The following is a 43,346-nucleotide window of genomic DNA, read 5'->3' as shown; positions in this document are numbered from 1 at the left end:
CCCCGCGTCACGTCGCGGGCGCCCCCCCCGCCGACCGCCCCCCCCACCCCCCCCCGCCGGGGCCGCGGGCCCACCCGGCCCCCCCGGCGGGCCCCCCCGGCCCCCCCCCCCCGCCCCGGCGCCGCCGGGTCCAGCCGGACCAGCCGGGCCAGGAAGGCACCCGCGTCGGCCACGCCGGTCACGCCGTGCCCGGACGGCGACGCCGCCACCCGGTCCGGGCCGGCGGTGCCGGGCAGCGTCACGCCCCGCCGCCCTGCGGGGCGTACGTGAGCAGGAAATCCCGCTCCTCGGGCGTGATCCGCCGGGGCACCTGGCGGGTCAGGTCGAACGGCACCAGCACCGAGCGGGCACGGCTGGCCAGCACCTCGCCGTCGTACAGCTCGTACGCGACGGTGAACCGTGAAGCCTTGATCTCCTCCACCCACAGCTCGATGCGGACGGTGGGCGCGGCCTCCGCGGTGGCCCGACCCAGCGCGTAGTCGACCGGGCGCAGGTAGTCGACCTCGTGCCGGCGGATCACCACGCCGTCGGCGAACGAGCCCACTCCCCAGGCCCGGCCGCCGGCGAACATCAACGCCACCCGCGCCTCCTCGTAGAGCGTGAGGAAGCGCGAGTTGTTGACGTGGCCGTACGCGTCCAGGTCGGACCAGCGCAGCGTGCAGTGGTAGACGAACCGGTCGGACATCAGTCGCGGGTCAGCTTGCGGTAGGTCACCCGGTGCGGCCGGGCGGCCTCCGCGCCGAGGCGGTCGATCTTGTTCTTCTCGTACGCCTCGAAGTTGCCCTCGAACCAGAACCACCTGGCCGGGTCCTGGTCGTCACCCTCCCAGGCCAGGATGTGCGTGGAGACCCGGTCCAGGAACATCCGGTCGTGGGAGATGACCACGGCGCAGCCGGGGAACTCCAGCAGGGCGTTCTCCAGGCTGGAGAGCGTCTCCACGTCGAGGTCGTTGGTCGGCTCGTCGAGCAGGATGACGTTGCCGCCGATCTTCAGGGTCAGCGCCAGGTTGAGCCGGTTGCGCTCACCGCCGGAGAGCACCTTGGTCGGCTTCTGCTGGTCCGGTCCCTTGAAGCCGAACGCGGCGATGTACGCCCGCGACGGCATCTCGACCTTGCCCACCATCAGGTAGTCCAGCCCGTCGGAGACGACCTCCCAGACGGTCTTGTCACCGTCGAGGCCCTGCCGGTTCTGGTCGACGTACGACAGCGAGACGGTGGGGCCGACCCGGACCTCGCCGCCGGTCGGCTCCTCCAGCCCGACGATGGTCTTGAACAGCGTGGTCTTGCCGACGCCGTTCGGGCCGATGATGCCGACGATGCCGTTACGGGGCAGCGAGAACGACAGGTTGTCGATCAGCAGCCGGTCGCCGAAGCCCTTGCTGAGGCCGTTCGCCTCGATCACCGTGCTGCCCAGGCGCGGGCCCGGCGGGATCTGGATCTCCTCGAAGTCCAGCTTGCGGGTCTTCTCCGCCTCGTTGGCCATCTCGTCGTACCGGTCCAGCCGGGCCTTGGACTTGGTCTGCCGGGCCTTGGCGTTGGAGCGGACCCACTCCAGCTCCTCGGTGAGGCGCTTCTTCATCTTGGCGTCGCGGCGACCCTCGACGGCCAGCCGGGCGGCCTTCTTCTCCAGGTAGGTGGAGTAGTTGCCCTCGTACCCGATGGCCCGGCCGCGGTCCAGCTCCAGGATCCAACCGGCCACCTTGTCCAGGAAGTACCGGTCGTGGGTGATCGCCATGACGGTGCCCGCGTACTTCGCCAGGTGCTGCTCCAGCCAGGAGACGCTCTCCGCGTCCAGGTGGTTGGTGGGCTCGTCGAGCAGCAGCAGGTCGGGCGCCTCCAGCAGCAGCTTGCAGAGCGCGACGCGGCGGCGCTCGCCACCGGAGAGCTGGGTCACGTCGGCGTCCGGCGGCGGGCAGCGCAGCGCGTCCATGGCCAGTTCGAGCTTGGAGTCGATGTCCCACGCGTCGGCGTGGTCCAACTCCTCCTGGAGCTTGCCCATCTCCTCCATCAGCTCGTCGGAGTAGTCCGTCGCCATCTGCTCGGCGATCTTGTTGAACCGCTCCAGCTTGGCCTTGGTCTCGGCGACCGCCTCCTCGACGTTGCCGAGGACGGTCTTGGCGTCGTTGAGCGGGGGCTCCTGGGCGAGCATGCCGACGGTGTAGCCGGGCATCAGCCGGGCCTCGCCGTTGCTCGGCTTGTCCAGCCCTGCCATGATCTTGAGGAGGCTGGACTTACCGGCGCCGTTCGGGCCGACCACACCGATCTTGGCCCCCGGCAGGAAGCTCAGCGTCACGTTGTCGAGCACGACCTTGTCGCCGTGCGCCTTGCGCGCCTTTTCCAGGACGTAGATGTACTGGGCCACGGTGCGGGCTACCTCCGTCGGTTTACTGTCGCCTGAGTCGGCGGCGCGGCGCGGGCTGGGACCTGCACCCGCCGCCGCCGGCCGGGAGCCGGCCGCGCGCACGCCATCGTCAATCCTGACAGGTACGGCGCGCTTCGCCCACATCACCCCGCCCCAGGAGTACGCCGGCGAGCCGCATTGCCGGAGTCGGTATAACTCACTACCGTCTTGAGTGTGACCAAAAAGATCGCCATCAGCATCCCGGACGACGTCGCAGAACGGCTGGCCACCGAGCCCAACGTGTCCGCCTTCGTGACGGAGAGCATCCGCCAACGAATGGTCGGTGAACGAACCCGGCGGATTCTGGAGCAGATCGGTTTCAAGATCACCGACGAGGGCCTCGAGGAGGCCGGGCGCAAGTTGGATCAGGCTCGCCAGGCAATAACTCCCGAGTTGCGCGCCAAGGCCGCCGCGCTGCTGAACGAGGCGTCGCGGGGACGGCTACAGGTTCGTGACTGACGCGGGACTCGTACTCGACACCACCGCATTGCTGGCCTACTCCGAAGGAGAGCCGGCTGTGGGCATCCAGATCGCCAAGGTTGCCTACCGCCGGGAGTCCGTGATCATTCCGGCCATGTGCCTGACAGCCGCATATCGCCGAGTGTCCAGCGACGGCTGGCCGTTGCTGGACATTGTCTCCGATCTCGAAGCTGTAGTTGTCGCGCCGGTCGATCACAACATGTGCCCCATCCTGGGCGGCTGGTCCCGCCTCCTGGGCAGCATCGATCTCGCCCAGGTTGCGATCGAAGCGGCAGCCCGAGCGGTCGTACCGATCATGACGGATCGGCGGGAACTGCTTGGTGAGGTACTGCCCAAGGAATGGCCGATCATCGATCTCTGACCGCCACGGCTGTCGACAAGATCACCTGTAGGATTCGGCCAGACCGAGGCGGGTAGGAGACTCCGGCACGGGGCACAAGACGCCGCAGCTACGCTCAGTACGCTCATCGCGGTGGACCCGTCAGCACCCGGAGGTGGCCGATCGTGACCGTCCGTAGCTCCTTTGTCGTTGTGGCGAACCGTCTGCCGGTCGACGAGGTGAGCACACCCGAGGGACGGCAGTGGCGACGCAGCCCAGGCGGGCTGGTCACCGCGCTGCATCCCGTGCTCGCCGAACACCAGGGCACCTGGGTCGGCTGGGCCGGCGGCACCGGCGCCGCCCCCGAGCCGTTTGACCTGGAGGGCATCCGGCTGCACCCGGTCCCCCTCAGCTCCGAGGAGTTGGAGCGCTACTACGAGGGCCAGTCGAACGCGACGATCTGGCCGCTCTACCACGACGCGGTGGAGACCCCGGCCTACAAGCGCCGGTGGCGCGAGGCGTACCGGCTGGTCAACGCCCGGTTCGCGGAGGCCGCGGCGGACGTGGCGGCCGAGGGCGCGACGGTCTGGGTGCAGGACTACCAGCTCCAACTGGTCCCCGCGATGCTCCGCGAACTGCGTCCGGACCTGCGGATCGGGTTCTTCCTGCACATCCCGTTCCCGCCGATCGAGCTGTTCATGCAGATGCCGTTCCGCACCGAGATCCTGCGCGGTCTGCTCGGCGCGGACCTGGTGGGCTTCCAGCAGCGGCTGGCCGCGCAGAACTTCGTACGGCTGGCCCGGCACCTCCTCGGCCTGCGCTACGAGGGGCAGATGATCCAGGTCGACGGGCGACAGGTGAAGGCGGGCGCCTTCCCCATCTCGATCGACACCCAGGAGATGGAACGGATGGCCGCCGACCCGGCGATCCAGGCGCGGGCCAAGCAGATCCGCGCCGAGCTGGGCGACCCGAAGACGATCATCCTGGGTGTGGACCGGCTGGATTACACCAAGGGCATCGAGTTGCGGCTCAAGGCGTTCCGCGAGTTGCTCGCTGACGGAAAGTTGACAGTTCCGGACGCCGTTATGGTGCAGGTGGCCACGCCGAGCCGCGAGCGCGTCGAGCACTACCAGGCACTTCGGGTCAAGGTAGAGCGCGAAGTTGGTCGCATTAATGGCGAATTCGGCCGAGTCGGCGTGCCGGCCGTGCATTACCTCCATCAGTCGTACAGTCGCAGTGAACTGGCCGCGATGTACGTTGCTGCGGACGTGATGATGGTGACCCCGCTGCGAGACGGTATGAATCTCGTCGCCAAGGAGTACGTCGCATCACGCGCCGACCAGGGCGGTGCGCTCGTGCTCAGCGAGTTCGCTGGCGCCGCAACGGAGCTGCGCCAGGCCTTCCTGTGTAACCCGCACGACCCGGACGCGGTCAAGGACGCCCTGCTCCGGGCCGTGCACGTGGAGAAAACCGAGGCACGCCGCCGGATGCGGACAATGCAACGTCACCTGCGTACCCACGACGTGGGGCACTGGGCCAAGTCTTTCCTCTCCGAACTCGGAGTTCCCGAGGCGGAGGCCGCGTGAACACGTCCGTCAACGACGGAGCGGCGATCGCCACCGGGGTGCTGGACCCCGAGCTGCGCTCTGCCATCGGCCGGATCGCCCGGGTTCCGCAGCTCCTGATCGCCTGCGACTACGACGGCACACTCGCGCCGATCGTGGAGGACCCGAGCACCGCCGTACCGCTGCCCGAATCGGTGGCGGCGATCCGCGCGCTCGCCGCGCTGCCGCAGACGAGCGTGGCCGTGGTCTCCGGCCGGGCCCTGCGGGACCTGGCCGCGCTCTCCCGGCTGCCCAGCGAGGTGCACCTCGTCGGCAGTCACGGCTCCGAGTTCGACATCGGCTTCGTCGAGCGCCTCTCCCCCGAGCTGGTCGCGGTGCGCACCCAGGTGCGCAACGCGCTGCGGGAGATCGCCGCCGAACACCCCGGCATCCGCCTGGAACGCAAGCCGGCCAGCGTCGCGGTGCACACCCGGGGCGTCGACCCGCAGGTCGCCGCCGCAGCCATCGAGGCGGTCCGCAACGGCCCGGCCACCTTCGACGGCGTCACGGTGACGCAGGGCAAGGAGGTCATCGAGCTGTCCGTGGTGGCCACCCACAAGGGCACCGCCGTCGACCAGCTCCGGACCCAGCTCTCGGCCAGCGCGGTGCTCTTCATCGGCGACGACGTCACCGACGAGAACGCCTTCGGCAACCTGCACGGGCCGGACCTCGGCATCAAGATCGGCCCCGGCGAGACCAAGGCCGGCTTCCGGGTGGCCGAGCCCATCGAGGCAGCCCGCGCGCTCGGGCTGCTGCTGGAGACCCGCCGCCACTGGCTCTTCGGCGAGCGGGCGGTGCCGATCGAGCGGCACTCCATGCTGGCCAACGGTCGTACGGTCGCGTTGCTCACGCCGGAGGCGAAGGTCAGCTGGCTCTGCCACCCCAAGCCGGACTCGGCGGCGATCTTCGCCGACCTGGTCGGTGGCAGCCCGGCCGGTCACTTCAGCGTCGCCCCGGAGCGCGGGGGCATCCCGCTGGGCCAGCGCTACCGCTCCGGCACGATGACCGTCGAGACCCGGTGGTCCGGGCTCACCGTCACCGACTGGCTGGACAAGCCGGCCCGCGAGACGACGCCGGACGGCCCGGCGGTGGTCACCGGCGACTCGACCCTGGTCCGGGTGCTCACCGGCAGCGGTCGGGTCCGGGTGGAGTTCGCCCCGCGCCCCGAGTTCGGTCAGGTCGCCGTGCAGTTGCAGCCGCTCGGCGACGGCCTGCTGGTGCTCGGCTCGAACGAACCGGTCGCCCTCTACTCCCCCGGGGTCGAGTGGCAGGTCAACAACGACGGTGGGTACGAGACCGCCAAGGCGACCGTCGACCTGTCGGCCGCCGGCGGGCAGGTCGTGCTGGAGCTGCGCTTCGGCACGCACAGCCTGGAGCACCACCGGGTGCCGATCCACGATCGGCAGGCCGCGGCCGAGCAGCCGTGGAAGGACTGGGTGGCCTCGCTGCGGCTGCCGTCCACCTCCCGCGACCTGGTGGCCCGCAGCGCGCTCACCCTGCGCGGGCTCTGCCACGAGATCACCGGCTCGATCCTGGCCGCGGCGACCACCTCCCTCCCCGAGGAGCTGGGCGGCGTCCGCAACTGGGACTACCGCTACTGCTGGTTGCGTGACGCCGCGCTGACCGCCCGCGCGCTTGTCGACCTCGGGTCGATCGAGGAGGCCGAGGCGTTCCTGCGCTGGGTCGACGGCTGCATCGAGCGCACCGGCGGCCACCCGGAGCGACTGCACCCGCTCTACACCATCGACGGCTACGAGCTGGGCGCCGAGGCGGTCATCGACACGCTGCCCGGGTACGCCGGCTCCCGGCCGGTCCGGGTCGGCAACCTCGCCAACCACCAGCTCCAGCTCGACGTGTTCGGCCCGATCGCCGACCTGATCGCGGCGGTCGCCGACGCGCGCGGCTCGGTCCGCGACGACGAGTGGCGGGTCCTGGAGAACATGGTCGAGGCGGTTCGCCGCCGGTGGCACGAGCCCGACCACGGGATCTGGGAGGCGCGGCTGCCACCCCGGCACCACGTCTTCTCCAAGGTGATGTGCTGGATGACCGTCGACCGGGCGCTGCACGTGATGCGCCAGCACGGCGGCGAGGACCGGCCGGAGTGGAAGGACCTGCGCGACCGGATCGGCGCCAACGTGCTGGAGCACGGCTGGCACGACGACGTCGAGGCGTACAGCGTCGCGTACGGGGACGAGGACATGGACGCCTCGTCGCTCTGGATCGGCCTCTCCGGCCTGCTCCCGGGTGACGACCCGCGCTTCCTGTCCACCGTCCTGAAGATCGAGGCGGACCTGCGCAGCGGCCCGGTCGTCTACCGCTACCACTGGGACGACGGCCTGCCCGGCCGTGAGGGCGGTTTCCACATCTGCACGGCGTGGCTGATCGAGGCGTACCTGCGCACCGGCCGCCGCACCGACGCCGAGGAGTTGTTCGCGCAGATGGTGCTCACCGCCGGCCCGACCGGGCTGCTCCCCGAGCAGTACGACCCGCTCGCCGAGCGCGGCCTGGGCAACCACCCGCAGGCGTACAGCCACCTCGGGCTGATCCGCTGCGCCCTGCTGCTCGACAACATGCTCAAGCAGTAGCCGACAGTCAGTTCGACGAAGGGCCGGGGCAGCGCTGCTCCGGCCCTTCGTCATTCGGCCGACGCCGGCCGGTCGAACCCCACCGGCGGGTACCGGTCACCCGAGAGCCGCCGTCAGGGCCCTCGCGTCGCCCTCTGCGCGTCCTTTGCTCTGCTTCACTCCACGCAACACAAACGCCTTCTGGGTGTTGCGTCGGTTGAAGCAGAGCAAAGGACGCGCGCGGGGACCAGCCGGTCTCCGCCGCCCGCACCGCCCGGGGTCCGCTCTGCCGCCCGCACCGCCCGGGGTCCGCTCTGCCGCCCGGGTGGACCGTGCCACCGGTCACCCGTCGAGGGCACCCACCACGTCGCCGAGCACCACGACCGCGGGCGGGCGCACCTCGGCGGTGAGCGCGTCGGCGGCCACCGCGCCGAGCGTGGACCGCAGCGTCCGTTGGGCGCCCGTGGTGCCCTCCTGAACGACCGCGGCGGGCGTCTGCGGCGACCGGCCGTGCGCGATCAGGGTCTCGGCGATGGCGGCGAGGTTCTTGAGCCCCATCAGGATCACCAGGGTGCCGCGCAGGCCCGCGAGGGCGTCCCAGCGCACCAGCGAGGCCGGCGAGTCGGGTGCCACGTGGCCGGAGACGACGGTGAACTCGTGCGCCACCCCCCGGTGGGTGACCGGGATCCCGGCCGCCGCCGGAGCGGCGATCGAGCTGGTCACTCCCGGGACGACGGTCACCGGCACGCCGGCCGCCGCGCAGGCCAGTAGCTCCTCGCCGCCACGGCCGAAGACGTACGGGTCGCCGCCCTTGAGCCGGACCACGACGGCGCCGGCCAGGGCCCGGTCGACCAGGATCCGGTTGATCTCCTCCTGGGCCCGGGACGGGCCGTAGGGGATCTTCGAGGCGTCCACCAGCTCGACGTCGGCGCGGAGTTCGTCCAGGAGTAGACCCGGCACTAGCCGGTCGGCGACCACCACGTCGGCCTCGGTGAGCAACCGCCAACCCTTCACGGTGATCAGCTCCGGGTCTCCCGGCCCCGCCCCGACCAGCGCCACCCGCCCGGCGGTCGCGCCGGTCGTCGCCTCGGCGTCGGGCCGGACCCGGGTGGGAGCAGCGTCGCGTACGGCGAGCAGGTCGCGGATGGCGTCGCGGACGGTCATCGCGCGGCGAGGATCTCCGCCGCCGAGCACCGCCACGGTGACCGGGCCGTGGCGGGTCACCGCCGGCGTCCAGGCCGTGGCGGCGGTCCGGTCGTCGGCCCGGACGCAGAAGATCCGCCGTTCGGCGGCGACGGCGCTCACCGCAGCCGCCGCCATCGGATCGTCGATCGCCACCTGGACCAGCCAGGCCCCGTCCAGGTCCTCGGGCACGAACCGGCGCGGCACCCAGTGCAGCCGACCCGCGTCCACCCGGGCCCGCAGCGCCGGGGTCAGCTCCGGGGCCACCAGCAGGACGTCCGCGCCGGCATCCAGCAGCGCCGGCACCCGCCGGGTGGCGACCGCACCGCCGCCCACCACGACCACACGTCGCCCCTCGAGCCGCAGGCCGAGCGGGTACGGGCTGGCGCTCACGCCGCACCACCGAGCCGGACCGCCCGCTCGTTGGGCACCGTCACTTCTCGGCCACCCCGGCGGAGTCGAAGGTGGCCACGTCGTGCAGCACGCGGACCGCGCCGGTGACCACCGGCAGGGCCAACAGCGCGCCGGTGCCCTCGCCGAGGCGCAGCCCCAGGTCGATCAGCGGGTCGAGGCCGAGGTGCCGCAGCGCCACCGTCGCGCCCGGCTCGGCCGAGCGGTGCCCGGCGACCATGGCCGCGACCGCGTCGGGTGCGAACGCGGCGGCGGCGAGCGCCGCCGACACCGCGATCACGCCGTCCAGCAGGACCGGCGTACGGCGGGCCGCGGCGCCCAGGATCAGCCCGGCCAGCGCGGCGTGCTCCAGGCCACCGACGGCGGCGAGCACGCCCAGCGGGTCGGCCGGATCGGGCGTGTGCCGGGCCAGCGCGGCCCGCACGACGGCCACCTTGCGGGCGTACGTCGGGTCGTCGATCCCGGTGCCCCGGCCGGTGGAGTCGAGCGGGTCGACGCCGGTGAACGCGGCGATCAGCGCGGCGGCCGGGGTGGTGTTGCCGATGCCCATGTCCCCGGTGAGCAGGATGCCCGCCCCGGCGTCGATCAGCTCGTCGGCGATCCGGATGCCGGTCCGCACCGCGGCCAGCGCCTCGTCCCGGGTGAGCGCGGCGGTCACCGTGAGGTCCCGGGTGCCCCGGCGCACGGAGGCGGTGACCAGTCGGGGCGCGGACGGGTCGGCCGGACCGGAAGCCTCGGGGACGGGCAGCGGGGTGGCCACCCCGACGTCGACCACGGTGACCGAGGCGCCGGCCTGGCGGGCGAACGCGTTGACGACCGCACCGCCGGCCAGGAAGTTGCCGATCATCTGCCCGGTGACCTCCTGCGGCCACGGGCTGACCCCCTGGGCGTGCACCCCGTGGTCGCCCGCGAAGATCGCCACGGCGGCCGGCTCGGGCAGCGGCGGTGGGCAGGCCCCGGCCAGCCCGGCGAGGCGTACCGACAGATCCTCCAGCAGGCCCAGCGAGCCCGGCGGCTTGGTCAGCCGGCCGTGCAGCTCGCGGGCGGCGGCCATCGCCGCCTCGTCGAGTGGCCGGATGGCCGAAATCGTGGTCTCCAGCATCATGCCTCCATGGTCTCGCGCAGCACCTCGATGAACGCGTCGGTGGTGTTCCGGTCGCGTACCGCCACCCGCAGCCAGTCCGGGCCGAGCCCGGGGAAGGTGTCGCCCCGGCGTACCGCCCAGCCCCGGTCGCGCAGGCCCTCTCGGACCCGGTTCGCGTCGGGCAGGTGCAGCAGGACGAACGCGCTGGCCGGGCGGCCCGCGACGCGTACGCCGGGCAGGTCGGCCAGGCGCGCGACCAGGTGGTCGCGGTCGGCGGCGAGGTCGGCGGCGATCGCGCGTTCGGCCTCGACCGCGACTCCGGTGGCGCAGGCCGCGGCGGCGGCCAGCGCGGGCGTGGAGACGGCCCAGAGCGGCTGGACGGCGGCCAGGCGGGACAGCAGCTCCGGGGCGCCGAGCAGGTAGCCGATCCGCAGGCCGGCCAGGCCCCACGTCTTGGTGAGGCTGCGCAGGACGAGCAGCCCGGGCAGATCCCGCCGCTCGGCCAGCGACTCCGGCTCGCCGGGGTGCGCGCCGCCGGTGGTGTCGGCGAACGCCTCGTCGACCACCAGCACCCGGCCGGGACGGGCGAGCGCGGCCACGGTCCGCGCGGGATGCAGCACCGAGGTGGGATTCGTCGGGTTGCCGATCATCACGAGGTCGGCGTCGTCGGGCACCAGGGACGGATCGAGCCGGAACCCGTCGGCCGGGTCCAGCAGCACCCGCTCGACCGGATGGCCGGCGGCCCGTAGCGCCGCCTCCGGCTCGGTGAACTGCGGGTGCACCACCACGGGTCGGCGGATGCCACGCAGCGCCTGGGCGATCAGCACGAAGCCCTCGGCGGCGCCGGCGGTGAGGAGTACCTCGTCCGGGTGACGCCGGTGCCGGGCGGCGACGGCGGCGCGGGCCGGCGCCGGGTCGGGGTAGCGGGCCAGGTCGGTGAGGGTGGCGGCGATCGGGTCGGCCAGCCAGGCCGGCGGTGGCGTCTGGCGGACGTTGACGGCGAGGTCGATCAGCCCGGCGCCCACCTCGGCGTCGCCGTGGTGCGCGAGGTCCGGCTCGGCCCCGGTGGGCGGGGTGATGGCAGCAGACTGATCGCGCATGTCCGCGATCCTGCCGGGAAGGTGGCCGGCGGGACAGTCGATGTCGGCGTAAGCCATGTCACCACCTCGCGGGTTTATGAGTTCTTCTCATGTACGAATCGGAAATGTCATAACTTGGCCACGTGAGCAACCGACCCCTTGCTGCCGCTGGTCGACTCGTTCCTCTTCTCCGCGCCGGCCTCATCGCCGGCATCGTGATCGCCGCCGTCGCGTACCCGGTGGTCGCCTTCACCGGGCTCGGCGCGAAGGCCACCGCGCACGCCACGGAGCAGAAGACCAGACTGCTGACCACCGCCCTGCCCGCCGAGACCTCCTACCTCTACGCCCCGGACGGCAAGACCGTGCTGACCATGTTCTACGAGGAGTACCGGCAGTACACGAAGCTGTCGGACATGTCGCCGAACATCCAGCAGGCGATCGTCGCCGCCGAGGACAACCGCTTCTACCAGCACCACGGCGTCGACCCGAAGGGCGTGGCCCGCGCCTTCGTGTCCAACGCCCGCTCCGGCGGCTCCCAGGGCGCCTCGACGCTGACCATGCAGTACGTCCGGATGGCCCTGCGGGACAGCGCGAACACCCCGAAGGAGGTCCAGGAGGCCACCCAGCAGACCAGCCTGCGCAAGGTCAAGGAGATGCGCATGGCCTTGGACCTGGAGAAGGAGCTGAGCAAGGAGCAGATCCTCGAGCGCTACCTGAACTCCGCGTACTTCGGCCACCGGGCGTACGGCATCTACGCCGCCAGCGAGATCTTCTTCTCCAAGACCCCGAAGGACCTCACCCCGGTCGAGGCGGCCACCCTCGCCGGGCTGGTCAAGTCCCCCTCCGAGTACGACCCGGCCGACACCGACCAGAAGGACGCCACCGGGCGGCGCAACTACGTGCTGGACCGGATGAGTCAGCTCGGCTACCTCTCCCCCGACTCGGCCGCCGCCGCGAAGACCGAGCCGATCCGGCTGAAGCTCACCACCCCGCCGAGCGACTGCGCCTCGCTCATCGAGAAGTACCGGAGCTGGGGCTTCGCCTGCGACTACCTGAAGAACTGGTGGAGTTCGCAGCCCGCGTTCGGGGCCAACCGGCTGGAGCGGATGGACAAGCTGCGTCGGGGCGGCTACCGCATCGTGCTCAGCCTCGACCCCAAGATCCAGGAGGCGGCGGAGAAGAACGTCGGCGCCAAGGAGGGCACCGGCAGCCCGTTCGCCAACGGGATCGTGGTCTCCGAGCCGGGGACCGGGCGCGTGAAGGCGATGGCGGTGAACCGGAACTACTCCCTGGACCTGGCCGACAACCCACCCAGCTCCAACCCGGAGGCCGGGCCGAAGGTGAAGGCGAACTATCCGAACACGGTGGCGCCGCTGCTCGGCGGCGGCGACCTGCCGGGCTACCAGGCCGGGTCGACGTTCAAGATGTTCCCGATGCTGGCCGCGCTGGATTCGGGGATGACGCTGTCCACCTCGTTCAACGCCCCGTACCGCTACAAGTCGTCGGTCTACGACGGCTGGGCGCCCTCCAACGCCAGCGGCGCGATGACCGGGCAACAGACCATGTGGTCCGGCTTCGGCAAGTCCGTCAACACGTACTTCGTGTGGCTGGAGGAGAAGGTGGGCGCGGACCGGGCGGTCCGGCTGGCCGAACAGCTCGGGCTGCGCTGGCGCACCGACGTCGACCGGGAACAGGCGTCCCCGGGCAAGGCCAAGAAGTGGGGCGCGTTCACCCTGGGCGTCTCCGACGCCACACCGCTGGAGATGGCGAACGCCTACGCCGCCGTCGCGGCCGACGGCCGCTACTGCGAGGCGATCCCGGTGCAGGCGATCATGAACCGGGACGGCACCCCGGCCACGTACGCCACTCCGGGCGGTCTGCACCGTGAGGTCGCCAAGCCGCGCTGCCGCCAGGTGGTCAGCGCCGACGCCGCCCGGGCGGCCACCGACGCCGCCCGCTGCCCGACCGGGGACAGTCCGGCACGCGGCGGCTGCGGCGGCTGGTCAACCGCCGACAGCGTGCGGGGTACGGTCGGCCGCCCGGTCGCCGGCAAGACGGGCACCACCGACAGCACCCGGTCCGCCTGGTTCGTCGGCTACACCCCGGAGCTGGCCGCGGCGAGCTTCATCTCCGACCCGGACAACCCGTTCAACGCCGTCGGTGACGGGCAGTCCCAGATCCCGATCGCGGCGGTGGCCGAGACCCTGCGCGACGGCCTCAAGGGCACGCCGACCCGCCAGTTCACGCCACCGTCGGACGCCATCGTCGGATGACGGCGCGGATCAGCGCAGATCCGCGGCCACGAACGACCACAGTTCGAGGTCGGCCCGGCCACCGCCGACGAAACCGGCGTTGCGCAGCAGCCCCTCGTAGCTGAAGCCGGCCTTCTCGGCGACCCGGCGGGACGCCAGGTTGCCGGGTGCCACCCGCAGCTCGACCCGCTGGAAGCCGTGCTCCAGGATCAGCGCGATGGCCACCGCGTCCACCGCCTCGGCGGCCAGGCCGAAGCCCCGCGCGTGGGGGGCCATCGCGTAGGAGACCTCGGTGAGCCGGGCGCCCCAGTCGGTGCGACGCGTCCAGAGGGAGCCGACCATCTGGTCGTCCTCCCGGCGGACCACCGCGTAGTGGTCGCCCTCGCCGCTGTCGCGCCGCTGCCGGGCCAGATCCGTGCACCAGGCGTGCCCGTCGATCGGGCCGGAGTCGTCGGCCAGCGGCAGCCACCGCCGGGTCAGCTTGTCGGCGAAGATCTCCCCGGCGGCCGACGCGTCCGCCGCCGTGAGCCGACGCACCTCCGTACGCGGGGTGGAGACGGTCAACGCCGGAAACCGGCGGACCGCCAACTCACCGATCACGCGGGCACCACGGGAGGCTGCGCGGGCACCGCGTCGGCTGCCGGCTCGCTGACCGCCGCCGCCACCACCCGGGCGGCGGTCGCCGGGTGTCCCGCCCAGTGCAGGGTGAGCTGCGAGGCGTGCACGTTGCGCCACACGAAACCCTCCGGCGTGCCGCCGTCCCAGCTCCAGGCCGGCCGCTGACCGGCGCGCGGGGTGAGCACCGCCCGGTGCTCCTTGTGCCCGACGACCACCGTGCCGCGCGCGGCGACCACGCTGTCGGTCTGGGCGGTCGCCTCCCGGTAGCCCACCACGAGGCCGTCGCGGCTCACACCCACCGCGTCCAGCACACCGCACATCGGCAGCCCGTCCAGCTCCCGGGCCAGCCACAGCAGGCCGGCGCCCTCGGCGACCACCGGCCGGCCGGTGCGGGCCAGCTCGGCCACCGCGATGCAGAGCCGCCGGTTGGCCGACAACTGCTCGGCGTACGACTCGGGCAACGCACCCCCGACGACCAGCGCGCGGGTGCCGACGGGCAGCGCCTCGTCGCGCAGCGGATCGACAGTGACCAGCTCGGCGCCGGCGGCCGACAGCAGCTCCGCGGTCTCCGGGTGGCTGAAGCTGCCGCCCGGCCCGCCGGCCAGCGCCACCAGCGGGCGCTGCGCCGGGACGACCAGCTCGCCGAGCGCCTCCTGCGGCGACCAGGCCGCCGCCGGCAGTGGCGGAGCGGAACGGGCCAGCCCGAGCAGCCGCTCCAGGTCGACCGTGGCGGCGACCGCCTCGCCCAGCCGGCGCACCGCACGGACCGCGTCGGTCGAGGAGTCGACCACCGGCGCCACCCCGTGCCGGCGCGACGGCAGCACGGCCGGCAGGTCCTGGCGACGCAGCGCGCCGTAGACCGGCACGCCGACGTCGTCCAGCGCCTCGCGCAGCATCGCCTCGTGCCGCGACGACGCCACCCGGTTGAGGATCACCCCGCCCAGCCACAACTGCTCGTCGTACGAGCGGAAACCGTGCACCAAAGCGGCCACCGACTGCCCCATCGCGGCCACGTCGACCACCAGCACCACCGGACTGCGCAGCGCGGTGGCCGCGGCGGCCGTGGACTCCTGCTCCGGGCGGCCACCGACGGAGTCGTACAGGCCCATGCTGCCCTGCACGACGGCGAGCGCGGCACCCCCGGCGCCGTGTGCGACAAGCGCGGCGAGCCGGTCGACGCCGACCAGCCGGGGATCGATCACCCGACCGGGCCGACCGGCGGCGAGACCGAGGTACGCGGCGTCGACATGATCCGGGCCGAGCTTGAACCCGGCGACGTCGACACCCCGCTCGGCCAGGGCGGCGAGCAGCCCGATCGCCAGCGCGTTCTTTCCGTGCCCGGAGGACGGTGCGCTGAGCACCAGGCGCGGCACGACGGTCATCATCGACTCCTCGCGGGCGGCGGCGGGTACGCGACGGACAACCGAGGAGGTCGATCCGTCGGCGTGACGATACCCGTCCGGTCCGACGGGCGAGCACCGCCAACCGGGGGTCGGCGGACGGTCCCGGCCCGGTCGCGGTGAGTGGCCCCGGTCATACGGGTAGCCTCGGTGCCGTGTACCGGTTCCTGCTGAGCCCACGCTGGTTGGGCGCCCTCGCGCTGACCCTGGTCGCCGCCGCCGTCATGGTGTGGCTGGGCAACTGGCAGCTGGACCGCTACCGGGGCCGTACCGAGATCAACGAGCGGATCGACGCGGGCGAGCGGATGGCCCCGGCGCCCCTGGCCGACGCGTTCCGCGCGCCCACCGGCGGCCCCGGGACGGCCGGCCCGGCCCCCGCGAAGGACAAGGTCTGGACCCGGATCACCGCCACCGGCCGGTACGACCCGTCGAACACCGTCCTGGTCCGTGGTCGGACGGTCGACAGCCGGGTCGGCTTCGAGGTGCTCACCCCGCTGGTGCTCCCCGACGGCAGCGCGCTGCTGGTGGACCGAGGCTGGATCCCGCCCGCGCCGGGCGGGGCGACCGCCCAGCCGTCGGTGCCCGCCCCGCCGGGCGGCGACGTGACGGTCAGCGGCCGGGTGCACGAGACCGAGAGCGGCGCCGGCACGGTGGACCGCCGCGACGGCCGGCTGGAGACGCGGCGGATCGCCGTACCGCGCCTGGCCCGCGAGCTGCCCTACCCGGTCTACGGCGGCTACCTGCTGCTGGACGACCAGACCCCGGCCGCCGACGGGGCGTTCAAGGCCGTGCCGGTCGGGCACACCAACAACTGGCAGAACTTCGGTTACGTCGTGCAGTGGTGGCTCTTCGCCGCGATGGCGCTCTTCGGCTACGGCTGGGTGGCCCGACGCGAGGCACGCCGGGCCGCCGGGCTCGACAGCGCGAGCGCCCCGCTGGACCGGGCGGCCGAGCCGACGCCGAGCGCGTCCGCCTGAGCGGGTGGCCGGCCCGGCGCGAGACGAGGGCCGGTGTGGCCCGTCAACCGCTCAGCCGACCGGCGTGGATGGCGCGGACCGCGTCGATGGTGTCCGCCTCGGCGGCGGACTTGTCGTCGCGGTAGCGCACCACGCGAGCGAACCGCAGGGCCATCCCACCCGGATAGCGGGTGCTCGTCTGCACCCCGTCGAAAGCGATCTCCACCACCTGCTCCGGGCGGACCCGGACCACCCAGTCGCCGCGCTCCACCGCGAGGTCGAGGAACCGCTCGGTCTGCCAGCGCAGCAGCTCGTCGGTGAGCCCCTTGAACGTCTTGCCGAGCATCACGAAGTCGCCCGTACGCGGGTCACGGGCGCCCAGATGCAGGTTGGACAGCCAGCCCTTGCGCCGGCCGCTGCCCCACTCGACGGCGAGCACCACCAGGTCGAGGGTGTGCCGTGGCTTGACCTTGACCCAGGCGGCGCCGCGCCGGCCGGCGTCGTAGGGGGCGTCCGGTGCCTTGACCACCACGCCCTCCTGGCCGGCGTCGAGCGCGGCGGCGAACGCCGCGCCGGCCTGCTCCGGGCCGTCGACCTCCATGCGCCCCACCAGCAGCGACGCGTCCACCGCGCCGGCGAGCGCGGCCCACCGCTCCCGGCCGGGCAGGTCGATCAGATCCTGGCCGTCGAGGTGCAGCAGGTCGAAGAAGTACGGAGTGAGCACCGTCGCGCCGGTGCTGGCGGCGGCCGCGAGCACCGCCGGGGCGACCGGAGTCCGCCCGGTGGTGCTCGGTGTGGTGCGCCGGGCGGCCCGGCTGGAGGTCTGCTGGAACGGCAGCGGACGGCCCGTCTCGTCCAGGCCGATCGCCTCGCCGTCGAGCACCAGCTCCCGGCCCGGCAGGGCGCGAACCGCCGCGACCACCTCGGGCACCCGGTTGGTGATCTCGTCGAGGCTGCGGGTGAACACGGCGATGTCGGCGCCGGAGCGGTGCACCTGGATGCGGATGCCGTCGAGCTTCACGTCGACCACCGCCGGCGTGCCGGTCGCGGCCAGCGCCTCGTCGACCGAGGGAGCGCTCTGCGCGAGCATCGGCGCCAACGGCCGGCCGACCCGCAGGCCGAACCCGGCCAGCTCGGCCTCGCCGCCGGCCAGCGCGGCCACCGCCACGGCACGCAGGTCACCGGCGAGCAGCAGGGCCCGGCGGACGGTCGCCACCGGCACCTCGGCGGCCCGGGCCACGGCGTCGGCGAGCAGCCCGGCCTGGGCGCCCTGGCGCAGCTCACCCCCGAACAGGCCGGTGAGCAGCCGTTGCTCGTCGGCGGTGGCCGCCGCGTAGAGGCCGCCGAGCAGAGCCCGGCGACGGGCCTGCGACCCGGCGCCCTGCACGGCGGCGATCTGCTCGATGGCCGCGTCGACGGCGGCCACGGTCAGCGTCGGCTCGGTGGCCGGTGGCGGCAGGTCACGCAGACTCGCGTAGCCCACGCCGGTCTGCCGCTGGCGCAGCTCACCGGCGAGATAGCCGGCGCCGGGCTCCACCTCGGCCGGGTCGAGCCGGCGCAGCGCGTCGGCGAGCAGCTCCACCTTGGCCCGCCGGCCGCTGGTGGCGCCCACGGCGGCGGAGGTGGCCGCCAGGTCGATGAACCGCACGAAGCCCATCCTGCCAGCCACCTCCGACACCGCCCGGGCATTGCCGTGCCCGGGCGGTGTCGGCGCGGTGCCGCAGCCCACGAGGGGGCGGCGGGAATCAGGCGGAGACGGGCTCCTCGATGCGCAACCCTCGGGCGCGGACCTCGCCGGCGACCCGGGAGAGCACCGAGTCGAGGGCGACCAGGGCGGCGGACAGCTCACCGAGCTGGTCGTTGAGCGTGTCCTCGGACCACGCGGAGACGTCGACGTCCCCCAGTGCGCTGACGGCGGCCCCCAACCGGGCCATCACCTCGTTCGTACTCATGTTCGAAAGGCTATAACAGCCCGCCCGGCGACACGCCGCAAACTCCCAGATCAGACGCAAAGTTGTCGTTCCGACACCTAACTGCTTGCCGCGGCCACCTTGCCCAGCAGCAGCGCCTCGGCGAGGCACACCCGGGCGAACTCGCCGAGGTGCAGGCTCTCGTTCGGGCCGTGGGCGCGGGCGTGCGGGTCCTCCACACCGGTCACCAGGATCGCCGCAGCCGGGAACATCTCCTGGAAGGTGGCGATGAACGGGATCGAGCCGCCGACACCGATGTCGACCGGGTCGGTGCCGTCCCAGGCGGCCCGGAACGCCGAGCGGGCGGCGTCGAACATCGGCCCGGACGCGTCGATCACGCACGGATCGCCGTCGTGCTCGAAGGTGACCGTCACCTGGGCGCCCCACGGCGCGTGCTTCTCCAGGTGGGCGCGCACCGCCGCGTACGCCCGCTTCGGGTCGTCGCCCGGGGCGAGACGGATGCTGAGCTTCGCTTTCGCGGCCGGGACCAGGGCGTTCGGGGCCTCGCCGGTGCTCGGCGCATCGATGCCGAGCACCGCCAGCGCCGGCTTGGTCCAGAGCCGGTCGGTGAGCCGCCCGGTGCCGATGAACTGCACGCCCTCGGCCAGCCCGGCCTCGGCGCGCATCCGGTCCTCGGGATAGTCGACGCTGGCGCCCACCCGGCCTACCAGCCCGTCCACCGCCACGTCACCGGCGTCGTCGTGCAGCGTCGCCAGCAGCCGGACCAGCGCGGTCAGCGCGTCCGGCACGGCGCCGCCGAACATGCCGCTGTGCACGGCGTGGTCCAGCGTGCGTACCTCGACGAAGCAGTTGACGATGCCGCGCAGCGAGGTGGTCAGCGCCGGTACGCCGATGTCCCAGTTGCCGGAGTCGGCGATCACGATGACATCCGAGGCGATCTCGTCGCGGTGTTCGGCGAGCAGCCGCTCCAGCGAGTCGGAGCCGTACTCCTCCTCGCCCTCGATGAACAGCACCACACCGACCGGCAGCGCGTCCCCGTACGCCCGCAGCGCCGCGACGTGCGCCATGATGCCGGCCTTGTCGTCGGCCGCGCCCCGGGCGTACAGGCGCCCGTCGCGCTCGACCGGCTCGAACGGGTCGGACTCCCACAGCGACCGGTCACCGACCGGCTGCACGTCGTGGTGGGCGTAGAGCAGCACGGTGGGCGCACCGGGTGGGGCGGCCCGACGGCCGATCACCGCGGGCTGCCCGCCGGAGCGCACGATGTCGACGTCCAGGCCGCAGCCGCGCAGCAGTTCGGCGACCGCCTCGGCGGAACGCTCCACGTGTGAGTGGTCGAAGCCTTCGAAGGCGATGCCGGGGATGCGGACGAGGCGTTCCAGGTCGGCGCGTACGCCGGGCATCTCCCGCTCGACGGCGGCCCGCACCTCGGACTCGGACATGATCGGTGAGGTCATGACCGGAATCGTATGCCGGCCTTACCCAGGCGTGTTGGCCGAGCCCGTACCGTCACCGCCGCCCGCCGGGTCGGAACCCGCCCGCGCGCCCGGGGCGGCCCGGCCGGCGCGGTGCGCGCGGCCGGCGGCCTCGGTGGCGGCGTCCATCCAGGAGCGGGCCCGACCGGCCGTGCCGCCCACCCACCCGCCGACGTCGCTGGCGCCGTCGCCGAGGCGGCGCAGCAACCCGACCAGCGGGTCGGTGGAGCGGCTGAACTCCTCCCGGTACGACTCGGCAGCGGCCTTGATCTCCTCCGAGACGCTTGTCGAGGCGTCGTCGTCGCGGCGCGGATAGTCCCCGGACAGCACCCGCCCGTACGCCCCGGAGTCGATCCACTGCCGCAACTGCGCGGCCCTCGCCACCGGCGCCGGGTGCGTGCTCCACGCCGTCATCCGGATCTTGTGCAGGCTGTCGCGCAGGTCGCCGCCGCCGGCGTACTCGGCGGCCTGCTCCAGGAAGGCGGTCGTGTCGATCTGCGACAGGTCGCCGCCGCCCGCGAGCTTCATCAGCAGCCGCAGCGCGGCGGCCGGGTCCTGCCCGGCGAGCAGGCCGGCCCGGTCGGCGGACAGCTCCGCCTTGCGCCACCACTCCAGCATCGCCGCGATGATCGCCCGCAGCGCGAACGCGCCCACCGGCAACCAGCTCAGGTTGGCCGCCCACCGGGTGAGGATCATGAGCATGGTCTTGTAGACCGCGTGCCCGCTGCCCACGTGCCCCAACTCGTGGCCGAGCAGGCAGCGCAGCTCGTCCTCGTCGAGCTGCTGCACGCACGCGGAGTTCAGCACGATGAACGGCCGGTCCAGACCCACCGCCTCGGCGCCCAGCCAGGGCGACTGCGTCACGTACAGCTCGGGCAGCTCGGCCACGTCGAGCGCCGCCGCGGCCTCGGTGTAGCGCTGCCACACCGCCGGATACTGCCGGTGATCGACGCGGATGCCGGACGCCAGCACCGACAGCCGGAAACCCCGCTCGTTCCACATGCCGAAGAACGCCCGCACCACGTCGTCGAAACCACGCAGCTCACGCAGCGCGACCAGGGCGCCCCGGTCGGCCGGATGCTCCCAGGCCCGCGAGCTGATGCCGGTGAGGGTGATCCGGCGCCGCGCCGGCGCGTCCGCTGCCGTCATGATGGGGCCCCCGTTTCGCCGTGACTCCTCGCATCGTGCCGCAGCGGGTGGCCGGCGTCCATGCCCGGTCAGCGGATCCGCACGTAGTACCGGGATGCGTCCAGCGGCAGCGTCGGCGCACCGTGGACCACCAGGTCGGCGCGCGCCGCGGTGTCGTCGGCGGCGAAGTGCGCCCGCTCCCCGGTATGCCAGCGGCGCAGCTCGGGCAGGATCTCCGGCCCGTCCCGCTCGACCGCACGGGCCAGCCGCAGCGGCGCGGGCGCGGTGACGAAGACGGCGAGGGTCAGCTCCGGCCGGACGACGGCACGGGCCGCGCTGACCCCCTCCACGATCAGCACCGGCGTCACCGGCACCGGCACCGGGCGGGGTAGGAAGCACCGCCGCACCCAGCTGTAGCGCCGGTACGCGCCCGGGTCTTCCTGGCGCAGCGGGGTCAGCACCTCGGTGTCGAGACGAGGCCAGAAGGTGAGCTGGTCGTCCCAGCCGTCGAGCAGGTCGTCGGTGTGCACCACCGGCGGGCGCCCGCCGGGCAGCGCCGCCAGGGCGTCCGCGAGGTACGCGGCGAACCGGCTCTTGCCCGCGCCGCTCGGCCCGTCCACCGCGACCAGCCGGGTCCGCCCCAACCGCGCCGGGCCCGCGAGCACCCGACGGGCCAACTCGGCGTACGCCTCGACGACCACCACCGTCGGCACCGGCGCGGCGGATCGCTCGGTCGACCCGCCGACGTCCACGCCCTCGTCTACGCCCTGGTTCCCGCCCTGAGCCCTGCCCTCAGCCCCGTCCACGCCCGCGGCCCCGCCCTCGTTCCCGCCCTGAGCCCCGCCCTCATCCCGTGCCGGCCCCGTGCGGTCGGGGCCGCGCCGCTGCGGGCCCCTGTGGGCAAGCCCTCTGGTGACGAGTCCGTGCACGACCGAAGTATGCCCCGCTCACACCCCGGCAACGGGGGTTCACCGCCCAGATCAACTCGGCCTCATTGATGTCGGGGTATCCCGTCGGCCAGCACACCCCGACATCACGGAAGCCGAGTCGATCACGCCGGTTTCGGTGGGGTGACACGTCCGGCTGACGCCCCGGGCCGGTCATTCTCACGACCGGGGGATTTGGGGCGGGCGACGGGTGACGGGCGGCCCGTTCGCCGCGCGGGTTGGCACCCGAGTCGGCATGATCGGGTGGTGCTCCGAGACGTGATGAGCCCCGGCATTGACGCCCTCCTCGAACAGGCCCGCGCCGGGCTGCACCGATTGACTCCACAGCAGACCGTCGAGGCGGTCCGCGGTGGCGCTCTGCTGGTCGACACCCGTACCGACGCACAGCGCCGCGAACAGGGCGACCTGCCCGGCGCCGTCGTCATCGACCGCACGGTGCTGGAGTGGCGGCTCGATCCGGCCAGCGCCTGGCGCATCCCGGAGGCCACCGCCTACGACCGGGAGATCGTGGTGGTGTGCCGCCAGGGCTACAGCTCCAGCCTGGCCGCCGCCAGCCTCCAGACCCTCGGCCTGCGCCGGGCCACCGACATGATCGGCGGCGTCGACGCGTGGCTGGCCGCCGGCCTGCCCACCACGGACCGCCCCGCCGACATCCGGCCCTGAACCGCCCTGCTCAGAGCTGCGGGGCGCCGGGTGGGATGAAGGGAAGACCGGGGGGTGCGCCGCTCTCGATGAGGCGCCAGAGGGCGTCGGTGTCCAGGTGCTCCTCGACGAGGTCGCCGAGCAGGTCGAGCGAGCCTTCCCGGGCTGCCGCGAAGCTGGTGCCCGGCGCGACCCGGAACCCGGTACGACCCGCCAGCCGGGCGGCCTCGGTGAGGAACCAGCGGCGGAACCCGTCGGACTCGAACGCCCCGTGCCAGTGCGTACCGTGCACCGCGCCGAGCACCGCGCCCTCACCGTCGCCGTCGGCCCCGGTCAGCAACGGGGTCAGGGCGGGGTCGGTCTGTGAGACGTACCCGTGGTGGATCTCGTAGCCGCGGACCGCCACGTCGCCGGGGCCGGTGCCGACCGACTGCCGGACGGTCTTGCGTGGATCGAAGGTGATCTCGATGGGCAGCAGGCCGAGCCCGGGCACGCTGCCCTGCCGGCTCTCGACCGGGTCGTGGATGGCGCGGCCGAGCATCTGGAAGCCGCCACAGAGGCCGAGCAGCGGCTTGCCGGCCGCCACGTGTCTGGTCACCGCGTCGGCGAGGCCGGTCTCGCGTAGCCAGGTGAGGTCCGCGACTGTCGACTTCGAGCCGGGCAGGACGATCAGGTCGGCGGCGGCCAGTTCGGCCGGCTCGACGGTGAGGCGTACGCGCACGCCCGGCTCGGTGGCGAGCGCTTCCACGTCGGTGGCGTTGCTGATCCGGGGTAGCCGGACGACTGCCACGTCCAGCCAGTCGGTGCCATGCGGTGCGGCGGGGCGGCCGAGCACCCGGCCGTAGGCGAGCGAGTCCTCCGCGTCCAGCCAGAGGTCGAGCGACCAGGGCAGCACCCCGTACGTGGGACGGCCGGTCACCTGACGCAGCATGTCCAGCCCGGGCTGGAGCAGGCCGAGGTCGCCGCGGAACTTGTTGATCACGAAGCCGGCGATGAGCGCCTGGTCCGCCGGGTCGAGCAGGGCCACCGTGCCGAACATCGAGGCGAAGACGCCGCCCCGGTCGATGTCGCCGACCACGATGGCGGGCAGGTTGGCGTGCCGCGCGAGCCCCATGTTCACGTAGTCCCCGGCCCGCAGGTTGATCTCCGCCGGGCTCCCGGCGCCCTCACAGATCACCACGTCGTACGCGGCCCGCAGCTCGGCCAGCGCCGCGTACGCGGTCTCGGCGAGCCGGGGCCGCACCTGTCGGAAGGTGCCGGCGGTGATCGTGTCGACCGCCGTACCGAGGAGAACCACCTGGCTGGCCAGGTCGCTGCCGGGCTTGAGCAGCACCGGGTTGAAGCGCAGGTCCGGGGCGAGCCCGCAGGCGGCGGCCTGCATGGCCTGCGCGCGGCCGATCTCGCCGCCACGCCCGTCCGGCCCGACCACGACGGCCGAGTTGTTCGACATGTTCTGCGCCTTGAACGGCGCCACCTTCACGCCCTGCCGGTGCAGCCATCGGCAGATGCCGGCGGTGAGCACGCTCTTGCCGGCGTCCGAGGTGGTGCCGGCGACCAGCAGCCCGCCGCTCACCGCCCGCTCACCCGCCGCGCCGCACCGCGGAACAGGCCCCGCTCCGACGCGACCCCGCCGGACAGCAGGCGACCGTTCCGCCCAGCCATCCGCAAGCCGCTCCCGGCCCCGCCGGACAGCAGGCCGCCCTCGGCCCCGCCGGACCGCAGGCCGTTCCCGGGCCCGGCCGCGACGGCCCGCAGACTCCGACGAGCGACGGCGCCAGCCAGGCGGCCGACGGTCACCGGGTACGCGGCCGCCAGCCCGAGTGCGGCCAGGCCGACAGCGCCGGAGATGCGGGCTGCTCGCTTGAGGTGTCGTGCCTCGGGACGGGGGCCGTCGCCCAGGAACGGGCGGACCTCGGAGCGCCCGAAGTACCTGTTGCGGCCACCGAGGCGGACGCCGAGCGCGCCGGCCATCGCCGCTTCGCACTGGCCGGCGTTGGGGCTCGGGTGATCGTTGCGGTCCCGTCGCCACACCCGCCAGGCCTGCTCCCGGTCGCCGTTCGCGACCGGCGCGACGGCGATGGTGAGGAGCCCGGTCAGCCGGGACGGCACCAGGTTGAGCAGGTCGTCCAGCCGGGCGGCCGGGGTGCCGAACCGCGCGTAACGCTCCGATCGGTGCCCGACCATGGCGTCGAGGGTGTTGGCGGCGCGGTAGCCCAGCAGCCCGGGCAGGCCGGCGACCGCTCCCCAGACCAGCGGGGCGACCACCGCGTCGGAGGTGTTCTCCGCGACCGACTCGACGGTGGCCCGAGCCAACTCCGACTCGTCAAGGGTCGAGGGGTCCCGGCCGCAGAGGTTGCCGAGGCGCCGTCGGGCGGCGGGCAGGTCACCGTCACGAAGCGTTCGGCCCATGACGGCGGCCTCGTGTCGGAGAGTACGGCCGCCCAGCACGGTCCAGGTGCCGGCGGCGACGAGCACCGCACGGCTCACCGGCCGGTGCCGGGTGGCCGCCGCAGCGACCGCCCCGAGCACCACGGGCCCACCGACGGCCAGCGCCGTGAACACCGCGCCGGCCGTCCGGTCCGGCCGGTGCAGGCGACTCTCCAGAGCGCCCGCCACCTGGCCGAACCCGGCGACCGGATGCCACCGGCGAGGGTCGCCGAACAGCCTGTCCAGCGCGTAACCGGCCACCAGGCCCACCGCGTTCGCCACCGGCGCTGTCCGTCGCACGCGTACCACCCCCCGGCCGGCCAGCCTAGACGAGCACCGCGTGCGCCAGCCGCGGCCGCCGTGCTCCATCGAACCCCACCTCCGTCACGCGGGGTGACGACGCCGGTCGCGTCGCCACCCCGCCCCCGTCGTGCCGCCGGCGCGCACCGTCGTCGACACCGACCTCAGGCGACCGGGCCGAGCTGTCACACCGACTCCGGCTCGATGCGAACCGTCACGCCGGCTGCGGAACCCGCCCCCGGCCCCGCCGGCCCCGACCGGACGGCGGAACCTCCGGCCGGCCCTCCTCGGGCACCGGCCCCAACTCGTCGTCGGGGTCGCCCTCCAGGTCGGAGTCGTCCGCGCTCACCGCGAGGGCCAGCTCGTCGTCGAGGGCCGCGGGCCCATCGCCGCCGCCGGAGAAGCCGTCGTCGAGAGAGTCACCGCCCTCGAGGGAGACGTCGTCGAGCGGGCCGTGGCCCAGCGGACTGGTACGCAGCGAGCCGTACTCAGGCAACTCGAAGTCGTCGTCGAGCGGGCGGTCGTCGCGCAGCACCGGCGCCTGCTCGTCGGGCACCGGTTCGGTCGGCTCGCCGTGCACGCGGCTCTCGATGGCCGCGTCCTCGACCGTGCTGGTGGTCATGGTCGGCCGGTTGCGCAGGAAGCGGGCCCGCCCCCGGGACAGGTCGTGGCCGACGGCGACCGCCTCCAGCTCGTAGAGGGTGCGGTGGTTGCCCGCGTCGTCGGTCCAGTCGCGGGTGTAGAGCCGGCCGCAGACCACCACCGGGTCGCCGACCATCACCGAGGCGGCCACGCCCTCGGCGAGCTTGCGCCAGCAGTTGACGCGGACGCGCAGCGAGTTGCCGTCGACCCACCGACCGCTGTCGCGGTCGAGCCGGCGGGCGGTGGAGGCGACCTTGAAGTTGGCCACCAGGGTGTTGCTCTGGGTCGTACGCCGCCACTCGGGCGCGGTCAGAATGTTGCCGACAATCGTGACGTACGTATCGAACATCGTCCCTCCAGGGATCCGGGGTCTGCCAGCGAGTCGACTCGGCACCGAGCCTGTGCGCTCTCGTCGGCTACCGCCAGCACCACCACCCCGACCTGTGGATGACGGGGCCACCTGTGGACAACGCCCTGATCACACCCCCGATGTGGTACGGCCGACCCACCTGTCCGGGCGCCGACGGTTCCGGAGCCGCCCGAACTGGGTATGGATTTGATCAACGCACCACCGACAAACTCCACGTCGACGAGAGGTCAGCGCCATGACGATCACTACTTTCGGCTCCGCAAGCGTTTCCGAGGTGCAGCGATGAGCGCCGTGGCGAACCCGGCGACCGTGGGCGAGTGCCTGCGCGTGGGTGCGGGGTTCTCCCAGGGCGACCGCAACTGGATCGCCGAGCAGTTCGCCACCCTCGACGCCCGGCTGGCCGGCTTCCACGCCGACGCCACCGAGCTCGAGGTGTCGGTGAAGGACCGGGAGGCCCGGGGCCAGAAGGTCACCCTGGAATGCTGGATCGCCGGCCGGCAGAAGATCGTCACCACCTCCGCCGAGGAGGACCTGCACGCCGCCCTCAACGACGTCCGTGACGACCTGCGCCGGCGGCTCAACGACGCCAAGACCCGGCAGGAGCCCCGGCACAACAAGCACCTGCGGGACATCCCGCAGCCGCAGGGCGAGGTCGACCCGACCGACGAGTCGGACGCGCTGCCCGCCGCCGACCCGAGCCGCGCCGACGCCGAGACGGCCTGACGCGTACCCCTGTCATGCCCCGGCCGGCAGGCACGACCGGTCGGGGCAGGCAGCGTGGGGCTACCGCCGGGTAGCTTGCCGGCGTACCGTCGCGTTCGTGGAACCGGACGTGTTGGGGCCGCCGTACGAGCGGCAGACGATCGACCTGGGCACCGACGACGAAGGCCCCGTTGTCGCGACCCTGGTCCGGCGGCGGGCCGAGCGCCCCACCGGGCGGGCGGTGCTCTACGTGCACGGCGACTACTTCTTCCAGACCCACCTGGCCGACTTCTTCGCCGAACGCGGTTGGGACTTCTACGCCCTCGACCTGCGCAAGTACGGCCGCAGCCTGCTCGCGCACCAGACGCCGAACTTCTGCCGCGACATCAGCGACTACTTCCCCGAGCTGGACGCCGCCGCCGAGATCATCCGCTCCGACGACGGGCACGACACCCTCCTGGCGATGGGCCACTCCACCGGCGGCCTGATCATCTCGCTCTGGGCGGATGCCCGCCGCGACACCGGCACCGTCGACGGCCTGGTCCTCAACAGCCCCTTCTTCGACCTCAACGCCCCCTGGGCGGTCCGTCGACCCCTCGCGGCCGCCGTCTCCCGGCTGGGCCGCAGGGCGCCGCACCGCATCCTGCCGTTCGGCCTGGGCACGGTGTACGGCGAGAGCCTGCACGCCGACCACCGCGGCGAGTGGACCTATGACCTCGCGTGGAAGCCGCTGGCCGGGTTCCCGGTGCGCGCCGGCTGGCTGAACGCGATCCGCGCCGGTCAACGCCGGCTGCGCGCCGGCCTGGACATCCCGGTGCCGGTGCTGCTGGCCTGCTCGACCCGCTCCTTCCGGGGCACCAAGTGGCACGACAACGCGACCCTGGCCGACGCCGTGCTGGACGTCGAACACATGGTGCGGTACGCGCCCCGCCTCGGCCGGCACGTCACCCTGGCCCGCTTCGACGGCGGGTTGCACGACCTCACGCTCTCCGGCCCCGCCGTACGCGCAAAGGTCTTCGACGAGGTCGGCCGCTGGGCCGAGGCGTTCCTGGCCACCGGCCCCACCGCCCCGGCCGAGTCTGTCTCCGCCACCGACGCGCCCGGGTTGCCGCAGAGCCGGCCTCCGACGACCGATCGCGCCGAGGCGACAGCGCTCGGCGACTGACCCGTCCCAGCGAGGCGAGCCGGGTTCAGGCGTCGCCGTGCGCGGCCGACAGGACGGCCCGGATCCGGTCGAAGGTCGCCACCGGGTGACCGTCGACGCCGGGCAGCACCAGGCCCAGGCAGTACAGCGAGACGTCGCCGGTGGCGTCGGCCTGCACGACGAAGACGGGCGCACCGACGTACCCCGATGGCAGTTCCGTGGTGATCCGCACGTCGTCCCCGTCGCGGACCACGCGCTCGATCCCCACCTCCAGCGGTCGCGAGGCGTCCTCGCGTACCCCATGGGCCAGCACGAAAGCGGAACTGGCGTCGGCACCGAGGCGGGCGAGGGCCTCGGGCCCGGCGGCGATCCCCGCCGGTACCGGCTGCACGCGCCACCGCCAGCCGCCGTCGCCGGCGTACCGGTGCAGGCCGGCGGTCGGCAACACCGCGACCCCGTCGCCCGGAAAGCGCGCCCAGCCGGGCGCGATCTCGCCCTCCGCGATGACGTCCGGGGCGACGCCGGCCGGCTCGGTGACGCTCGCCCGCAGGCCCAGCTCACCGCCGGCAGGGCCGACGAGGTCGGCCGCCGTCAGCAGCGCCTCCCCCACCGGGTCGTCGCCGCCCTGGAAGAAGAAGGCGGTGCCGTAGGCGTCGGCCGTCCGGTAGGGCAGGATGGCGCGGCCGACGACCTGGCACAGCTCGTAGGCGACGCCGCTCTCGGCGTCGGGGTCCAGCAACACCAGCCGAGGGTACGGGCCGACGCCCGGCCTCTTCGTGGGAACCCGGATGCCGGACGGGGACGCTCCGTGAGACCCTGCTCGGCAACGTGGACGCGGGCACCCTTTTCGTCGTCGGGCAGCCGGACGGCGGTACCCTCTGGGCGCGACATCCACACCGCGCGCCCGTAGCTCAGCGGATAGAGCAGGGGACTTCTAATCCCAAGGCCGCAGGTTCGAATCCTGCCGGGCGCACAGGTACCTCCCTCTTCCGGCCGGCTCGCGTGGGGCTATTCGTGGTGCGAGCGCGCCACGGTGGCCCCGCGACAGCCTCGAACGGACGCGCCAAGCGCCAGCGCGGCGAGATCGAAACTCTCCCCAGTGGGTCACTGCGCGTGAAGGTCTATGCCGGCGTTGACCCGATCAGCGGTAAGCGGCACTAGCTGACCGAGGTCATCCCCGCCGGCCGCACCGCCGCCAAGGAAGCCGAGAAGGCGCGTACCCGGCTGCTGGCCCAGGTGGACGAGCGACGCAACCCGCGAACCCGCGCCACGCTCAACCAACTTCTGGACCGGTGGCTTGAGGTGGCCGACATCGAGGCCACGACGTGCATGGGCTACGTCAACAAGCTCAACAAGCACGTCCGGCCGGTGCTCGGCAAGCTGCCGGTCGACCGGCTCGACGCCGAGACGTTGGAGTCGTTCTACGCGAGCCTGCGCCGCTGCCGCGACTGGTGCGGCGGCAAGGCGTACGTGAAGCACCGTGTGGAGGGCGAGCACACCTGCACCGCCAGGTGCAGGCCGCACGTCTGCAAGCCGCTCAGCGCTTCGTCGGTGCGGTAAATCCACTGGATCCTCAGTGGTGCTCTCAGCCGCGCGGTCCGGCGGCGCACCTATCCGGGGGTGGGGGCAACGTGGCGGCCAGGCTCGGATAACGCTTTGCCGAGCGCCACCGGGGTGGCTTAGGTTCGCCGGATGGTGGAGATCGAGACTGAGCGGCTTATCCTGCGGAACTGGCGGGACTCCGACCTGTCGCCGTGGACGGCCATGAACGCCGACCCGGAGGTCCGAGAACATCTCGGGCCGCTACTTAGTCCGGAGCAGGGCGCGGCCTCGATGCGCAGCTTCCAGGAAGATCTAGACCGGAATGGGTTTGGCTTCTGGGCCGTGGAGGTCCGCGACACAAGGCAATTCGTCGGGTTCGCCGGCCTGGACGTTGTGGACGAGGGCATGCCGTTCACCGGCGTGGAGGCTGGCTGGCGACTGTCCCGGTCGGCTTGGGGGCACGGGTACGCCACGGAGGCGGCGCTGGCGGTGCTGCGATACGGCTTTGACAAGGTCGGGCTGACCGAAATCCTGGCGGTAACCACCAAGGCGAACCTGCGTTCGCAGGCGGTGATGCGCCGGATCGGCATGACCACGGACCCCGCCGAGGACTTTGACGACCCCGATGTGGACGAGGGCCCCTTGCGCCGTTGCGTGCTGTACCGCAAGCGTGCGGATGTGGTCTCCCAGACGTAGGCGAGGTCTCTCCCGGCAGCAGCCATGTGCCATCAGCGTGCCAACGCCCTCTGGCTTGGCTGTACAGCCATCCGCGATCTTCTTCTAATCCCAAGGCCGCAGGTTCGAATCCTGCCGGGGCGCACCCACCACATCGCAGTTCGACGGCTTCGTGCTGGGTTGAGCAATTGCCGCCTAGGGCTGCAATGCCGACAGGAGCAGATCCGTCACCGCTGCGGGGTGCGTGACCATCGCCAGGTGATGGGCGTCCAGGCTCCGGACCCGGTATCCACGTTCTTCCGCCTGCTCTGCCGTGGACTGGTACGCCGCGCTCAGCTGGAGGTAGATGTGTCCGGCGGAGTCCCATGCCTCGCCCGGCGTGGGCAGCACCTCGGAGACGACCTGCCACGGCAGTTCGGGTATGCCGTCCAGCACCGATCGCCGCTGTTCGGGGTCGGGCAGGACGTCGGCCAGGGATGCCGTGGGGAACCAGGTGTCCCACCGTGGCAGCCGGCCCGACACCGCAATCTCTCGCAGCCAGGTGGCCCGTTCCGCCGGCAGTGATCCGACCCAACTCGTGCCCGGATGCGGCAGGCGGGCATCCATGAAGACGACGTCGAGCTGGTCACTGCCGACCGCGTCGGCGATGCCCGGCAGGTAAGCGCCCGCGCGGCTGTGGCCGACGACGACGGTGGGCGCACCGGGAGTGACGGTGGCAGCGGCTGTGCAGACCGCCGCATGAAAGGACGTCGACTCGACGAGGGGGCGAAGATCCAGCACTGCCACACGCCACCCCGCCGCTTCGAGATGCGACCGCAGGGCGTCCCATGTCGCTGAGGTGAGGAGCGGGCTGTGGACGAGGAGCATCGTTGGTTCGGCGAGCACAATCGCATCCTGGTGGCTCTGCAGCCATCCGTACAGCCCTCGGCTCCTCCGTCCCCGCGAGGGCGTCCGCCGAGCGCCGAGCGACGCCATGCGATCAAGCAGGACAACCGCGAACAGGGCCTCCTTCGTCGGGAAGTGGCGGTTGATGCTTGGCCATCCCGTCTTGGCTGATGGTGAGCGGAGGGGCCTAGGAAGAGTCGGAGGATTGTTCGTAGATGGGCTCAGGTCGGATTCGGGTTAGATCGACGTGATGCTCGACTGACCGACGTGCAGACCCCGTGTACTCGGTGAGCGTGAACCGGCGGTGGTCGTCATTGCGGTGGACGGTGACGGCGACGATGCTGTCGTCTTCGAAGCGCAGCATGAAGACGGGATCCTGGTCGCACAGGAACGCGAAGCCGTCGCGGTCCTCGTCGGTATCGCTGACGAGGTGGTCATGAGCGTCCCAGCCGGTGTTGCTGGTGGTGATCACGACGGCGACTTCGACGCTGCCGAGCAGGAACGAGCTGTTGGCCCACCAGTCCAACCAGCAGCGGCCCTCAAAACGGTCCACACCACCACCCCCTCAAGTACAAAGTCCAGCCGCAACCGGGGCGGGCCTGCGAAGTGGGTGGGCCTTGATGCCGCGGGCGGGTCAGCCTTGCTCGGCTACGAAGGTGCCTCGCGCGTGCACGGTGACGACCAGGCCACGGTCGCGCAGCTCGCGCATCGCCATGCGGACGGTTCCTCGGGCCACGCCGTACGTCTGCTGCAAGTGGAGTTCGCTCGGCAACGGTTGTCCCGGGCGGAGCTTGCCCTCTTCGATCTGCTTAGCGAGCAGGTCAGCCAACTGCCGATATAGCGGCATGTTGTTGAGCGGGCTCGTCATGGGCGGCAGCGTAGACACGCACATGATCTGTACGTGTTCAGGGATGTCCAGTCTCTAGACGTCTAGCAGCTAGACGTCTAGAACCTGTACGTTTGTGAGGGTCAAACAAAGACGGCCCTCGACCGGCGCAGCCACGCCGATCGAGGGCCTTGATCGCCTAGCAAGGAGGCGACCCGTGAGCACCCTACCCACCCTGCCCGCCTGCCCAGAACCCGCGACGATCCGCATCGAGCTGTACTCAGCGGACTCTTTGGACGCTTGCGCGTACACCTGTGTCGACCACACCATCCGCGCGACCGCAGCCGTCGCCCGCGCCGGGTTGGAGGCGCACCTGATCGGCATGGCACCGGACGTCGAGCGGTCCTGCGGGCATGTGTTCGTCTTCCCGACCGGCACCCTTGCCGACGCGCCGACCGAGCTGGCGCACCCACGTTGGTGCGACCGGGACGACTGCGAGCGTCGAGGTCAGCACCATTCCCGCATCCTCGGCGTGGGCACCGACCGGCCGGAGGTGGTCACCGTGCAAGCGGTCCTGGTGCAGGCCCTGCACGAGGCTGCTGAGCCGATGGTGCGCCTGGAGGACAGCGCGGCAACCCGGCTGCTCCTCTCGGTCCGGCAGACGCGGGTGTTGCGGTACCGCCTGGCTCATCTGCTCGACCTGACCAGGGCAGGGCGCTGACGCGGATCAGCCGAGATCCATGCTCGGCAAGAAGTGCACGGTGCATGTCTTCGGGCGGGCTCGCGCGCAGCGCCTCTGCTGATAACGTCGCCGCGTGTCGATGTTCCGGACTCCTCAGGTGATCCTCTTCAGCGAGGACGTCCCCCGCGCCGCCGAGTTCTACGCCGGTCTCGGCTTCACCGAGACCTTCCGGGTGCCGACCGAGGGCGAGCCGATCCACATCGATCTCGCGCTCGACGGCTACAAGATCGGCATCGCCTCGGTGGCCTCCACTCGCGACGATCACGGGCTCGACCCCGTGCCGCAGGGTCAGCGGGCCGCGGTGATCCTCTGGACCGATGACACCGCTGGCGCGTACGCCGCCCTCACGGCGGACGGCGCCCCCGCCCTGGCCGCGCCGCACCGGTGGCTCGACCGCCTGCTGATCGCGTGGACGGCCGACCCGGACGGCAACCCGATCCAGATCGTCCAGCACCTCTGACGACTCCGCCTGGGCGCACCGCATGAAGGCCGGAGAGCCTGTTGCGCCCGCGGGTCCGAGTGGCTTGTCGGAGAGAGCGAACAGCGGATCGAACCCGCACCGGAAGCGGGTGCCGAGCCGTCGCGCCGGTGCCATATGCTGCGCGCGTCCACACGGGGGCCACGGGGAGAATCACATGCGACGGTACGGCAGGGCAGCGCTCGCGGCTGCGTTCCTCACGGTGGCATTGGCGGGCTGCGGCACGCCGGCCGGCACGGACGGTGACCTGTCCGACGACTGGCGACCGATGGCGGCGGCGCAGCAGTTCACCCCGAAGGCTGGCGAGTGCCACGTCATCCCCGAGGCGAGCTCGTACCTGAGCAGCTACTCCCCCGTCGACTGCGCGAAGACCCACCTGGTCGAGACGTTCCACGTCGGCATCTTCACCGGCGCCCTGGCCGCGCGCAGCACCCCACCCACCGTGGAGTCGGCGGCCATGCGTGGCGTCTTCGCCGACTGCGACACCCGGGCCAAGGAGTTCGTCGGCGGGGACTGGCGCACCGCGCGGCTCTCCGTCCAGGTCGCGCCGACCTCGCCGGACGGGTGGGCGGGTGGCAGCCGCTCCTACCGGTGCGACATCTTCGAGCTGGACGAGGTGGACGGCGCCAACGGCGACTCCGACCGGGCCATCCACCGGTCCGGGACGCTGCGCAACGCGGTCGGCAGCCGTTCGCCGCTGACGTACGGCTGCATGAACGAGGACGAGTGGGGCCGACTGCGGCCGGCCGCCTGCACGGCCGGGCACCAGTACGAGTTCGTCGGCGTCTGGACCGCCCCGGATCGCTCCTACGCCGACGCCGTGCGCGACGAGGACGCGGTCCACCCCGCCTGTCGTACGCTGGTCGCCCGCTACGCCAAGGTGCCCGTCGACGCCAACCTGCGCTACCGCACCGGCACCGCGTACCGCTTCCCCTCGCAGGAGCTGTGGGCGCGCGGCGACCGGGGTGTGCGCTGCTACTTCTGGTCCGGCGGCACCAACGTCAAGCGCTCGATCGCCGGCGGTGGCACGAAGGCGCTGCCGGTGGGCTGAGCCCCACCGAAGATCGGCGCACGCTCAGACCGGCCCCAACAGCGCCGCCAACGCGGCGTCACCCTGCCCGAGTTGCGTCCCACCGGGTGGTGCCACGACCAGGAAGCGCCGGCAGGCGTCGAGTTCGACGTACCACTCGGGCCCACCGCCGTCCAGGGACCGGAGCACCGCGAAGCGGGACGCCGGGGTGGCACAGTCGGCCGCCGGCCGGGTGGTGGCCAGCGCCGGGAGCACCTTCGCCTGCCGCTCGGGTGGCAGCGGCCCGCCGTACACGAAGTCACCTGCCGGTTTGCCGCCGCCCCGCTCGGACGGCGGCACCTCGTAGACGCAGAGGCGCAGCGGCCCGGCCTTCGGACTCGCGCCGGGCACGACACGTCCGGGACGACCGAGGGTGGTCTCCACCCACACCATGTCGGACCACCGCTGCTCACAGCCGGCGGTCTCGGCCGCCGACGATTCGACCTGCCCGACGGTACGGCTGTCGACAGTGGTCGGGCGCAGCCCGTCCAACGCCGCGCGCACCTCCGGGCGCGGCTTGCCGCAGGAGTCCGTCGGCAGGTACGGCCGCAGCCACCGACCCTTGTCGTCGAGCAGCGCCAGCCAGGGTGGGACGAGCATGTCGGCCGTGCAGGCGATGTCCCCCCGACCCCGTTCCTCGTCGGCCAGTCCCAGCGCGGCGACCAGCGGGCCGATGTCGCCGGCGCGGCGCTCGGTGGCCACCTCCTCCCGGCCACCAGCGGCCCCCGGCACGACGTCGCGGCCGCACAGCACTGCAGCGACCGGGGTGAACGCCGGGTCGATCCGTCCGACGCGCGGCTCGACCCCGGCCGGCATCGGCGCCGCGGGCCCGTCCGACCCTGGCGGTACGGGCAGCACGACGCCTGCCTGCGGCGCGACCTGGGCGCAGGAGGTCCACTTCTCGACGATCTCGGCCGGGCCGGGATCGTTCGGCGTGTTGACCGTGCCCGCGCAGCCTGCCATTACCAGCCCGCACAACCCCACGCCGAGCAGCGCCGCCACCAGTGTCGTTCCGCCCGAGCGCATCCCGCTCACCACCTCTCTACCGCCGCCGGATGAGACGGGCGGCCGTCCGGCGGGGTTCCCGCGTGACGTCGCCGACCATGGGCGACGCCGCCCGCCGGGGTCGGCGCATCCGTCGGCATGATGGCCCGATGGCACATCTGGGACTGGTCGCGGTACTGGTACGCGAGTACGACGAGGCGATCGACTTCTACGTGGGCGGCCTCGGCTTCGAGCTGGTGGAGGACACCGCCCGCCCGGACGGCTCGCGCTGGGTGGTGGTGCGCCCGGTGGGGGCCCGGGAGACGTCGCTGCTGCTGGCCCGACCGAGCAGCGCCGAGCAGCAGGCGCGGGTGGGCGACCAGACCGGCGGCCGGGTCGGGCTGTTCCTGCACACCGAGGACTTCGCCCGGGACCACGCCCGGATGGTCGCGGCCGGGGTGCGGTTCCTGGAGGAGCCACGGCACGAGGCGTACGGCTCGGTGGCGGTCTTCGTCGATCTGTACGGCAATCGGTGGGACCTGATCCAGCCCCGCAGCGCAGAGTGACGATAAGGCGACACCATGCGCACGGTGGGTGAACGCTCACCGTCCGCCATGCTATTCTCCGATGTCGATCTCTGCCGCGCGGACCCGGACCGGGTCGTTGTCGGAAGGACAGCTCCCGATGCCGGCGACTGCCGCCCCGACCGTGCCACCGCCCGTCCTGGACAGCCCGGCCGGCGGGGCGTTGAGTCTCATCTTCACCACATTTCCGGCGCTGCTGCGGCTGACGTGCGGGTTGGTCGGCGCCGCCGTGGCGCTGTCGGTGCGTACCCCGCCGGTCGATGAGGCCCTGCTGCTGCCCGGCGTGGCCGCGCTCACCGGCTGGTCGCTCTGGTACGCCGGCCGCGCAGTGCGCCACGGGATCACCCCGGCACTGGTCGCCGGTGACGTCGGGCTCACCGCGCTGGCCTGCCTGCTCATCCCTCGCCTGGTGGCGCCCGAGGTGCTGCCCGGCGAGGGCAGTTGGATCGCGGTGCTCGCCAGCACCACGGTGATCAACGCGCAGGCCACCGCACCGGCCCGCTGGTCCGTCCCGGCCGGGCTGCTGGTCACCGCCACCTACGTGGTGGGCACGCAGGCGGCCGGCAACCCCGCCGAGGCCCGGGCGCACGCCGCCACCCTGCTGGTGCAGACGGCCTGCACGGCGATGATGACGGCGGTGATGCGCCGCCGGATGGGGCGGGCCGACCGGGCGTTCGCCGAGCACCAGCGGTTGACCCGGGAGGCGTTGGTCGCCCGGGCCGCCCGGGAGGCGGAGCGCCAGCAGAATCGGGACCTGCACGACACCGTGCTCGGCACGCTGACCATGGTGGGGCTCGGCGCGGTGGCCGGCCCGTCGGCCGCGTTCCGCGACCGGTGCGCCGCCGACCTGCGTACTCTCGTCGCGTTGACCGACCTCGGCCCGGTGCCCGGCGACGGCCCGGTTCCCCTCGACGGTCGGTTGCGGACGGTGCCCGACCGGCTGCCCGAACTGGCGGTGGGCCTGGAGCTGGCCTCCTGCGCGGTGCCCGCCGGGGTGGCCGACGCGATCACCGAGAGCGCCTACGCGGCACTGTCCAACGTGGTCCGGCACGCGCCGGGCGCGCGGGCCACACTGCGGCTGACCCGCGACGCGGTCTCCGTCGTGGTCGAGGTGGTCGACGACGGCCCCGGCTTCGATCCGGACACCGTCCCCGCGCACCGGTACGGGCTGCGCGAGTCGATCCACGGTCGGATGGCGGCGGTCGGCGGGCGGGCCGAGGTGCGCTCCGCGCCCGGTGCGGGCACCCGGATCCGACTGGAGTGGCCCGGTGTCGGCTGACCTCGGCGCCTCGGCGGAGCGCACCCGCACCCGCGAGGCGCTCATCCCGGGGCCGCCGCCCGGCCCGGCCGACGGGCCCACGCCGCCCGAGCCCGCGGTGCTCGCCGCGCCGGCCGCGGTGGCGCACGCCTCCGACCGGGGTGCCCGGATCGTCGCCGTCGCCATCGCGCTGGCCTGGCATGTCGCGATCGGACTGCCGGCGGTGCTGGCGACGCGGACCCAGTTCACCGCGCCGACGGTGGTGCTCGGCGGTTGGATCCTGGTCGCCGTGACCGGGGCGGTGGCCGGCGTCCGGCTGCTGCGGGGCGCGCCGCTGCCGCCCTGGCCGCTCGCCGGGCTGCTGCTCGCCGTCGACGCGGCCGTCTTCGCCGCGGTCGGCGAACGGCAACTGTTCGCCGCCGCGAACTGGGTGTGGGGCACGCTCGGCTGGTTCTTCGTGCTGGCGCTGTGGGGTCGGCGGGTCAGCGGTCTGGTCGCGCTGCTGACCACGCACGCGTTGATCGCGCTCGCCGCCGTCCTCGCGCACGGCCCCGGCCCGGCCGACCTGGCCCGCTACACCATGTACGTCTACGGCACCTTCTCGCTGCCGGTGGCGGTCTTCGTCGGCAGCGCGGTGATCGTCGGCCTGGCCCGGGACCGGGCCGCCGCGGCTGCCACGCTGCACACGCTCTCCGCCGAGCGGGCGGCCGCCGAGCGGGGCCGGCAGGAACGCCGTGACCGGCTCGCCCTGGTCGGCGCGGCGGCCGGACGGGTGCTCGGCGAACTGGCCGCCGGCGAGATCGCCCCGGACGACCCGGAGGCGCAGCGCCGCTGCGTGCTGGCCGCGGCCCGGCTGCGCCGCCTGATCGCCGAGTCCGACGACGTGCCCGACCCGTTGCTGCACGAGCTGCGGGCCGCCGCCGACCTGGCCGAACGCAACGGGCTGCCGATCGACCTGATCGCCATCGGCACCCCACCGCCGCTGCCGGTCCAGATCCGCCGCCGGCTGGCCGACCCGCTCACCGGCCTGCTCGCCGACGCCCGGGGGTGGGCGCGTCTGACCGTGGTGTCCGGCCCCGGCGAGGTGGTGGTCAGTCTGGTCACGCCGGACCGGGAGGGGCCGGACGCGACCGGCCCTCCGCCCGGGGAGCACGAGGACGGGCCGGTGCAGCACCTCTACGAACGGGACGGGGACATCAGATGGGCGCAGACCCGGTGGTTGGGGTGACCGGTGACCGGCTGGTCGGGGTGTCGATCGTCGACGACCACCCGGTGGTCGTCGAGGGAGTGCGCGCCTGGCTCGCCAGCGAGCCGCGACTGACCGTGCTGGCCACCGGGGACGACCCGGACGAGGTGCTGCGGGCTGCGCCGGACGCCGACGTCGTCCTGCTCGACCTGCGGCTGCACGGCCGGATGGCGCTGGACAAGCTGGCCGAGTTGAGTGCCACCGGGCGACGGGTGGTGGTCTACTCGGAGCACACCGACCCGGAGACGATGCTCGCCGCGCTGGACGCCGGGGCGGTGGCTTTCCTTGCCAAGCACGAGGGCCGGGAGCACTGCGTGGCGACCGTGTTGGCCGCGGCGAGCGACCGCCCGTACGTGCCGCCGGCGCTCGCCGGCGCGATGGTCGGCGACCCGAGGCCGGACCGGCCGATGCTGTCCGACAAGGAGCGTGAGGCGCTGCTGCTCTGGTTCCAGTCGATGTCGAAGGCGTCGGTGGCCCGTCGCATGCAGATCAGCGAGCACACGGTGAAGCAGTATGTGGACCGCGCGCGGATCAAGTACACCCGGGCGGGGCGGCCGGCAGCCACAAAGGCCGCTCTGCTCGCCCGTGCGATCGAGGACGGGCTCGTCCGCCCGGAGGAGATCGGCATCTACCGGTCACAGGCGACGCACGACCGGCCGACCCCCTAACGGGCGTCATGACAGCGGCCGGCGCATCGGCCAGGCTCAACCCACAGCCAGCTGACCGGGAGGTCGTGACGATGCACGCCGACGCGTCCCCCTTTTTCATCGGCCCACACCGGTTCGACGCGCCGGACGACGACGTGGGCCCGACCCTCGACCGGCGTTACGACATGCGCCCGCTGCCCGGCGAGAAGGTGCTCGGCAGACACCGGCTGCTCGTCGCCGGCTACCTGCTCGGGCCGACCGAGACACGACGCGGCTGGCAGCTTCCCGGGCCGGTCTCGGTGACCGTCACCGACCAGCGGATCTGCTGGGTGGGCACCGGCTCGCAGCTGTCCCTGGTCGACGACGACACCCCGCGGTCCCGGCCGGCGGGGCGGTTGACCGGTCTGATGACCGGCCAGATCCGCTGGCAGTGGCCGTCCCGGCTGGAGCTTCCCCGCACCGATCCGGCGCAGCTCATGATCGTCTGCGACGCGTTGCGCACCATCCAGCAGCCGGCGCTGGCCCTCGGCGGGTCACCGGGTGAGATCATCGCGCTGGCCCGGCAGGTGCGCCGGGCGGTGGCCATGTTCCGGCTCACCCGCCCGCAACTCGTGGACCTCTCCGCACAGGAGCGCGACGTTCTGCTGCTGCGGGCCGGCCCCGCGCTGTCCGCCGGGGAAACCCGGATCACCCTGCCCGGCTCGCTGCCGGTGGAGTTCCGCTCCCGCGACGACTACTACCGCTCGGGACCGGAGCCGACCTCCTGGGACGGTTTCGCAGGCGGCGCGGCGTCCGGGCGTTGGTGAAGCCGGTCCGCGCGGCCGGTCTTGATCATTCTCAGACGCTCGGGGTGCGCTCCTCGCCGACGGCGTCCAGCGCGGCGGCCTCCTCCGGGGTCGGCGCGGTGCCACCGAGGTGCGCCGGGAGCCACCAGGTGTCCTCCGGGCCGGCCGGCGCGTCCGGGTACTCGCGCTGGGCCCGCTCGACGAGCGCGCTCAGCCGGGTGGTCAGCTCGGCGGCCAGCACGTTCGGGTCCGGGAAGTCCGCCGGGTGGATCGGCTCGCCGATCAGGATGGTGATGGGTGTGTGCCGGCGGGTGAGGGTGCGCGGGCGGCCCTTCGTCCAGAGCCGCTGGGTGCCCCACAGCGCGACCGGCAGCACCGGCACCTTCGCCGAACGGGCCATCCGCACGGTGCCGCTCTTGAGTTCCTTGACCGTGAACGACCGGCTGATCGTGGCCTCCGGGAAGACGCCCACCACCTCGCCGCGCTTGAGCGCGTCGACCGCCGAGCGGAACGAGGCGGCGCCGGCCTGCCGGTCCACCGGGATGTGGCGCATGCCGCGCATCAGCGGGCCGGAGATCCGGTGCGTGAAGACCGACTGCTTGGCCATGAACCGCACCAGCCGACCCGACGCGTTCGCACCCAGCCCGGCGAAGATGAAGTCGAGGTAGCTGACGTGGTTGCTGGCCAACACCGCCCCGCCGGTGCGGGGTACGTGGTGAGCGCCCTCGATGGTGATCTTCAGGTCGAGGACCCGGAACATTGTCTTGGCGGCGGCGATAACGGGCGGGTAAACGAGCTCCGGCATCCGCAGAATCTACCCTGCCCGGCTGGGGATCGCCTGGGCGGCGGCCCGGCGGCGACGCGGGTGGCGCGCCGCCGCCGGTCCGCCGGTCCGCCGGTCCTGGCTCAGTCGGCGAGGCTGTTCAGATCGAGCCGGCCGCGGGCGAAGGCGTCCACCCGACCCCAACGACCCGGGATGTCCAGCACCTCGATCCGGCCCATCCCGACCGGCAACCGTGGTTCCACCGCCAGGTGCCCCTCGTGCGGTTCGAGGCCGAGCATGGTGCGCAGCAACAGCAGCGGCGTACCCGTCGACCAGGCCTGCGGGCTGCACGCCGTCGGATACTCCACCGGGAACTTCGTCAGCTCCCGCGGGTAGCCGCCGAACGCCTCCGGTAGCCGCCCGTCGAAGTAGGTGGCCGCGTCCAGGATGCCGTTGGCGATGGTGGCGGCCTCCTCGGCGAAGCCGTACCGGCGCAGGCCCCAGGCGATGAAGGAGTTGTCGAACGGCCAGATCGTGCCGTTGTGGTAGCCGATCGGGTTGTACCGCGTCTCCCCCTCGGCGAGGGTCCGCACCCCCCAGCCGGAGAACAGTCGCGGCCCGACCAGGTGCGCCGCCACCTTCTCCGCGCGCTCGGGGAGGACGATCCCGCTCCAGAGCAGATGGCCGATGTTGGAGCTGAGGACGTCGCACTGGCGGCCGTCCGGGTCCAGGGCCAGCGCGTAGTACTCGCCGTCGGCCACCCACCAGTCCCGGTTGAACCGCTCCTTCAGCTCCGCCGCCTCCCGCTCCAACTGGTTGGCGAACTCCGGGTCACCCCAGAACTCGCGGGCCATCCGCGCCGCGCGGACCTTCGCGTCGTACGCATACCCCTGCACCTCGCAGGTCGCCCGCGGGAACGGGGGCAGGGTGCCGTCGGAGTAGGAGATCGAGTCCCAGGAGTCCTTCCAGCACTGGTTCTCCAGGCCGGTTTCGGTGTTGCGCCGCTCGTACCAGATGTAGCCGTTGCCGACCAGGTCGGCGTAGCTGTCGATCCACCGCAGCGCCGCCCGGGACTCCTGCTCCAACTCCTTGACCAGCGCGACGTCCCCGCTCCACCGCTCGTACTCGTCGAGCAGCACGAGGAACAGCGGCGTCGCGTCCACCGAGCCGTAGTACGGCGAGTGCGGCTGCTCCTCGAAGGCCGCGGTCTCGCCGTAGCGCATCTCGTGCAGGATCCGCCCCGGGTCCTCGTCCCGGAAGTCGTCGAACCGGCTGCCCTGCAGCGACGCCAGGATGCGCAGCGTCGTCTTCGACAACTGCGGGGTGAACGGCAGGGTCTGCAGGCAGGTGAGGATGCTGTCCCGGCCGAACATGGTCATGAACCAGGGCAGGCCGGCGGCCGGCAGGGTGGCGCCGCCCAGCGACAGCGGCGAGAAGCGCAGCGCCGCCAGGTCGATCAGGCTGCGCCGGTACGTGCTGGCCACCCGGCCGTGCTGACTGTTGACCTTCGGTGCTTCCGCGATCCACTGCTCCAGGTCATGTTGCAGGGCCAGCCGCTCGCCGCCGTGCACTCGTAGCCCGAGACGCAGGTCCCGGCCGCCGGGGCCGACGGCGTGCGTCTGCACGTCGATCGCCGCTTCCCACTGCTCGTTGGGCTCCAGGTGGACGGTGTACGCGAAGCCCCGGCTGTCGTACCGCGCCGATATCGACGAGGAAATGATCGTCTCGCGCCGGAAGTTGCCCCGGCGGTAGCCCAGGCGCAGCTTGTCCGACTCCACCTCGGTGTAGATCTCGCCCTTCTTGTTCAGGATCTCGTCCTTGACCTGGAACAGGTCGGCGAAGTCGGACGCCGCGTCCATCCGGACTTCGAGGTCGACCGGCTTCTCGTCGTGGTTGAGGATGGTGAGCTGCTCCCGGAAGCTGCCGCCGACCGCACGCTCCCGGATGATCGACAACTTCGCGTCCACGTAGTGCGTGGCCATCCCCGGCACCAGGAAGAACCGCGACTCGAAGTACTGCAGGTCGTCGTACGACAGCGAGTTGAGGCGTTCGCCGTTCACGCTCAGCACCCACGTGGACAGGAACCGGGTGTCGATGGAGAAGAGCCCGGTCGGCTCACTCGGCGTCGCCTCGATGTCACCGGTGTCCTCACAGACGACGAACGTGTTGCCGTCCAGGATCCGGATCGTGTTGCTCTGGCCCATCAGCGCGCCTCCTCAGCGAAGCGGCGACGCGGCCCACGGGCGTCCGGCGACCCGGGGAAGATTCGCTCCACCTGCACCACCAGCCGGGCGTCCCCCGATACCGTCATGTCCCCGCGCAACAGGGCGGCCAGACCGTGCTCACGGCCGGCCGCGATCTCGTCGAACAGCATCGGGCTCGCGCCGATCACCGTGTCGGCCTCCCGGTCCTCCTGGCTCACGTTCAGTCGCCCGTGGTCGATCGCGAGCAGCCAGTGCCGGGTCTGCGCCCCCTCGTGCAGATCGATCCGCAGTGTCCCGGAGGTCTTCGCCAGCAGAGGCTCGTACCCCCGCCGGTCCAGGTCCTCGAAGAACCTCGTGGTCGCGTCCACCATCGGGTCCACTCCTCCCCCAGTTGGCCGGGCCCGGGATCCCACCCGGCGCGCCCGCGTCGCGCGCACGGCCGGCGTTGCACGTCCCGCACGGGTCCCCCCACCGCGCAGGCCCAACCTCGCCCGAATCGGGTGCGCCCCCCCCCCCCCCCCCCCCCCCCCCCCCCCGGGGGGGGGGGGGGGGGGGGGGTGGTGGGGGGGGTGCGGGGGCTCGTTCGCGGGAATAAGATCTA

General features: G+C 72.8%; 41 protein-coding genes, 1 tRNA gene and 1 pseudogene. 20 read left to right on the top strand and 23 right to left on the bottom strand.

Translation table 11 applies throughout. The features are described from left to right. Positions 1–238 precede the first annotated feature (238 nt). The gene (locus ABZU46_RS17470; protein WP_354858814.1) at positions 239–685 is read right to left on the bottom strand and encodes a thioesterase family protein; all 447 of its coding nucleotides are present in this window, start codon (positions 683–685) and stop codon (positions 239–241) included. After that, complete coding sequence (gene ettA, locus ABZU46_RS17465; RefSeq protein WP_354858812.1) at positions 685–2,361, bottom strand: energy-dependent translational throttle protein EttA; 1,677 nt, start codon at positions 2,359–2,361, stop codon at positions 685–687. Before ettA ends, ABZU46_RS17470 begins: the two co-directional genes overlap by 1 nt. A gap of 213 nt (positions 2,362–2,574) precedes the next feature. Between ettA and ABZU46_RS17460 the strand changes: the two genes are divergently transcribed. From ABZU46_RS17460 to otsB, 4 genes are all read left to right on the top strand, one after another. Next, positions 2,575–2,859, top strand: a complete 285-nt coding sequence (locus ABZU46_RS17460; protein ID WP_354858810.1) for a hypothetical protein — start codon at positions 2,575–2,577, stop codon at positions 2,857–2,859. Between the two features lie 58 nt (positions 2,860–2,917). Then, complete coding sequence (locus ABZU46_RS17455; RefSeq protein ID WP_354858808.1) at positions 2,918–3,241, top strand: hypothetical protein; 324 nt, start codon at positions 2,918–2,920, stop codon at positions 3,239–3,241. Positions 3,242–3,384: 143 nt separating this feature from the next. Then, the gene (locus tag ABZU46_RS17450) at positions 3,385–4,785 is read left to right on the top strand and encodes a trehalose-6-phosphate synthase (protein WP_354858806.1); all 1,401 of its coding nucleotides are present in this window, start codon (positions 3,385–3,387) and stop codon (positions 4,783–4,785) included. Further along, positions 4,782–7,388 carry a trehalose-phosphatase gene (otsB, locus tag ABZU46_RS17445; RefSeq protein WP_354858804.1) on the top strand — a complete coding sequence of 869 codons (2,607 nt, stop codon included), beginning with the start codon at positions 4,782–4,784 and terminating at the stop codon, positions 7,386–7,388. The genes ABZU46_RS17450 and otsB overlap by 4 nt, the downstream gene beginning before the upstream one ends. Positions 7,389–7,709: 321 nt before the next feature. On the opposite strand, the gene cobA is transcribed toward otsB, so the two are convergent. From cobA to cobC, 3 genes are read right to left on the bottom strand one after another with little or no spacing between them, the layout of a single operon-like run. After that, positions 7,710–8,942, bottom strand: coding sequence for a uroporphyrinogen-III C-methyltransferase (gene cobA, locus ABZU46_RS17440; RefSeq protein WP_354858801.1), 1,233 nt, complete (start codon positions 8,940–8,942; stop codon positions 7,710–7,712). 40 nt (positions 8,943–8,982) lie between these two features. Further along, the gene (cobT, locus tag ABZU46_RS17435) at positions 8,983–10,062 is read right to left on the bottom strand and encodes a nicotinate-nucleotide--dimethylbenzimidazole phosphoribosyltransferase (protein ID WP_354858833.1); all 1,080 of its coding nucleotides are present in this window, start codon (positions 10,060–10,062) and stop codon (positions 8,983–8,985) included. Next, on the bottom strand, positions 10,062–11,144 hold the full coding sequence (cobC, locus tag ABZU46_RS17430) for an Rv2231c family pyridoxal phosphate-dependent protein CobC (protein ID WP_354858830.1): 1,083 nt from the start codon (positions 11,142–11,144) through the stop codon (positions 10,062–10,064). Before cobC ends, cobT begins: the two co-directional genes overlap by 1 nt. 122 nt (positions 11,145–11,266) lie before the next feature. Here cobC and ABZU46_RS17425 point away from each other — a divergent pair, with 122 nt between their 5' ends. Further along, positions 11,267–13,396, top strand: a complete 2,130-nt coding sequence (locus tag ABZU46_RS17425; protein ID WP_354858798.1) for a transglycosylase domain-containing protein — start codon at positions 11,267–11,269, stop codon at positions 13,394–13,396. A 9-nt stretch (positions 13,397–13,405) separates the two neighbouring features. Here ABZU46_RS17425 and ABZU46_RS17420 read toward each other — a convergent pair whose 3' ends face one another. Together ABZU46_RS17420 and ABZU46_RS17415 are read right to left on the bottom strand one after the other, a co-directional pair. Continuing rightward, entirely contained in the window at positions 13,406–13,975 is a 570-nt protein-coding gene (locus tag ABZU46_RS17420; RefSeq protein ID WP_354858796.1) for a GNAT family protein, read from the bottom strand. Next, positions 13,972–15,375 carry a cobyrinate a,c-diamide synthase gene (locus ABZU46_RS17415; protein WP_354858793.1) on the bottom strand — a complete coding sequence of 468 codons (1,404 nt, stop codon included), beginning with the start codon at positions 15,373–15,375 and terminating at the stop codon, positions 13,972–13,974. The genes ABZU46_RS17420 and ABZU46_RS17415 overlap by 4 nt, the downstream gene beginning before the upstream one ends. 173 nt (positions 15,376–15,548) lie before the next feature. Here ABZU46_RS17415 and ABZU46_RS17410 point away from each other — a divergent pair, with 173 nt between their 5' ends. After that, complete coding sequence (locus ABZU46_RS17410; protein WP_354858791.1) at positions 15,549–16,370, top strand: SURF1 family protein; 822 nt, start codon at positions 15,549–15,551, stop codon at positions 16,368–16,370. A gap of 43 nt (positions 16,371–16,413) precedes the next feature. On the opposite strand, the gene ABZU46_RS17405 is transcribed toward ABZU46_RS17410, so the two are convergent. The 5 genes from ABZU46_RS17405 to ABZU46_RS17385 all read right to left on the bottom strand — a co-directional run bounded on the left by ABZU46_RS17405 (position 16,414) and on the right by ABZU46_RS17385 (position 21,635). Continuing rightward, positions 16,414–18,006 carry an ATP-dependent DNA ligase gene (locus tag ABZU46_RS17405; protein ID WP_354858828.1) on the bottom strand — a complete coding sequence of 531 codons (1,593 nt, stop codon included), beginning with the start codon at positions 18,004–18,006 and terminating at the stop codon, positions 16,414–16,416. 88 nt (positions 18,007–18,094) lie between these two features. Then, on the bottom strand, positions 18,095–18,301 hold the full coding sequence (locus tag ABZU46_RS17400) for a hypothetical protein (protein WP_007464240.1): 207 nt from the start codon (positions 18,299–18,301) through the stop codon (positions 18,095–18,097). A gap of 77 nt (positions 18,302–18,378) precedes the next feature. Further along, positions 18,379–19,722: a dipeptidase gene (locus tag ABZU46_RS17395; RefSeq protein WP_354858825.1), complete on the bottom strand. Its 1,344-nt coding sequence runs from the start codon at positions 19,720–19,722 to the stop codon at positions 18,379–18,381. 36 nt (positions 19,723–19,758) lie between these two features. Beyond that, on the bottom strand, positions 19,759–20,904 hold the full coding sequence (locus ABZU46_RS17390) for a M48 family metallopeptidase (protein WP_354858790.1): 1,146 nt from the start codon (positions 20,902–20,904) through the stop codon (positions 19,759–19,761). A gap of 68 nt (positions 20,905–20,972) precedes the next feature. Then, positions 20,973–21,635 (bottom strand): hypothetical protein, encoded by a 663-nt coding sequence (locus ABZU46_RS17385; RefSeq protein ID WP_354858823.1) that lies wholly within the window; start codon positions 21,633–21,635, stop codon positions 20,973–20,975. Positions 21,636–22,091: 456 nt separating this feature from the next. Here ABZU46_RS17385 and ABZU46_RS17380 point away from each other — a divergent pair, with 456 nt between their 5' ends. Continuing rightward, positions 22,092–22,493, top strand: a complete 402-nt coding sequence (locus tag ABZU46_RS17380; protein ID WP_354858820.1) for a rhodanese-like domain-containing protein — start codon at positions 22,092–22,094, stop codon at positions 22,491–22,493. 10 nt (positions 22,494–22,503) lie between these two features. On the opposite strand, the gene ABZU46_RS17375 is transcribed toward ABZU46_RS17380, so the two are convergent. From ABZU46_RS17375 to ABZU46_RS17365, 3 genes are all read right to left on the bottom strand, one after another. After that, positions 22,504–24,045 carry a cobyric acid synthase gene (locus ABZU46_RS17375; RefSeq protein WP_354858787.1) on the bottom strand — a complete coding sequence of 514 codons (1,542 nt, stop codon included), beginning with the start codon at positions 24,043–24,045 and terminating at the stop codon, positions 22,504–22,506. Further along, positions 24,042–25,268 carry a cobalamin biosynthesis protein gene (locus ABZU46_RS17370; protein WP_354858784.1) on the bottom strand — a complete coding sequence of 409 codons (1,227 nt, stop codon included), beginning with the start codon at positions 25,266–25,268 and terminating at the stop codon, positions 24,042–24,044. Before ABZU46_RS17370 ends, ABZU46_RS17375 begins: the two co-directional genes overlap by 4 nt. Positions 25,269–25,413: 145 nt before the next feature. Continuing rightward, entirely contained in the window at positions 25,414–26,190 is a 777-nt protein-coding gene (locus ABZU46_RS17365; protein WP_354858781.1) for a single-stranded DNA-binding protein, read from the bottom strand. Between the two features lie 303 nt (positions 26,191–26,493). Here ABZU46_RS17365 and ABZU46_RS17360 point away from each other — a divergent pair, with 303 nt between their 5' ends. Further along, a complete protein-coding gene (locus ABZU46_RS17360; protein WP_354858779.1) occupies positions 26,494–26,934 on the top strand; it encodes an HPF/RaiA family ribosome-associated protein in 441 nt (146 codons plus the stop codon). A gap of 97 nt (positions 26,935–27,031) precedes the next feature. Beyond that, positions 27,032–28,078 carry an alpha/beta hydrolase gene (locus tag ABZU46_RS17355; protein WP_354858776.1) on the top strand — a complete coding sequence of 349 codons (1,047 nt, stop codon included), beginning with the start codon at positions 27,032–27,034 and terminating at the stop codon, positions 28,076–28,078. A 25-nt stretch (positions 28,079–28,103) separates the two neighbouring features. Here ABZU46_RS17355 and ABZU46_RS17350 read toward each other — a convergent pair whose 3' ends face one another. Further along, entirely contained in the window at positions 28,104–28,799 is a 696-nt protein-coding gene (locus tag ABZU46_RS17350; protein ID WP_354858774.1) for a hypothetical protein, read from the bottom strand. A gap of 158 nt (positions 28,800–28,957) precedes the next feature. Here ABZU46_RS17350 and ABZU46_RS17345 point away from each other — a divergent pair. From ABZU46_RS17345 to ABZU46_RS17335, 3 genes and pseudogenes are all read left to right on the top strand, one after another. After that, positions 28,958–29,030: transfer RNA gene (locus tag ABZU46_RS17345), tRNA-Arg, on the top strand. Positions 29,031–29,218: 188 nt separating this feature from the next. Further along, positions 29,219–29,614, top strand: a pseudogene (locus ABZU46_RS17340) (site-specific integrase); the annotation flags it as partial. Positions 29,615–29,749: 135 nt separating this feature from the next. Then, complete coding sequence (locus ABZU46_RS17335; RefSeq protein ID WP_354858772.1) at positions 29,750–30,295, top strand: GNAT family N-acetyltransferase; 546 nt, start codon at positions 29,750–29,752, stop codon at positions 30,293–30,295. Positions 30,296–30,469: 174 nt separating this feature from the next. Here the strand turns inward: ABZU46_RS17335 and ABZU46_RS17330 are convergent, their stop codons facing one another. The 3 genes from ABZU46_RS17330 to ABZU46_RS17320 all read right to left on the bottom strand — a co-directional run bounded on the left by ABZU46_RS17330 (position 30,470) and on the right by ABZU46_RS17320 (position 32,027). After that, positions 30,470–31,159: an alpha/beta fold hydrolase gene (locus ABZU46_RS17330; RefSeq protein WP_354858769.1), complete on the bottom strand. Its 690-nt coding sequence runs from the start codon at positions 31,157–31,159 to the stop codon at positions 30,470–30,472. A gap of 187 nt (positions 31,160–31,346) precedes the next feature. Next, positions 31,347–31,712: a hypothetical protein gene (locus tag ABZU46_RS17325; RefSeq protein ID WP_354858767.1), complete on the bottom strand. Its 366-nt coding sequence runs from the start codon at positions 31,710–31,712 to the stop codon at positions 31,347–31,349. Between the two features lie 81 nt (positions 31,713–31,793). Beyond that, positions 31,794–32,027: a GntR family transcriptional regulator gene (locus tag ABZU46_RS17320; protein ID WP_354858764.1), complete on the bottom strand. Its 234-nt coding sequence runs from the start codon at positions 32,025–32,027 to the stop codon at positions 31,794–31,796. Between the two features lie 175 nt (positions 32,028–32,202). Here ABZU46_RS17320 and ABZU46_RS17315 point away from each other — a divergent pair, with 175 nt between their 5' ends. The 3 genes from ABZU46_RS17315 to ABZU46_RS17305 all read left to right on the top strand — a co-directional run bounded on the left by ABZU46_RS17315 (position 32,203) and on the right by ABZU46_RS17305 (position 34,256). After that, positions 32,203–32,706 carry a hypothetical protein gene (locus ABZU46_RS17315; protein ID WP_354858762.1) on the top strand — a complete coding sequence of 168 codons (504 nt, stop codon included), beginning with the start codon at positions 32,203–32,205 and terminating at the stop codon, positions 32,704–32,706. Between the two features lie 100 nt (positions 32,707–32,806). Beyond that, on the top strand, positions 32,807–33,187 hold the full coding sequence (locus ABZU46_RS17310; RefSeq protein ID WP_354858818.1) for a VOC family protein: 381 nt from the start codon (positions 32,807–32,809) through the stop codon (positions 33,185–33,187). A gap of 175 nt (positions 33,188–33,362) precedes the next feature. Beyond that, entirely contained in the window at positions 33,363–34,256 is an 894-nt protein-coding gene (locus ABZU46_RS17305; protein WP_354858759.1) for a septum formation family protein, read from the top strand. A 24-nt stretch (positions 34,257–34,280) separates the two neighbouring features. Here the strand turns inward: ABZU46_RS17305 and ABZU46_RS17300 are convergent, their stop codons facing one another. After that, the gene (locus ABZU46_RS17300) at positions 34,281–35,300 is read right to left on the bottom strand and encodes a hypothetical protein (RefSeq protein WP_354858757.1); all 1,020 of its coding nucleotides are present in this window, start codon (positions 35,298–35,300) and stop codon (positions 34,281–34,283) included. 128 nt (positions 35,301–35,428) lie between these two features. On the opposite strand from ABZU46_RS17300, the gene ABZU46_RS17295 reads away from it, so the two are divergent. The 5 genes from ABZU46_RS17295 (at position 35,429) to ABZU46_RS17275 (ending at position 39,799) form a co-directional block, all read left to right on the top strand. Further along, on the top strand, positions 35,429–35,824 hold the full coding sequence (locus tag ABZU46_RS17295) for a VOC family protein (protein ID WP_354858755.1): 396 nt from the start codon (positions 35,429–35,431) through the stop codon (positions 35,822–35,824). Positions 35,825–35,942: 118 nt separating this feature from the next. Beyond that, a complete protein-coding gene (locus tag ABZU46_RS17290; RefSeq protein WP_354858752.1) occupies positions 35,943–37,121 on the top strand; it encodes an ATP-binding protein in 1,179 nt (392 codons plus the stop codon). A 97-nt stretch (positions 37,122–37,218) separates the two neighbouring features. Further along, entirely contained in the window at positions 37,219–38,328 is a 1,110-nt protein-coding gene (locus ABZU46_RS17285; RefSeq protein ID WP_354858816.1) for a hypothetical protein, read from the top strand. Next, positions 38,301–39,014, top strand: coding sequence for a response regulator transcription factor (locus tag ABZU46_RS17280; protein WP_354858750.1), 714 nt, complete (start codon positions 38,301–38,303; stop codon positions 39,012–39,014). Before ABZU46_RS17285 ends, ABZU46_RS17280 begins: the two co-directional genes overlap by 28 nt. Before the next feature lie 71 nt (positions 39,015–39,085). Beyond that, positions 39,086–39,799 carry a hypothetical protein gene (locus ABZU46_RS17275; RefSeq protein ID WP_354858748.1) on the top strand — a complete coding sequence of 238 codons (714 nt, stop codon included), beginning with the start codon at positions 39,086–39,088 and terminating at the stop codon, positions 39,797–39,799. A gap of 31 nt (positions 39,800–39,830) precedes the next feature. Here ABZU46_RS17275 and ABZU46_RS17270 read toward each other — a convergent pair whose 3' ends face one another. From ABZU46_RS17270 to ABZU46_RS17260, 3 genes are all read right to left on the bottom strand, one after another. Further along, positions 39,831–40,583 carry a lysophospholipid acyltransferase family protein gene (locus ABZU46_RS17270; protein WP_354858746.1) on the bottom strand — a complete coding sequence of 251 codons (753 nt, stop codon included), beginning with the start codon at positions 40,581–40,583 and terminating at the stop codon, positions 39,831–39,833. 101 nt (positions 40,584–40,684) lie between these two features. Continuing rightward, positions 40,685–42,745: a glycogen debranching N-terminal domain-containing protein gene (locus ABZU46_RS17265; protein ID WP_354858745.1), complete on the bottom strand. Its 2,061-nt coding sequence runs from the start codon at positions 42,743–42,745 to the stop codon at positions 40,685–40,687. Further along, positions 42,745–43,116 carry an SCP2 sterol-binding domain-containing protein gene (locus tag ABZU46_RS17260; RefSeq protein WP_354858743.1) on the bottom strand — a complete coding sequence of 124 codons (372 nt, stop codon included), beginning with the start codon at positions 43,114–43,116 and terminating at the stop codon, positions 42,745–42,747. The genes ABZU46_RS17265 and ABZU46_RS17260 overlap by 1 nt, the downstream gene beginning before the upstream one ends. Between the last annotated feature and the right edge of the window lie 230 nt (positions 43,117–43,346).

Source organism: Micromonospora sp. NPDC005197 (genome assembly GCF_040608295.1).
GTDB lineage: Bacteria > Actinomycetota > Actinomycetes > Mycobacteriales > Micromonosporaceae > Micromonospora.
This window is presented reverse-complemented; position numbering and strand designations above follow the sequence as displayed.

What these genes read in the sequence shown, in the direction of transcription:
- ABZU46_RS17470 (WP_354858814.1), bottom strand. Translation starts at nt 685, where the DNA reads ATGTCCGACCGGTTCGTCTACCACTGCACGCTGCGCTGGTCCGACCTG.
- cobT (WP_354858833.1), bottom strand. Translation starts at nt 10,062, where the DNA reads ATGCTGGAGACCACGATTTCGGCCATCCGGCCACTCGACGAGGCGGCG.
- cobC (WP_354858830.1), bottom strand. Translation starts at nt 11,144, where the DNA reads ATGCGCGATCAGTCTGCTGCCATCACCCCGCCCACCGGGGCCGAGCCG.
- ABZU46_RS17415 (WP_354858793.1), bottom strand. Translation starts at nt 15,375, where the DNA reads ATGACCGTCGTGCCGCGCCTGGTGCTCAGCGCACCGTCCTCCGGGCAC.
- ABZU46_RS17405 (WP_354858828.1), bottom strand. Translation starts at nt 18,006, where the DNA reads ATGGGCTTCGTGCGGTTCATCGACCTGGCGGCCACCTCCGCCGCCGTG.
- ABZU46_RS17400 (WP_007464240.1), bottom strand. Translation starts at nt 18,301, where the DNA reads ATGAGTACGAACGAGGTGATGGCCCGGTTGGGGGCCGCCGTCAGCGCA.
- ABZU46_RS17395 (WP_354858825.1), bottom strand. Translation starts at nt 19,722, where the DNA reads ATGTCCGAGTCCGAGGTGCGGGCCGCCGTCGAGCGGGAGATGCCCGGC.
- ABZU46_RS17390 (WP_354858790.1), bottom strand. Translation starts at nt 20,904, where the DNA reads ATGACGGCAGCGGACGCGCCGGCGCGGCGCCGGATCACCCTCACCGGC.
- ABZU46_RS17380 (WP_354858820.1), top strand. Translation starts at nt 22,092, where the DNA reads ATGAGCCCCGGCATTGACGCCCTCCTCGAACAGGCCCGCGCCGGGCTG.
- ABZU46_RS17370 (WP_354858784.1), bottom strand. Translation starts at nt 25,268, where the DNA reads ATGGAGCACGGCGGCCGCGGCTGGCGCACGCGGTGCTCGTCTAGGCTG.
- ABZU46_RS17365 (WP_354858781.1), bottom strand. Translation starts at nt 26,190, where the DNA reads ATGTTCGATACGTACGTCACGATTGTCGGCAACATTCTGACCGCGCCC.
- ABZU46_RS17360 (WP_354858779.1), top strand. Translation starts at nt 26,494, where the DNA reads ATGAGCGCCGTGGCGAACCCGGCGACCGTGGGCGAGTGCCTGCGCGTG.
- ABZU46_RS17335 (WP_354858772.1), top strand. Translation starts at nt 29,750, where the DNA reads ATGGTGGAGATCGAGACTGAGCGGCTTATCCTGCGGAACTGGCGGGAC.
- ABZU46_RS17320 (WP_354858764.1), bottom strand. Translation starts at nt 32,027, where the DNA reads ATGACGAGCCCGCTCAACAACATGCCGCTATATCGGCAGTTGGCTGAC.
- ABZU46_RS17310 (WP_354858818.1), top strand. Translation starts at nt 32,807, where the DNA reads ATGTTCCGGACTCCTCAGGTGATCCTCTTCAGCGAGGACGTCCCCCGC.
- ABZU46_RS17305 (WP_354858759.1), top strand. Translation starts at nt 33,363, where the DNA reads ATGCGACGGTACGGCAGGGCAGCGCTCGCGGCTGCGTTCCTCACGGTG.
- ABZU46_RS17300 (WP_354858757.1), bottom strand. Translation starts at nt 35,300, where the DNA reads ATGCGCTCGGGCGGAACGACACTGGTGGCGGCGCTGCTCGGCGTGGGG.
- ABZU46_RS17295 (WP_354858755.1), top strand. Translation starts at nt 35,429, where the DNA reads ATGGCACATCTGGGACTGGTCGCGGTACTGGTACGCGAGTACGACGAG.
- ABZU46_RS17290 (WP_354858752.1), top strand. Translation starts at nt 35,943, where the DNA reads ATGCCGGCGACTGCCGCCCCGACCGTGCCACCGCCCGTCCTGGACAGC.
- ABZU46_RS17280 (WP_354858750.1), top strand. Translation starts at nt 38,301, where the DNA reads ATGGGCGCAGACCCGGTGGTTGGGGTGACCGGTGACCGGCTGGTCGGG.
- ABZU46_RS17275 (WP_354858748.1), top strand. Translation starts at nt 39,086, where the DNA reads ATGCACGCCGACGCGTCCCCCTTTTTCATCGGCCCACACCGGTTCGAC.
- ABZU46_RS17270 (WP_354858746.1), bottom strand. Translation starts at nt 40,583, where the DNA reads ATGCCGGAGCTCGTTTACCCGCCCGTTATCGCCGCCGCCAAGACAATG.
- ABZU46_RS17265 (WP_354858745.1), bottom strand. Translation starts at nt 42,745, where the DNA reads ATGGGCCAGAGCAACACGATCCGGATCCTGGACGGCAACACGTTCGTC.
- ABZU46_RS17260 (WP_354858743.1), bottom strand. Translation starts at nt 43,116, where the DNA reads ATGGTGGACGCGACCACGAGGTTCTTCGAGGACCTGGACCGGCGGGGG.